Below are 57,671 nucleotides of genomic sequence, written 5' to 3'. Positions count from 1 at the left end.
GGGCAAAAACATTCTCGCCTTCGACGATACCGTGGAGATCGGCAACTTCACGGGTCACGTCGGTTATCAGCACGCGTCGGTCAAGCTCCCATTCCTCGCTGACCAACCCGTGAACGTCTACAGCATCGCCGCCGCCTACGATCCAGGCGCGTGGTTCGTGCAGGCCGAACTTGCACGCGTGACGGTCGAGCAGGTGACGCCTGGCTATATCAGCGGCTACGTGACGGGCGGCGTGCGCTACGCGAAGGCCACGTTTTTCGCGACCTACGCGCAGTCGCACGGGCTCAACCGGCCCACCGCCATTCCCAACTACAACAACGGCCAGCGCGATGTTTCCATCGGTGCGCGCTGGGATGTCGTCAAGAATATCGACCTCAAGGTGCAGTTCGATCATGTCTGGGTGCCGTCCAATTCGACGGGCACGTTCCTCAATCAGCAGCCCGGCTATCAGTTGGGAAGCGGAAGCAATGTCTTCAGCGCCGCGCTCGACTTCGTCTTCTGAGGAGCCCGACATGCCACTCCTCAAACTCATCGGAACAGCGTCGCTCTTCGCGGCCCTTTGTATGTGCACGTCATCGGCGATGGCGGATGTCGTGGTCGTCGTATCGGCAAAAAGTCCGCTCACGTCGCTCAACGAAAGTCAGATCGCGGATATCTTCCTCGGTCGCGTGGGCGCATTCCCCTCGGGCGACGAAGCCGTGCCGCTCGACTTGCCTGACGACTCGCCCTTGCGCGCCGATTTCTATCGCGATTGCACGGGCAAGTCGGCGTCGCAATTGCGCGCGTATTGGTCGAAGCTCATCTTCACTGGCCGCGCGCAACCGCCGCGCGAGATGGCCGACGCAGCCGCGGTCAAGCGTTATCTGCAAGCGCGTCCATCCGCCATCGCCTACATCGACCGCAAGGATGTGGACGCGAGCGTGAAGGTCGTCCTCAGCCTGCGTCCGTGAAGCGCGCCCGTTCATGATCTTCAACATCGACAAGATGCGCGCGATCAAGCGGCTGATCGAACCGGACGCGGCGCGCGGGCCTTCGCACGTGCAAGGCGACAGCCAGGAAGCGCGCTTGCCGCCTTCGCTGCGCCGGGCCATGCGCCGCGCGCTCGAAGCGCACGTGATGATTCCGGTATTCGCGGTCTTTCTGCTGGCGATCATCTGGGTGATCGTGCTGCAACTCGTCCACACGCAACGCATGGCCGCCGAAATCGCCGCGAGCGAGCTCGGCCGTGAACTCGCCGATACCTACGAAGCGCAACTGGTGCGCAATCTCGCGACCATCGACCAGACGCTCAAGACCGTGCAGTTCGCGTACGAGACGAACGGCGCCGCAAGCTTCAAGCGCCTCAACGATCAGGGGCTTCTGCCGTCCGCGATCGTGTTTCGCGTCGCTATCGCCGATGCAAACGGTCAGCTCGCCGCGTCGAACCGCTCGGGCATGCCGCCCAGCGTGGCCGACGAGCCGTGGTTCATCGCGCAACGTCAGCGCCAGGACGACGCGCGTGCGCCGTACATGAGTCTCGTCGCGCCTTTTGAACACGCGGACATGCCGGAGATCATCTTCAGTCGCCGTCTTCGCGATGCATCGGGACACTTCGGCGGCGCGGTCATGCTCTCGCTCGATCCCGGTTATCTGACGAGCAACTACGACACGGCGCGCATGGGCAAGCATGGTCTGCTCGCGGTGTTGGGCGCGGACGGCGTCGTGCGTGCGCAGCAGATTGGCGATACGGTCTCGTGGGGCCAACGCTATCCCGACGCGGCATTGCGCGCGGTGCGCGATACGCCGGTCAGCAACGCGGTCGTACATGAGTGGGACAACGACGCACACCGCTATACCAGCGTGCGCGAACTGAACGGCTACGCGCTGATTGCGCTCGTCGGTCTCGACCAGGACGAACAACTCGCCGATTTTCGCAGCCGCCGGCGCGCCGACTTCATCTGGACGAGCGTGCTGAGTCTCGGCGTCATCGTGATCGCGTTCATTCTCAGTCGTTCGAGCTGGCAACTCGCTGTCAGCCGCCGACGCGAACGGCGCGCGCAACAGACTTACTACGCGGCATCCGAATCGAGCATCGACGCGTTCCTCGTGTTTCGCGACGAGCGCGGTCCGGCAGGCGAGATCGAGAAGTTCATTCTGACCGGCACCAACCGGCGCGGCGTCGAGATTCTCGGCGTGGCGCGCGAACGGTTGATTGGCAGCACGCTCGACGAAGCGTTCGTCGACGCGCGCGACGGCGGCGTCTTCGACGAGTTCGTCGAGGTGGCCGAAACGCTGCAGGTGCGCGAGCACGAATGGCAGTATCGGCGCGCGGATGGCGAGACGCTGTGGCTGCATCGGCAAGTGGTGCCGGTGGAAGACGGCGTCGTTGCCATCGTGCGCGATCTGAGCGCGCGCAAGCGGTCGGAAGCGCGCAGGCAGGAGCAGAGCCGAATCCTCGAAATGATCGCGAAGAGCGTGCCGCTCGAAGAAGTGCTCGTGCGCGTGGTGAGCGTGCTCGAAACGCAGATTCCCGGGTCGCGCTGCGCGGTGCTGCTGCGCGACGGCACGAGCAACTGGCTGCGCGTCGGCGCGGCGCCGAGCATGTCGGAGCGATACCGCGAAGTGGTTGGCCAGTCGCGTATCGACGAAGATGCGTTGTTGAGCGGCAAGGCCATTCATACGCGTCAGACGGTATGCGTGATCGACGTGGCGCGCGACGAGGCCCTGAGCCGCGAACTCGCGCGCTGCGGCCTCGCCGACGTCATGTCGTGCTGGGCCTTTCCCGTGCTCTCGCACGACGGTTCCGCGCTCGGCGTCATCACGCTGTATATGCAGGAGAAGCACTATCCGAGCGAGCCGGAATCGCAGGCGGTTGCGCTGTCGACGCGCATTGCGGGTATCGCGATTCAGCGCAGCGAGGCCGAGGAGCGCATTCGCCATATGGCGAACCACGACGCGCTCACCGGTTTGCCCAACCGCACGCTTCTAAGCGACCGTCTCAAGCAGGTGCTGTTGCAGGCGGAGCGTTATGGGCGCGGCGTGACGGTGATATTTATCGACCTCGATAACTTCAAGCTCATCAACGATAGCCTTGGCCACCGCGCGGGTGACGATCTCCTGCGCACGGTCGCTTCGCGCATGGTGCAATCGGTGCGCAGCACGGACACGGTCGTTCGTCTGGGCGGCGACGAATTCGTGATCGTGTTGCTCGAAGACGATCAGAGCGGCGCGGGCGTCACGGCCATGGTCGAGCGCTTGCGTCAGACCATTTTGCAGCCTGCGGAATTGCAGGGACAGCATTATCAGGTGAGCTGCAGCATGGGGCTTGCGAGCTATCCGAACGATGGCCGCGACGCCGACACGCTCCTCATGAACGCCGACGCCGCGATGTATCACGCGAAGGAAATGGGCCGCAACAATTACCAGGCCTACACGGCGGACATGAATCAGAAGGTGCATGAACGCCTGCGCTATCAGGAGCAGTTGCGCCACGCGCTTGCCAACGACGAGTTCCGGCTCGTGTATCAGCCGCAGGTGGATCTGGAGACGCATCGCGTATTCGGTGTGGAGACGCTGCTGCGCTGGGAGCATCCGACCGAAGGCCTGATCTCGCCCGCGACCTTCATCCCGATTGCGGAAGAAACGGGTTTGATTCTGCCGATTGGCGACTGGGTGCTACACGCGGCCTGCCGACAAAATCAGGCGTGGCAGGACGAAGGTCTGCCGCCGGTGACGGTGGCGGTGAACGTATCGGCGCGGCAGTTTCTGCAAAAGGAACTCGTGGAACGCGTGCGGCATGCGCTCGATGAAAGCGGGCTCGATCCGCAGTATCTCGAACTCGAGATTACCGAGAGCGTCATCATGCAGGATCTCGATGGCGCCATCGCAACCATGTGCCGGTTGCAGGAAATGGGCGTGAAGCTTTCCATCGACGACTTCGGCACCGGGTATTCGAGTCTCTCGGCGCTGAAGCATTTTCCGATAGCGCGTCTGAAGATCGATCAGTCGTTCGTGCGCGAGTTGCCGGGCGGCGACGACGATCGCGCCATCGTCATGGCCGTGATTTCGCTCGGACGCCAGCTCGATCTGAACGTGATCGCCGAAGGCGTGGAGAGCGAGCAACAGCTGAAGTTCCTGCAGGAAAACGCGTGTTCGGAGATTCAAGGGTATCGATACAGCCGTCCGCTCACGCCCGATGCCTTGAAGACGCTCTTGTTGCAGCCATTCGAGTGGCCCGCCGAAGCGGCTTGAGTGCGGCGCGAACGACTTTAGTCTTGACAGTGTTCCCGGCCTACACAATCATCGTTCGTTGATGCGCGGCGTTTCATCGGCGCGCGACGACGGTCAACGCAAGGACGACGAATATGGCAAGAGAACTGGAAGGCAAAGTAGCCGTGGTGACGGGCGCGGCCTCGGGCATCGGGCTTGCCAGCACCGATGCAATGCTGGCGGCAGGGGCGCGCGTCGTGCTGGTGGACCGCGACGAAGCGGCACTGACGAAGCTCTGCGCCGAACGCGGCGATGCGGCGCTCGCGCTCGTCATCGACCTTCTCGACCCCAAGGCCTGCGCGACGCTCGCGCCGCGTGTCATCGAGATGGCGGGGCAAATCGACATCCTGCATGCGAACGCGGGCACTTACGTGGGCGGCGATCTCGTCGATGCCGACACGAGCGCCATCGACCGCATGCTCAATCTCAATGTCAACGTCGTGATGAAGAACGTGCACGACGTGCTGCCGCATATGATCGGCAGGAATACCGGCGACGTTGTCGTGACGAGTTCGCTCGCGGCTCATTTTCCGACACCGTGGGAGCCGGTTTATGCGTCGTCGAAATGGGCCATCAACTGCTTTGTGCAGACCGTGCGGCGTCAGGTGTTCAAGCATGGCATTCGCGTCGGCTCGGTTTCGCCAGGGCCGGTGATCAGCGCATTGCTGGCCGATTGGCCGGAGGAGAAGCTCAAGGAAGCGAAGGAGTCGGGCAGTTTGCTCGACGCGAGCGAAGTCGCAAACGCCATTCTCTTCATGCTGACACGACCGCGCGGCGTGACCATTCGCGACGTTATCCTGATGCCGACAAACTTCGACTTATGATGCGCGAGACGGACGCGTTCGCTACCAGTCGATGCGATGCTTCTCGTCCGTCTCGCGGTGCCGCCGGTCGTCGTCCATATGCAGATAAAGACTCGTCGTGGCAAGCGATGCGTGCCCGAGGTTGTCGCGCACGAGCCGCAGATCGACTTTTTGATCCGCCATATGCGAACCGGCGCTGTGACGCAGCCAGTGCGCCGACGCCTTCTCCAGCAAGTCCGCGTTCGCGGATGCGCCGTCGCGTTCGCGGAGCCGGGCCGCTGCGCTCGCAAAAATATCCTTCACGATGGAATGCAGCGCGGCGCGCGTGAGCGGCGCGCAAGTCTTCGTGCCGTCGTTCGCGGCCGTTGCGCCGACGGGCAGCACGAGCGGCGTGTCTTCGCTGGGCGAGGGCATTGCGCTCAAGCCCAGATGCTGACGATAGCGCGAGAGCTCCGTCATCATCTCGCGCGTGGCGGGCACGAGGCGCTCCTTGCCGCCTTTGCCGAGGATGGTGAGCCACCAGCGCATCGTGCCGTCCGCATCGCGTCGCACGAAAAACTGCCCCATGTGATTGCCGCCAACTTCCGCTATACGCAAGCCCCCAAGGTAGAGCAGCGTGAAGAGCCAACGCGCGCGCGACGCATGGGCGCGAGCGCGGTCAGTTTCGCGCGGCATGGCCGCGATGGTGTCCTTCACTTCCTGCCAAAGTGCCGGTTCCAGATAACGCGTGATGCGCGGCGCGGCATGCTTTGCGCGTTGACGAGACAGCGCGAGCGGATTGCCCGCGAGATAGCCGGCTTGTACCAGCCACGAAAACAGCGCGTTCAGGATGACGACCGCCTGACGCTGACTCGCGGGCGATAGCGGCCCGTAAAACGGCCGCCAGCGCGCGTCGCTGCGCGCATGCTTGCGCCCGCCGCCCGCGACCCATGTCGCCGCCGGTTGCGGGTCGGCGAGAAAGTGCTGATAGCGCAGACAATCCTCGTGCGAGAGCGACGACAGCGGCTTGCCGAGCGTCACGATAGACCAGAGCAGAAGGCGTTCGGCTTCCTTGCGATAGTTCTCGAAGGTGGTCTTCGTTGCGTGGAACCGCGACAGCCAAGCGCGGATGGCGTCGAGGTCGCTGTCCGCCTCGATTTGCGCGTGCTTGCGAAGCTCGCGGTTCGTGCCGTCGCGGCCATCTATTTCCGCTGGAATTACGAGCGCTTCAAGCGGCATCGGCTGAAGCGCGACGCGGGACGATGCTCGCAGAGTTTGGTTCAAGGTGGGGCGTCGTCGGTGGGTCGAACTGAACGACATTATAGGTGGATGTCCTTGCCCCGATCCATGTTCAGCTCCCGCGATAAGTCCCGAAGCTCCATGGCGAACAGAGCAGCGGCACATGGTAATGCTGTGTCGCGTCCGAGACGGTGAAGCGCACGGGAACGACATCGGCGAAGACATCCGGCGTGCGAAAGTAGTCGGCGACCCAGAAGCGCAACTCGAAGCTCCCGGCGCGCGCCTGAGCGGCGGGCAAAATCGGCGCGTCGGTGCGGCCATCGCGATTCGTCCGCGTCCGCGCGATGAGCGTCGGCGGCTGCGTGGTCGTATCGAATAGCTCGATCTGCATGCCGGCAGCGGGCTTGCCGGTGGATACATCGAGGACGTGTGTGGTGATGCCTGCGGCCATCGTGATGCTCCTGTTCGAAATTACGGAATTAGCTGCCGCGATAATAGTTGTAGCTCCACGGCCCGAAGAGCACGGGCAGATGGATGCGCTGCGAGGCATCGGTGATGCGAAAGCGCAGCGGTATCTTCGAGAGGAACAGCGGCGTCGGCAGCTCGGTCTTGCGCGCGGCGAAGTAGTCGTCGACGTGCAGCAGTAGTTCGTAAGTGCCGACGCGGTAGGTTTCGTCGATCAGAAGCGGCGGTTCGCTGCGGCCGCTTGGGGCGAGCGTGATCGTCTGCATGAGTTTCGGCTGGCCATTTTCAATGCTGAACAGGTCCACGCGCATGCCCGCGGCCGGCGTGCCGTGCCAGGTATCCAGTCCATGCATGGTCAGGCGCGGACTCAGGCCGTCCTGCTGCACGGGACCGGTGTTCTGATTCGGCGCGGACGCGGCCTCCATGCCAGCGGCGTGCGCGGTTCCGGCGAAGAGCACGCTGCTGCCTAGCGCCATAGACTGCAGCGCGAAGCGCCGGCGGCGGGCATCGAAGGCGGGAAGGGTGGTGTCGTCGCTCATGTCATGCCTCTTGTTGTGTGCCGCCAAGCTTGCGGATATTCGCGATGACCAGCACCGCGGCGAGAATTTCGATGAAGGCCACGAGATACAGCCCGGTCGTGACCTTGCCGGTGGCGTTTTTGATGAGCCCCATTACATACGGCGCGCCGAAGCCCGCGAGATTCGAGACCGAGTTGATCAGCGCCACGCCGACAGCGGCCGCGCTGCCCGCCAGATAGCGGTTCGGCAACTGCCAGAACACGGGAATGGCGCTCATGGTGCCGGCAAGCGCCAGAGTCATCGCAATGAGCGAGACGATGGCGGGCAGTCCCGGCACGCCCATGAACAGCGCGAGCGCGGCCATCGACACGCCGCCTGCTATCGCCGGGCCGCTGAAGTGCCAGCGCACCTCGTTGCGCCGGTCGGAGCGCGCGCCGTTGAAGATCATGCCCGCCGCGCCGCACAGATAGGCCACCGCCGCAATCCAGCCCACGGCAATCGGCGAGATAAAGCCCACGTCCTTGATGATGGTCGGAATCCAGAACGTCAGCGTGGAGTTCGCGCACAGCAGGCAGAAGAAGATCGCAATGAGCAGCCACACCTTGCGGTTGGTCACGAGCGAGCGCCAGTCGTGTCCGCGCTCGCCCATCGAGGCGTTGTCGCGCTGCAGGGCATCGAGCACGACGCGCTTTTCATCTGCCGTGAGCCAGCGCGCTTCATCGGGCTTGTCGGTCATGTAGAAGTACGCGAAGATGCCGGCCAGCACGGAAGGAATGCCTTCGATGATGAAGAGCCACTGCCAGCCGTGCATGCCGTGAAAGCCGCCCATCGACGTCATGATCCAGCCGGCGATGGGACCGCCGAGCACGCCCGCAATCGCGGATGCCGACATGAACGTGCCGAAGGCGCGCGCACGGCGCTGCGTGGGATACCAGTAGGTGAGATAGAGGATCACGCCCGGATAGAAGCCCGCCTCGAAGGCGCCGAGCAGAAAGCGCAGGAGATAGAACTGTGTCGGCGTGGAGACGGTCGTCTGTAGCATGCAGATGACGCCCCAGCAGATCGTGATGCGCATGATGGTCTTCTTCGCGCCGATCTTCTGCAAAAGCATGTTCGAGGGCACTTCGAAGAAGAAGTAGCCGAGAAAAAAGATACCGGCGCCGAGCCCGTACACCGCCTCGGAGAAATGCAGTGAGTCCAGCATTTGCAGTTTGGCGAAGCCGATATTCACGCGGTCGAGCCATGCCAGCACCCACAGCACGCCCAGAAACGGCAGCAGGCGCCACGAGACTTTGCGATAAGCGCTGGCCTCCGCGTTCGCGATGACGTCAGCCGTTGCGCTGACCGTTGCGCCGTTCGGCCCATCGGCGTACGCCGGCATGACTTCCTTGATGATCGACATGATGAGTCCTCCAAGCGCGATGAAGTAAGCCGCCGCGGCGGTGCGTTCGATGGAGCCAGTATTGAAAATCAAAAAAAGCTTGGGAACGGCGGGCGTTTGAATAAGCCCGATAGCAACTTCGATATGCGCCGCAAAGCCTTGCGGCGCAAGGGTTTGCGGGGTTCGACAGAGGTGCGTTCGCCGTTATGGATTACCCTTGGAGCGCGCGTTCAGGCGTTGTTGCACCGCCTTCGTGCAGGAATCGGCCGAACGCATCGAATTAATTCGGCACGTTGCTCCCGATGCTTCTACACGTTACAACGTCAAACAGGCAAGCGCTGCCCCGACGCTGCGCTGTTCACGGGCCACGGACCTCAAAACATGAATCGCGCAGACGATCCATTCGATACCTATCTGTTGCGCGTGCTTTGCACGTTGATCGCCGAGCGCAGCGTGTCTCGCACGGCCATTCGCATGAATCAGTCGCAGCCGGCCATCAGCAGCGCGCTCAAACGGCTGCGTACGATCTTCAACGACCCGCTTCTCACGCGCGAGAAGAACGTGATGGTCCCGACCGAGCGGGCGCTGCAACTCGCCGAGAACGCGCAAGCCGCGCTCGGCGCGCTGGATAACCTGCTGGTAGCGGACGACCGGTTCGATCCCGCCACCACCGAGCAGACCTTCACGGTCGGCATGCCCGACTATCTGGCGCCGCCGTTCTTCGCGCATGTGGTGCGCGAGTTCCGCCGCACGGCGCCAAGGGCGCGTCTCGTCGCGATGCCGCTGTCCGCGACCTTCAACTACGAGCAGGCGTTGTCGGAAGGCTCGCCGGATATCGTCATCGGCAATTGGCCGAATCCACCGGAGCATCTGCATTTGTCCGTGCTGCTTGAGGACGAGGTGGTGTGCGTCGTGGCCGAGGACAGCGTGCATGCGCGACCCGGCGAGTTCACCGCGCAGACTTATCTGGACGCGGCGCATATCGTGCCGACGCCATATTCGCGCGATCAACGTGGCGTCGTGGATACCGGACTCAGCACGATGCGCGTGCATCGGGACAATCGCGTGAGCTGTCCGTACTTCAATCTCGCGCCTAGCCTCATTCCAGGCACGGACCTGATCCTGACCACGGGCCGCCACTTCGCCAACTATCACGCGCAATCGCTGCCGGTTGCCGTGCTCGAACCGCCGATCGAGTTCCCGCTCATGCGGTTCTATCAGCTGTGGCATCCGTCGCGGCATCGCTCGGCATCGCATGTGTGGCTGCGCGGCACGTTGACGGCGGCGTCGCAAGCGCTGCGCGAACTGCGCGACATGAAGCGTTAGGGTAGCCGGCGCTCGTTATCGGGTTCTGCTATGCGGTCTATAAGGCCGCGGTTCTCGCCCGCCGCGCTTGCGCTTCCTATACTCGGCCCGTAATCGTCATCCACGCCTGGCCTCGATCAAGCGGGCTTTACGGGAGCACTACATGTCTCAGTCGATCGATCTCGCGCCGATCAATGCGCTCGATCATGCAACCTTCCTGCGCGCCTTCGGGAGCGTCTTCGAGCACTTTCCACAGGCAGCGAGCGGCGCGTGGGAACGGCGGCCATTCGGCTCCGCGCAGGAACTGCATCGAGCGATGATGGACGTCATCCGCGCGCTGAACGAGCGAGGCCAATGCGACTTTCTGAACTTGCATCCGCTATTGTCGGGTTCGAACATTCGTGCAGGCACGATGACGCGCGATTCGAATGCCGAACAAAAGGGCGCCGGACTGGACGCGCTGACGCCCGCGCAAGAGGCCGCGCTCGACCGGATGAACGCGGACTATCTCGCGCGGCATGGCTTTCCATTCATTATCTGCGTGCGGCATTACACGCGGGAGGGGATTTTCGCGGCGTTCGAACGCCGTACCGGGCGTGACACGCCACAGGAGATGGACGAGGCGCTCGCGCAGATCGAGGCAATCACTCGGGCGCGGCTTTATAAGCGCTTAAGCGCTCTCGTCTCCTGACGATCGGAACGACGAGCGGGGAAAGGAGCCGTTGAGTTTGCGGCTGAACTTGCGGCTCACCTTGAGCGCGAGCAGCGCAGGCTTGGTGATATGCGGACGCAAGATGGCATGCTTGCGCACGTATTTCGGAACGTACCATTCAGAATGGGTCCCGGCATAGAACAGCGCGGCATGGCCTTCGCGCAGCGTGCGCGGTTCCTGACCTTCGGCCGTGATGATGACTTCGCCTTCGATGACGTAGATGGTCTCATCGGCATTGAAGTACCAGTTGAAGCGCCCGGCGGTGCAATCCCAGACCCAGGAAGTCGTGGTCGTGTCGGGACTCTGCGACCACTGACCGCTGCGCGCGACGGGATTGCCCTCGAGTATCCACGCCGGGTCGATCGGGTCGGGCTTGAGCAGAACGTCATCCAGACGAACTGACTCGAAAACGGGAGTGGCCATGAGAGTTCCTTTGCCGGTACTGGCGATCGATTAAATAGGGCAGCAAAAAAAGCGCCTACCCGGCGAATTCATCGCCATGACTTGCGGGAACATGGGTTCGGTCGATGTCGGCGTGCTCGGTCAAGACCATCAACGGATATGCATTGGTCCGCGTGAGCGTTATCCGCAAAGGGTTTTAAGTCTTTGAGCATGTCGTGATAGGTTGGTCGGCATGTGCTTCGTATGAACAAACCAAAGTCATGTTGCGACGCCCGGCAAAGCGTAGACAACTGGTTGGCCATTCGACAAACCTACTGAAAATTCTTCCCGATGCCAAGGCTTTGCGCGGTGACGTGCATCGCCTCAGGAACGGTCTGACGCTTATATGCGCGCTGAGTTCCGTTTTTGATCACAGCTGACGCGCACCTTTGTCATGCCGAGAGCTATTTTGAATAACCCGGCGGCAAAATTAAACGACTGCTACACTTCATTTGTCATTCAAGTGCGGTGGCGGCCGACTCTCAATGCCCCGCTCCGGTTTCTCTGGTTATCGCTCAGCGTGGGTGCCGTATGGGGTTTTCCCAGCAACGCTTTACCGTGCAAGATCGCGTCAACCGGTCTGCATGGCGCACCCGTAGCGCGCTCCGATGGTACGACAAGCTGAGCGATTGGACCGATCCTGGCGAGGCCGCGGCTATCGCTTATGTGCGCGCGGAAGTACGCGATCAACCTTTGCTCGATGTCGGTGTAGGCGGCGGACGCACGGTGCCGCTGCTGTCGCGCGTGAGCCCGGATTACACGGGTGTCGATTACACGCCCGAGTTGGTCGCGATATGTCAGAGAAATTATCCGAGCGTCCAGGTGCGTGTCATGGATGCGCGCAACCTGGCCGAATTCGAGGACAACAGCTTCGCGCTCGTGATGTTCAGCTTCAATGGCATCGATTCCATCGACAGTGAAGGCAGACGCAAAGTGCTAAGCGAGTTTGCACGCGTGCTCAAGCCAGGCGGTCTCGCATTGTTTTCTACCCACAATCTCGCCGGGCCGGGCTATAGGGAAACGTTTGCGCAAGCTTCGCATGTTTCGCAGGCGGAGAATGTCGTCGAATTCGGCATCAACTGCGCGCGGGCCTTATATAACCTTCCAATGGCGGCGTTCAATTATCTGCGTTATTCGCCTCTCAACCGCGAATACGACGGCTATGCGCTACGCGTCTGCGCCGCTCACAGATTCGGCATTCTGATCCTTTACACGGATATCCAGACGCAGCGCCAACAATGTGCCGAGGCCGGCCTGCTTACCGAGGCCGTTTTCGGAAGTAATAGCGGCGCTCAAGTATCGGAACTGGCCGACGTTAGCGGCGAGAACTGGCTGCATTTCGTCGCGCGAAAGGTCTAGCGGTTCACTTCTGCGTTGCAATCGATTGATTTTTGGGTCCTCGAACGTCACGCCGTGCAGTCCCTAAGGAACGTGACTATCGTTCGCGTTAGCGGCGATTGCGCATCGGCACGATACCGAAATGACTTTCGATGAGATCGGTGAGTCGCCAGAGCGAACATGGGCGACGGACGTGACCGTCGAAGCCGGCTTCTTTCATCGATGGCAGCGAATCGAGCGGTTGAATGTTGCTCATTGCAATGATCAATAAACCCGCCGTGTGTTCCGTTCGACGCAACTGCCGGACAGTTTCAAAGTCGGGTGGCGTGTCCATTCTCGTGTCGAGCAGCAGCGCATGAGCTTTCCAGTGCTGCAGGAAACGCTGGGCGTCGCCCATTTCGCTTGCGTGTATTGCTTCGAATCCTCTCGTGGACAGAAGAAGCGCAAGTGACTTGCCTATTGGTCTGTCCTTATGCCCGATTACGATTCGCCTTTTGCTGGTCACGACAACCTTGCTGTCGGGCCGCCACAGCGCGAACTCCTGCTCGTCGTCCAACGGTAAGCGCCCTGTCACGATGTGCTCCTCTGACCTGCGTTGATCGACTAATCATTGATTGCGGGTCTTTGCCGATGCGGGCGCCGCGTGGCAACAGACCTTGTCACTTAGTGGCGCCATTCTGACCTGATCTAAACCGCGAACCGGTAATGACGTGCATGTCGCGCATTGCTGTTGTAAGCGCTTGCAGCACTCGGAACGAATGTCAGCGTGCTAGGTTACGCGCTCTAAGTGTGGGCCGTAGAGCCAAAAGCTTCTTCATTGGTATTCATAGATATCAGATGAGTTCGGAATTGCCTAGATCATTCCTGTTGTCGTTGTCCAACGTGTCGGAGCCCGCGAGCACTTCCACATTAGGTGACTCGCATTCTTCACAACGAAGTGCCTCTTCCGACAATTGCGACGAAAACAATTTCCCGCAAGACTGACAGTGGCACGTGAGCATTAGGCCTCCGAAGTGCGGCGCATACAACGTTCTGAGGAAAGGTTAGCACGTGGTTTCGCCAGTTTCAGATTCTTCTTCTCAATGAAGCAAAACGATTCATGCATTTCAAAGAAGTGGGATGTGTGGAAATTCTTAAATAAATAACGTCAGTTGATTGAAGAGGTTGCGCGTGATCGTGCGCGTCGAACGAGCGTTATTGAGCCAGGCAATGAGCAATCGATCTGCATATCGAAGTAATTAGTCTTCTGCCGCTTGTCCGTCGCGCGCGTATTGCGACGGCGAGCGGCCGACATGCCGGGTGAACGCGACGCTAAATGTGCTGGCGGAGCTATAGCCGACACGCTGCGCGATCTCCGCGATACGCCCTTGACTTCGCCGCAACAGATCCTTCGCGAGCGCCATGCGCCACCGGAGCAGATATTCCATCGGCGCCACGCCCACCGCGCGGCTGAAGCGCTCGAAAAAAGTCGAACGCGAAAGCGCGGCCTCTTTCGCCAACTCGGCCACCGTCCACGCGTGCGCGGAGCGTTCGTGCATTCCGCGTAAGGCAGCCGCTAAACGAAGGTCCGACAGCCCGCGCACGAGACCCGGTGACGCGTCCGTTCCGGCCGTCGAGCGCAGCGCCTCGATCAGCAGCACTTCGAGCAATCGAGAAAGCACGACTTCGCGCGCGGGCCGCTGTTCGCGCGATTCCTCGCGAACCAGTTGCACGAGCGTGGCGAGCCGCCGTTCCCCGCGAACATGCACGAAGCGCGGCAACAGCGAAACGAGCAGAGCCGCGTCGGGTGAACCGAAGCTGCAGTGACCCGCCATCATGCGCGCGTTGATCGGGCTATCCGGCGGGCCGATCCTGAACTCGCCATTGCCGAGCGCAACGGGCGATTGCGTTTCGGAACCGGGCGGCGGCGCTTCGAGACTGGACACCGCAACGCCGTAAGCGGCGGGAATCAGCATGAAGTCGCCGGACAACAGTTCGATCGGCTCGTAGCCGTCGATTGAGATACGGCATCCGCCTTCAAGAATCACGCAATAAAAAGGCTGGCCTGCGTCCGAGCGGCTGATGTGCCACGGACTTGCACCATGAACGAGCTTGGAGAAATTGGCAGCCGGTTGAAGCAGCGTCACGACTTCGGCCAACGGATCGATCATTGCCGGACTCCTGCGAATGAAATCTGGATCATCGATTGTAGCGAGTACGAGAGCGGCGATCTATCGTGGTGGCACACGCAAACCACTTCAAAGGAGTCGTCATGCAAACCGTGTTGATCACCGGTTGTTCGTCCGGATTTGGCCTCGAAATCGCTCGTCACTTTCTGAGTCGCGGCTGGCAAGTCATCGCGACGATGCGCACGCCGCGCACCGATGTGCTGCCGCCGTCCGAACGCCTGCGCATCTTGCCGCTCGATGTCACGAACGCCGAGAGCATTCGCGCGGCAATCGAAGCCGCGGGACCGATCGATGTCCTCGTCAACAACGCGGGCGTCGGCGCGGCGTCGCCCGCCGAACTCGTGCCCATTGCCACGGTGCGCGACATCTTCGAGACCAACACCATCGGCACCATTGCAATGACGCAAGCCGTGCTGCCGCAGTTTCGCGAGCGCGGGGCGGGCGTCATCGTCAACGTGACGTCGAGCGTGACCATCAAGCCCTTGCCGCTGATCGGCGCATATCACGCGAGCAAGGCGGCGGTGAACGCCTTCACCGAGTCGATGGCGCTTGAACTCGAACCGTTCGGCGTGCGCGCGCGCCTCGTTTTGCCGGGCCGCGCGCCGGACACGCGATTCGGCGACAACGCGCGCGCGCATATGCATGGCCTGGAGCACGCGGCCTATGCCGATCTCGTCAAGCGCGTCTTCGAGCAGTTCCAGGACACCGCGTCGCCGACCACGCGTGCGGAGGACGTTGCCAAAGCGGTATGGCGCGCGGCCACCGACCCCTCGGCGCCGATGCGTATTCCCGCTGGCGTCGATGCCGAGGCATGGGCCGCCGAAGCGCGACAAAGGTGAAGCGAAAAATAATCCCAACGAATCGACAGGCTCGAAATGCGCGGGGAGGGTAGTGTTGCCTCGTTCGACGCGGGCGGTCTACGCGTTGGGAAAATCAAACGATTTCACCAAGACGTGATCGTTCGCGATCGAAGCCGGACCTGACATCGTCCTTCAATACCGCACGATGTCGGGGCACGAATACATCCAGCGCGCGATCATGGTGCCGGCGTCCGCACTGAAGGACGTCATTAACACGTTGAAATTACCGATTATCCCCACTCCCCGTTGTTTGCATTTCACGCTTATCGCTAAAGAACTCGTAAGCATAATTACAGCCCGTTGAGCAAGCCCTGAAAACGATCATCTTTCGTCTTTCGATATGGACATTACGCTCTGTTACACTGCACTACCAACTAAAAAAAGCTGTCTACTTAGCGATTAAATCGGGGAAACACTCTGTTGGGGGCGGTATGCGTCTTTTTGTTTACCGTCTCGCGGGCGTCTCGACGCTCGGCGATGCGGCCTGCGTCTCTACGTTTCGCGCACCGGGCTTTACAGTTCGGGCTCTTCCACTTCTCATCGCACTTGCATCTGCTGGCAGTTTCCTTCACGCGCCGGGAGCCGAAGCTGCACCGCCTCTTCCTCAAGGCGGTAAATATGTCGCGGGCTCGGGAACCATCGCACAAAGCGGCGGAACCCTGAATATCAAGCAGTCGGGCACGAACGGCATTATCAATTGGACGAGTTTTTCCATCGGCGCGGGCAATACGGTTTCCATCAACAACGGAACCGGCGCAACTCTCAACCGCGTCACCGGCAACGACATGTCGGCAATCTACGGCACGCTCAAGAGCACCGGCAGCGTCTACCTCATCAATCCGCATGGCGTGCTCATCGGGCCGACGGGCGTGGTGACGACCGGCGGACGCTTCGTTGCATCGACACTCGATACCGATAACGACTCGTTCATGAACAGCCCGGATTACTTCACGCTCGGCGGCAGTTCGAATGCCAGCGTGATCAATCTCGGGAAAATCAGTTCGTCGGGCGGCGACGTCTTCCTCATTTCGGCGAAGAGCGTCATGAATGCCGGATCGATCAACGCGCCGAAGGGCACGGCCGAACTCGTCACGGCGCGCGAAGTCGTGCTTGCGGACAGCGCATATGGCCAGCAAGTTGGAGTGCAGACGACGGGCACGGGCGGCGACGTGACCAACTCGGGCACGATCCAGGCGGCGCTGATCAGCCTGCAAGCGGCCGACGGCAACATCTTCGCGCTTGCGGGCAAGTCGGGCGCACTGCGCGCCACCGGCACCGAAACGCGCGATGGCCACGTGTGGCTCGTGGCGCAAGGCGGTACGGTGGACGCACGCGGCGCCACCATTTCCGCGCGCAACGCGGATGGCAGCGGCGGCACCGTCGACATGACCGGCAACGCCATTAAGCTGAGCGAGGCGAAAGTTGGCGCGGGACAGTGGAACATCACGGCCCCGACCTTTACCGCCGACGCAGCGCCCGCCCGCACGCTGGCCGCGAACCTGAGCAGCGGAACATCGATCACGGTCCATGCGAATGGCGCGGATGCCACCAAGGGCGCGGGTGACATCAACGTGACATCGAATATTCGGTGGAACGGGTCCTCGTCGCTGACGCTCGACGCCGGGCATACGGTGACCATCGCGCCGGGCGCGACCATCGCCAACACGGGCGCGGGCAGTCTCACCTTGCGTGCGGACGCCAGCGCGGTCGACAACGGCGGCAGCGTGACCAATCGCGGCACGCTCGACTGGTCGCACAGCACGGGTATCGTCTCGGCGCTGTACGACATGACCGGCAGCTACACGCCCGGAACCGTGCATGGCAACGCGAGTTGGAGCGCGGCGCCGTTCAGCGGTCTGCTCACGCAGGTCACGGCTTATCAGCTCGTCAATTCGATTGCCGATCTGCACGCCGTGAAGAACAATCTCGGCGGCACTTACGCACTCGGCTCGTCGCTGGAGCTGGATGGCGCAACGGGCCTCTCGGGCATCGGCAGCGCGGCGCAACCGTTCACCGGTCAGTTCGACGGCATGGGGCATCTGCTGAGCGATCTGAACATTCCGAGCGGAGCGAATACGGGCTTGTTCGGCGTGGTCGGCCCGACCGGCATCGTGCGCAACGTACTGGTGGATAGCGCCACGGCGTCGTCGTCGGGCGGTCCGGTCGGTGTGCTTGCGGGCACGAACTACGGCTACCTGGTGAATGTCGCGAGCACGGGCATCGTCAACAAACCCACGGGTACGGCCACGGCAGCGGGGGGGCTGGTCGGCATCAACCGCGGACGTATCGAGCGTTCGTGGAGCGGCGCGCAAGTCAATGGCGATGGCGAAATCGGCGGTCTAGTCGGCGAAAACGATGGTTACATCGGCCAGTCGTACACCATCAACTTCATGACGGCTGCCGCAACAGCGACGATCGGCGGGCTCGCGGGCGTGAACAGCGGCACCATCGAGCAGTCGTATTCGCAGAGCTTCGTGAATGGCGGCGCATATATCGGCGGCTTGGTGGGCAACAACACCGGCACCATTCGCCAGTCGTACAGCACGGCATCGCTTTCGCCGGGCACGGGGTCGCATAAGCCGGGCGCCATTGCGGGCACGAATAGCGGCACGATTGCCAAAGACGTCTTCTGGGACAAGGAAACGTCTGTCGCGACAGCGGGTGTCGGCAGCGGCAAGGCCATGTCCGCTTCGAGCGGTCTGACGAGCGCGCAAATGGCCACGCCGGCGAGCTTCGGTCCTACGTGGGACTTCAGCTCCAAGGGAACGTGGTCGCTTCCGGATGGCACGGAGGAGCCGGTCCTGCGTTGGACGGCCGGGCTGTAAGGCAGAACGGACGCGGGCGGACATCGTTCCGCCCGCGTCGATATCGAGATCGACGTGGGCGCGCATAAGCGTCGTGCCGTCGCGCTAAGTCGTCCTGGCGCGCGCGCCGCTTTCGCACACCGTCATCGCTAAGGTTTCCCCAGGCGCTTGCCGTTATCCAGACAGGCTCAGGAAAACGGCATGTCAGCGATGGCTTCGACGCACACGCATTATGACAATCTCAAAGTGACGCACAACGCGCCGCCCGAAGTCATTCGCGCGGCGTACAAGGCGTTGAGTCAGCGCTATCACCCCGACAGGAACACGAGTCCGGACGCGACAAGAATCATGAAGATGCTCAACGACGCCTACGCCGTCCTGAGCGATGCCGAATCGCGGCGCGGTTACGACGTGACGATTGCGCAACAGCTCCCGGAATCGGCTGCTTGGGGCGAGGTCGGTTCGCGTTCGTCGATCGGTGAATCGAATGCGACTATCAAGCGCGGGAAGCTGCGCGGCTGGGCGTGGCTTCTGGCCGTTGGCGTCGTCGTGTCGATACAGTGGTTGGTCAGTGAACCGGCGACGCACAAGCCGAGCGTCGCTGCGGCTTCTTCTGGCGAGCAGGTTGCCCGCTTTGCGGCAAAGGCGGATGAACCCGTCGCAACGGTTGGCTACGCCGAGCGCGTCGGACGGCGCGTGCGGACGAATATCGCGTGGACCAATGGCGTGGCCGGACTCGAAACGGTGATCGGCGCGCGCTGTGCGCCCAATGGCGCGTTGCTGTCCGCGTCCATCGTACATTCGAGCGGCAACGCGCAATGGGACGAAACGGCATTGCGCGCCGTTCAACGCCTCGACCCGATGCCTGACGATACGAACGGCGAGACACCCGCCGCATTCGCCGTCACCGTGCGCTCGTCGGGCAATTGACGCGAATTTCTCAACCAGCAACCCTGGCGCGATGTTCCCGCATCGAGCGTCTCTGAGCGCTTGTGCGCTATTGCGGGACTATTGTCGAGCATGTCTGCTCCGCAGATTTCCAAGGCATCGAAGAAAAGCAGGTCTTGCGCAGATCGGGTTATCGTGCGACAGGCGTCGGCGGCTTCTTAGCCTCTACATTCTTTCGACGATAGGGGCATGCGCTTCTCATGCGGCCTGGCGCGCTAAGTCCGTGCTGTTGCCGCCACTAAAATAGCCACCGTGCGAAAGGCCTCTTGCCCAACATCGGTTCGCCTGTTCCGGAGAGTACATGTTCGAGAATATGCTGCGTGTCGAAAGCGGACCAGACTGGCAGTTCCACGTCTACACGGATAGCTGGCTGGTCGCGGTCATGCTCGTGGCCGCCTTGCTGCTCGCCATTTTGCTGGCAAGCGCGATCTGCTACTACCTCACGCGCTGGATCATGCTCATGATCGTCAGCCGGCTCACGCGCAACGAAGGGCGCAAGTGGTTGATCGCCGCCGAGCGTCATCGCGTGTTTCACCGGCTTGCGCCGCTCGTGCCCGCTGCGATCGTCTATGCATCGGCGCCGACGCTCTCGGGTCTCACAATACCGTTTATCGCGGTGCTCGGACGGCCATTGGGCATTCTCGCCGCTTGCTACATGGTCTACACGCTGCTGCGCGCCGCGCTGGCACTGCGCGACAGCATCGACGAACGCTATAGTCACTTTCCAACTGCGAGCGAGCGGCCAATCAAGAGCTTTCTGCAGATCGCCACCATCGTGGTGTATCTCGTCGCGCTCATCTCCGTGGTCTCGCTCTTGATCGAGCGTTCGCCGGTCTATCTGCTCACCGGCCTCAGCGCGGTGACGGCGTTGCTCATCATCATCTTTCGTGACTCGTTGCTCGGCTTCGTGGCCAGCATCCAGCTGGCAGCCTACGACATGCTGCGCGTGGGCGACTGGATCGAAGTGCCGGGATTCGTCGCGGATGGCACGGTCATCGATATCGCGTTGAATACCATCAAGATACGCAACTTCGACAACACCATCGTGATGCTGCCAAGTCAGCTCTTGCTCACGAACAGCGTGAAGAACTGGCGCGGCATGAGCGAGTCGGGCGGGAGGCGCTTGAAACACGCGATTCATTTCGATGTCGATACCGTGCGCTTCCCCGACGACGCAATGCTCGCGCAAATGCACGACGCCATCCGCTTGCCGGTGGGCGCTTTCGAAGGCGAGCGTCGCACGAACCTTGGGTTGTATCGTCGCTATCTGAGCGCTTATCTTCGCGATCATCCGGCGGTGCGGCGCGACATGCCGCTCGTGATTCGTCATGTCCAGACAGCGGCGCCGGTGGTCGCGCTGGAAATCTGTCTCTATCTCGACGAGATACGCTGGGAGCCGTACGAGGCGATGCTCTCGGATATGCTCGATCACGCGTATGGCGTCCTGCCGTTATTCGGTTTGCGGTGCTGGCAAGAGGAGCGGAAGGGTTCCGCGGTTTGAAGACGGCGTTGCAATCAGGCGGCGTGCGTCTACAGTCAGCGTCGCGCGCGCCGCATGCCTTTCACCCAACGCTCCGGCCAAAACCGCCACACGAGCAACAGCAAGCCAAGCGCTGCCGGAATCCAATTCAGCTTGGTCGGCACGCGTTCCGAATGCGCAAAGCGCGCATCCGTCATGGCCATCAGCAAGTCCTGTGGCAACCGCAAACGTCGATAATCGAAGCCGATTTCTTTCGCAATCGACGCCAGATATCGTCCGCGCAATTCCGACAACTCCTCGTGACTCTCGACTTGAACGCTCGCGCCAGGTTGTGTCGGCACTTGAATGACTTCATCGGCGCGCCAGTAGCCGATACGATTGCCGTCTTTATCCGTTCGCGGGATGGGCGCGGGCTGATCGCCGCCTATGCCGATAAGCCAACCCTTGAGTTGCGAGCGTGGAATGTCGCGCACGCGCTGATCGCCGGGAAGAATGGGCGGTGCTTCCTGGCCGTCCGTGATCATGAGAACACTGGCGTCTTGCCCGATACTGCGCGCCGTACGCACAGCCGCGAAGATACCGCCTTCGGCTACTCGACTCCAGTTGGTCCAGCGCATCGTGCCATCGATACCGGCAAGCGAGGCAAGCAACGCATCGAAGTTGCCGCACACCTCGACGGGCGGCACCAGAAGCAAGGTGCTCTGGCCTGTGAAGATGCTCCAGCCTATCTTCGAGCCGCACGGCAAATGCTCGATGCTTTCGCGCATCGCGGCCCGCGCGAAGTCCAGTCTGCTGATCGGCGCGCCGCCGACGACACCCACGTCCTCGACGCTCATGCTCTGCGTGATATCGAAAGTGACGATATAGCTGAACACGTCGCGTTGGAACATCACGCCGGGCATCCAGACGGCGGCAAGCAGCAACGGCACGGCGGCTACCGTGGTCCAGTGTCGCCGCCGAAGGAACGCAAGTGTTGCCGCGACTGCCTTCATGGCAGATCCTCGCTTTGCGCGCCACGCGCCTTCACCGTGGCCTGATGCTTGTAGTCGCGCTCTTCGTCGCTCGTCTGGCCCTCGGGCGCGAGCCACAACGCGCGTTCGAGGTTATAACGCGCGTCCCAGTCGTCGGGCGTGAGCCGCAGCGCCGACCGATAGCGTTCCTTGGCTTGTTCGAGCAACGGCAGCGAGCGAACAGGACCGCCCGCATCGGGACCGGCCGCCTGACGCAACGACATGTTGGCAAGATCGAATAGCGCGGCCGTCTGCAACGCGGCATCGTGGTCCTGCACGAGCACGGAGTCGTAAAGCTTCTGCGCGCCCGCATAGTCGCCCGCCTTCGACGATACGATCGCACGCGCCAGCCGAACTTGGGCGGCATCGTCCAGTGACTGCGGCTGCGCGCCTTTGGCGCTTACCGCCGACACCGCGCGCGCGACAGCATGCGCATGCTGCAATGTCGCCAAGTCGAAGAGCGCGACTGCTGCAAACACGAGCGTTGCGCCGCCGAAGGCAAGATGAACGGCCAATCGCTTCATGACCAGCTCCGTACCTGAACCGCGCGCAGCGCAAGCAACGCCGCGCAACCGAGCAATGCGGCGGCATAGCACAACGCGCTTTCGTCTTGCCGCGGCAAGCGCTCGTCGAAAGATACGACCGCGTTGTGCTGCTTGTTGATCTCCGACATGGCGGCGGCCATTGCGCCCGCGTCCTCCGCCTGATACAGCCGATACGGCGAGCCCAGCGTCTGAAAATAGCGATGCAGTTCAGCTTCGGCCGAGGCGTCGTCGGCGGGCGCCATCTTCGTCAGATCGGGGCTGTAGACGCCGCTGCGCAGATACACGAAGTAAAGCGCGATCTGATTGCGCGCAAGGCCCTCGCTGATCGCCGCGCGTGCAGCGGCATCGAGATGCGCGCCGCCATCGGACACCAGCACGATGGCGCGACGGCCCGCGTATTGCCTGCCATCGAACTGTTTGATCGCCGCGATGAGCCCGCGATCGAGCTTCGTATCCGGCATACCGCGGCCTATTCCCGTGCCTGAGATCGCTTGTGTGATGATCTCGTGATTCGACGTGAACGGTACGGCAAGAACCGGGCTGATGCCGAACATGAGAAACGCAAAACGGTCGTCGGGTCGCTCGGCGACGAAGCGTTCGAGCGAGTGGCGAGCCACCGCGTTCTTGGACTGGCCGCTCGGTTCGGAGACAGGCGTCTTCGACATCACCGAGTCCATGCTCGCGCTACGGTCCATCAAAATGAGAATGTCCGCCGCCGTGCTCGTGCGCAAGACGTGCAGATGTGAGCGTCCCGGTCCCGCGAGACCGATGATGATGGCCAGCATCGCGAGCACCGCGCACGCACGCCGCAGGTGTTCGACGGTCGCGCCGACAGTATCCGCTGGCAGCCAGTTCACCGACGAGAAAGCGAATGCCTCGCTCGGTCTCGGCAATAGCGGCAAGAGCGCGAGTGGCAGCATGAGCAGCAGCCAGGGCCGGAGAAAGTCGATGGGCATGCGGTCATTGCCCTCGCTCGGCCCGATACAGCGCACGCGCGAAGTCACGCAAGTCGAACGGCGCGGGAGCGGCATCGCGGACAAAGAAGCGTTCCTGCGAGCGCGTGTAGAACTCTTCGAGTCGCGGCTTCATCGATTGCAGATACGGCGCGCGCATGAACAACGTCGGTAGCGATGCCACATGCACGACTTGCCCGGCCGTTTCGTCGAGCGCGCGATGCACGTGAACCCAGGCATCGTCGTTCGCATCGGCGTCGGTGCGTATATGCCGCCATGCGCGAGCGAACGGACGTTGCCTTGCATCGCGGCGGCTCGACCACCACCACCACGCGGCCCAGCTTGCGAGCGTGACGAGCAGCAACGCAAGCATGACGATCATGCGCCGATGAACCGCCGGATCATCCACGGGAATGACGAGCCGATCGGGCCTGAGCGCTTGCAGATCGCCCGCGCGAAACGAGGCGCGCGGCGTCAACGGCCCGACGCTGATCGGCCATGCAGGCACGCGCAGCACTGCGCCCGCAGCCGGCCTCAATTCGAGCGCGGGCAGTTCGATGTTCGTGAGAGCCTGAGCCGCGTTGGTTATCTGATATTCGAGCACCAGCCACGAGCGGCCCTGCGTGTCCTTGACGATGCGAGACGCACGGCGCTCGAACCACACGCCCACGCGCCCGGCCGATGGCAAGGTGACATCGTGGCCGTCGGTGCTCAAGAGGACGCGCTGCGTCAAGACATCGCCGAGAACGTGGCCGAAGGCGCGCGGCTGCTCGACCGTCGCGTTGACCGTCTGTTCGGCTCGCGCCGGTTTTATGCCGATCAGACCGAAGACGATCAGCATGAACGCGAGGATCATCGCCCGGTTGCCGCGCATCATGCGGACGTTTCCAGGAAGTGGCGCGAGAGGGCTTCGGCATTGAAGGCGCCTTCGACAAAGAAGGGATACGCGCCGCGTCTGCCGAAGGCCGTCTTCAAATCGTGGCGCCGCTTGGCGACGTTATCGCGCCATTGCCGAACCACGCGAGCACGCAGCCAAAGCGTGCGGTTTCTGCCGGTCTCCAGATCGCGGACCGAGAGAAATCGGCCTTGCGCGGGCGGCTCGATTTCGGCCGCATCCCAGATGACCATCGGCACGACTTGCGCGCTGACGAGACGATCCAGCGCCGTGTCGATACGGTCGAGCGGCCAATGAAAATCCGAGACCAGAAAGACGAGACCGCGACGCCCGGCAAGACGTTCGAGTGCGCGCTCCAGCCCGGCATTTTTTGGCGTGGCGTGCGATGCCCCTTCGAAACCGCGCAGCAGCGCCGCCATGTCGTCGCCGATGCCGCGTCCGTGTCGCGCAGGCATGAAGAGGTCTTCGCGTTCCTGCTCGTCGAACGCGAGCATGCCGACCTGATCGCCCGCGCGAAACGCGCTATAGCCGAGTGCTTCGACGAAATCGGCGGCTAGTTCGAGCTTCGAACGCTTTGCGCCGAAGAGCATCGATGCCGATACGTCCACCACGACTTGCACCGGCACCGCGACCCGCTGCAGATGCAGACGCACGAGCCACTGCGGCGGCACGGAGCGCTGGCTTGCGCGCAAGTCGAGGCGTCGCGGGTCGGGATGATCGAAGAGACGCGCGTGCATCGCGAATTCCTGCCCCGCGCCGAAACTCGTGCCGGGATGCGAGCCAGGCCGGAATCCGCTGGCGCGCCCCGGCAGCCGATAGTGGAATTCGACTGGGTTCTTCATGGCATCACGGCACCGCGATTTTCCGCATGATCGTCGCGGTCAATGCCTCGGCGAGTTCCTGCCGACGCATCTCATAGACGGGCGTAAAGAACACGCGATGACCGAGCGCGGGCAGCAGCACCGTATGAACGTCTTCGGGAATGGCGTGCAGACGGCCGTCGAGCCAGGCGTTCACGCGCACGGCGCGCACCAGCGCGCTCATGCCACGCGGACTTGCGCCCGCAAGGATCAGCCGCTCCATGTCGACGCCGTCCAGTTGAATGTCGAAGCGCTGAGGCGTTTCCGTCGCCTCCCAGATCTTCAGGATGTAGCTTTCCATGCTCGGACTGAGCGTCACGCTACGCTGGATCGCCGCGCCGATATCGTTAAGACGCGTCGAATCGATCACGGCGGACGGGACGCTTTCGATGAGCGCATCGGCGTCATGGAACGCAGGATCGAAAACGAGCGCGCGACGCACATCGGTGTCCGAAGGCGTCGGCATGTTCAGTTCGAACAGGAAGCGGTCGCGCGCGGCGGAAGCCAGTTCGAAGGTCTCGTCCTTCTCCACCTTGTTGCGGTCCGCGAACACCGTCATATGCGGAAAGCGATATTCGCGGCCGAAGGCGGAGACGGAACGCTCGGCCATCGCCCGAAGCAGGAGCGATTGAACCTGCGGGCGCGACCGGTTGATCTCGTTGAAAAAGAACGTGGTCAGACCTTCGCCGTGCCGCAAGAGCGGACCGGGATCGATGCGCGGTTTGCCGTCGGCATCGACGAAGGTGTGATAGATGAGATCGCCCGGCATCAGGTCGATGGTGCCTTCGATCCGTTCGAAGTCGCCGCCGGTCGCGCGAGCGAAGGCGCGTAGCAAGGTCGTCTTGCCAACGCCGACGCCGCCTTCGAGCAACACGTGCCCGCGAGCGAAGAGCGCAATCTTGATTAGATGGATGGTTTCATGCTGTCCCACCACGGCGCTCGCCACGGCCAGTTCCAGCTTTTGTGCGGCGCGGCGCCAGTCTTCCAGTTCGGTTTCCGATGCCATGGTCGTTGTTATGAGGCAGTGCGGTCTGTTCAGGATTACCGAAGCGAATGCATAAGATATGCCGATGTAGTCCGGGCTTGGCTTTCAAGCGGAAAAGGGGAGAGTAGAGCGGAGCATAGTGTCATCCATCGACAACACTGTGTGGCAGCGTTTCGGTGTGAAGCGTGTGAGGCGTGTGAGCGTTCAACTCGCCTTCGCAAGCGGCGTTTCAGTCTCGACAGCCGAATCGATCTGCGCGAGCAGGGCTGACGCGACGGCCAGTTGCGCGGGCACCAGATGCCTCGTTTCCAAAATCTGCATGACACGCCGCCGCCAGTATGCAAGCGGCAGCACGCGGTTTCGATCGCGCACTTCGTCCGGAATGACGATGCGCAAGTGCGCCAGGTCGGCGTCCGTCAAGCGCAGTTCGTATGATCCGGTGGGAAATGGGTCGTTGGGTTTCATGCCTGTATATCGGCAAGGAACACGAATTTCCTGAGTGCTTTGGTAGCCTGTCGCCAGCCACATGACCAGCCCTAAAATTTTTACACGGTTGCTGAAATGTTTTGCCGATTACTGGAAATCGCTTTTCGCTTGATCAAACGAAAAAGGCCGCATTCCCTGAGGAAAGCGGCCTTTTCACGCGGCGCACGATGCTGTCTCGCCGCTATCTTCACGCCAGGTTATTGACCCGCTGCCGGCGAAACCACGCTCGGGGTAGCCAGCGTGTTATTGGTCTTCGGTGCGCTCGTGGCCGACGTCGAAGTGCCGTTCGTGCCGCTAGGAAGCCCCGAGTTCGGCGCACGAGCGCCCATGCCGCTGTCCGAATTCGTCACGCCCGGCGTGCCGTAGCCGCCCGTTGCGCGGTTCACCTGATTCGCCGGGCTGGCCGTGCTCCCGGAAGAACCTGCGCCACCGTTCGAGCCGCCTGCTGACTGCGCGAAAGCGCCGGCCGACAAGGTGAGTGCGGCGACGGCCGCGACTAAAGTGCTGATTGCTTTGCTCATGATCCGTCTCCTTTAAGGGATTGGAATATGGAAACAGACGAATGCCGCCTGCTTGCCTGTTAGGCAGCAAACAGCGTGCCGCAGGCTTTCAATTCGCATAGAGCAGGCAGGCATCAAGTGAGGGGCTTTTTCGGCATGAGAAGCCGCAAAGCCAGCCCCCATGCGACGCCTATCTCATGCATCGATGTTCGATCGTTAGCCAGCTTCAGGCATGCCGTGGCCCATTTCGCCGATGACGTCACAGATCGACGATAGTCAATGTCGTCATCTCGATTCGCTCACATCCTCCAGCAACATCCGCGCGCCTTTCTCCGCCACCATGATCGTCGGCGCATTCGAATTGCCGGACGTGCAACCGGGCAGAACGGATGCATCGATCACGCGCAAGCCTTGCACGCCGCGCACGCGAAGCCGGGGATCGACCACGGAATCTTCGCCGCCGCCCATTCGACACGTGCCGACCAAGTGATACCCCGACACACCGCGAGCCGACGCATAGTCGAGGAGCGCATCGTCGGTGATGACGTTATCGCCCGGCAGCGTCTCGTGCTCGATGTATCGCGCAAGCGCGGTCATCGAAAAAATCTTGCGGCCAAGTTTGAGGCCCGCGACGACGGTCGCTTGATCGCGCGCATCCGTGAGGTAGCGTGGAGAGATGACGGGCGCCGCGTGAGCATCGGGCGAAGCGGCGTGCACGCTGCCCTTGCTATGCGGGTACGACTGATAGATGGCGAGTGTCATGCCCGGCTCGCGTTCGAGCGCATACGTGCCCGCCTCGAAGCTCGCGGGCGCGAAGCTCAGTTGCAGATCGGGCGCGTTGGCTTCAGCGCTGCTGCGCGCAAACGCGGCGCACGTGCTTGCGCCGCACGTGAGCAGGCCCTTTCCCGCCACATAGCGCGACAGTTCCTTGAAGAGCGCGACGCCATGCGTGCGTTCGTTGAAGGTTGACTGGCCGCGCACGCGTTGAGTGACGCGCACGGAATAGTGATCGCGCAGATTCTCGCCGACGTTGTCGTTCTCGTGCACGACGTTCACGCCGAGCTTCTGCATCAGCGAGCCCGGCCCGATGCCCGACAACTGCAATAGATGCGGCGAGCGGATCGCTCCGCACGCCACGATCACCTCGGCACGCGCGCGAACCTTGATCGTGCGTCCCGCTTGCGACACCTGCACGCCAACCGCACGCGTGCCATCGAAGAGAATGCGTTCGGCAAGCGTGTCGGTCATCGACCCGAAATTCGCTCGTTTGCCGATACCCCGAAGATACGTCTGCGCCGGCCCCGCGCGAAACCGTCCCGCGCGATTCTGCTGAAACGGCGCCGCGCCTTCGCGCTCGACGCCGTTATGACTTGCGCGGACCGTCATTCCGGTTTGGCCGCACGCATCGAGAAACGCCTGGCTGAGCGGATGCGTCTCCATGAAATCATTCACCGGCAAGACGTTCGCCGGGCTCGCACCGCCCGCATTCTCCATCTGTTCGTAGATGGGCAGGATGTCGTCGAAGGACCAACCCGCGCAACCTTCATCGATCCAACGCGCATGTTCCGCTCTGGCCGAACGCACATAGAGCATGCCGTTCATCGACCCGGTGCCGCCGAGCATGCGCCCCTGCGGATAAGCGATCACGCGCGAACCCATGTGCGGCTGCGGCGCCGACCGATAACGCCAGCTCAGAACCGGATGCTCGATCAGCGAAAGAAAGCCAGCAGGAATATGGATCATCGGATGACGGTCGCGCGGGCCGGCTTCGATGAGAAGCACGCGATGCGCGCCGCTCGCCGATAACCGGTTCGCCAAAACGCAACCCGCGCTGCCGCCACCGACGATCACGAAGTCCGCTTCTCGATCCCATTGCGTCGACATGTGGCCTCAGTAACTCGTTACATTTGCGCGCCTGCCGGCAAGCGGACCCGCAGCGGCGGCTTCGGCGATGAGCGCTTCGCTTGCACGGCGCAACGCACGCGCACGCTCCACGGGCGGCGCGAGATTCGGCAAGCCGTGCATCGGAATCTCGACGGATATCACGGTGTCGGGCGGCAGCGCGCGGACCATCGAGCGCAGATCGATACCGCCATCGCCCGGTGGCAAGCGCGCCTGCCGCGCCTGGAAGATGAGTTCAGCGTCGGTCGTCGGGCGTTCGCGCGGCGCATCGCATAACTGAAAATACGCGAGCTGGTTCGCGGGCAATGCGGCGATTTCCTCCGCGCTGCCACCCGAACGATCGACATGCATGGAATCGACGATGATCGAGCCGGTGCCCGCAAGCGTCAGCACGCGACGCGCGGACGCCATGTTCTTGATGCCTGTCCACGGCATGAATTCGAGCCCCATTCCAATGCCGTGAAGTGCGCCGAGTTCGAAGAGTCGCGCATAGCGATCCGCGATGGCCGCTTCGTCCGGACTGTCGCCCGCAACCAGCATGTGACGCGCGCCGAGTTCGGCGGCCGCCGCAAGCAAGGGCTCGTGCGCGTCGATGTCGGTATCGGGCAGCAGGCGCACGATTTCGACATCGTGCACGGCTACGTTCAGATCGCACATGCGGGCGAGGGTCTCGCGCATCATCGGCGTGAGCGTGGCGCCGATCATCGGATGCTGATGCTCGCCGGGCGCCACGGGCGCAAGCCGCAGATTCACCGAACGAAAGCCCGCCGCGCTGGCGGCCTCGATCATTTCCGGCGGCGTGAGTTCGATCAGGGTCAGGTGCGCAAGGGAGAGCAAATGCGTCATGGCGTCAGGCGTTCAGGCTGATGGGTTGAATGTCCTGGGCGCTTTCAGCGCCGTCTTCGAGCGTGTCATGCTTGGCGAAAAACGCGAGCGAGCGCGCGACGCCATCCGCGAGCAAGGTCACGGGCAAGCCGGGAAGCACGCGGTTCAAGTCGTCGGGCGGAAGGTCCGCGACAATCGGCAACGGCGGGCCGCTGGCGGAAAGACGCGCGCCGGGCACTTGCCTGCCGATCTCTTCGATGAGCGCATCGGTGCTCTGCACATCGCCGCATAGATTGAAGACATGCGCGCCTTCGACCACGCGCGTGAGGGCCGCCCAAAAGGCTTCGACGACATCATCGACATGGATCATGCCGGTGCGGCCGGTGAAGGGAATCGTGTAGAGCTCGGCGCGCGCCGCCGCCTGGCACGCGAGACTCACGCCCGCGCTTGCGCCGTCTTCGCGCCCCGGACCGTAGACCACGAATGGACGAAAGCCCACGCTGGCCACCGCGCGTCCGTCCGGACCGGCGTTGTACCAATAGCTACGCGCGCAGCCTTCCGTGGCGAGCTTGAATGCGCCGTAGTGCGTGGTCGGTTCGGGATACGCCGCGTGCTTCGGTCCGTAGACGCCCGCCGAACTCGTGTAGACCACGCGCGCGATGCCGTGCTTCTTCGCGGCCTCGAAGACGTTCAGCGTGCCGATCACGTTGATGGTCGCGCCGCGCACCGGATCGTTCTGGCAGAAGGGCGTGAGCACGCCGGCGAAATGCGCGACGGCATCGCAAGCCGCGAGCGCCTGATCGACCGCGCGGGTATCGCCGATATCGCCTTGCAACCATTCCACGCGTTCAAGCGATGCACCCAGCAGCACACGAATCAGCTTGCCCGGCGGATTCAGGTCGAACACACGCACCGTTTGTCCTTCGGCGAGCAGGCGTCTGACCAGCCACGCACCGATAAAGCCATTGCCGCCCGTCACGCAGACTTTCATTGCCGCCTCCGATGTTTCGTCCGTTCTTCGATTTCACTGACTAACTAGTAGGTTCGTTAAATCGGTGGTGGTAGATTAATCGATGGAGAAACATGGACACTTGGGGATAACCCCAGTCGCCAGTCATCTACTTGAACGATCCGATGCCATCCGATACCTACGAACCCGTTCCCGCGCCCGAGCCGAAGCGGACGAATCAGCGCGGTATGGCCGCTGTACGCACGCGCGCCGAGATTCTGCAAATCGCCACGGAAGAATTCGCGCTGCACGGCTACACGGGCGCGCGTGTGGACGCGATCGCCGAGCGCATGCGCGTATCGAAAGCGATGATCTACTACTACTTCACGAACAAGGATGGGCTCTATCTCGCGGTGCTGGAGCACGTTTATTCGTTGATCCGCGATGCCGAGGAAGCCACGCGCCTCGATCATGAAAGTCCGGCCGAGCAGTTGCTCTCGCGCTATATCGAGAACACGTTCGAGTTTCACGAGAATAATCAGGTGTTCAGCCGCATCATCAGCATCGAGAACATACACAACGCCACGTTCCTGAAGAAGTCGCCGACCATCAAGGCGACGAATCGTCCGGTGCTCGAAACGCTGACGAACATTCTCCATCGCGGCATTGCGGCGGGCACGTTCCGACGCGACATCGGCGCGGTGGATTTGCACTATCTGATCAGCGCGCTGTGCATCTATCGCGTGTCGAACCGGCATACGTTCGGCACACTGTTCGATGTCGACTTCGCCAAAAAGTCGACACGCAAGAAGCAGCGGATGCTCGCGGTCGAGTCGGTGTTGACGTTGCTCATGAAGCCGGCCGCGGATTGACTGGCCGTTCGTAACCGTCGCACGAAATTAACCCCTTGGAACAAAAGTTGCGCCTTCCCTGAGTCTCACGGCCGGCGTTCGGGCGCATGCCTGTCCGTCACCGTCACTCTCCAAAAGAGGCGCAACGATGAGTATATTGTCCGCAGTAGGTTTGGGTTCGAGCAAGAAAGTCCGCTATGCGATCGTAGGTTTGGGCGACATCTCGCAGGAAGCGATGATGCCCGGCGTGAGTCACACGGATAACTCGGAGATCACCGCGCTCGTTACGAGTGATCCCGAGAAGGCGCGCAAATTGAGCGAGCAATACGATGTAGCGCACACCTATGGCTATGAGCAATTCGATGAGATGCTCGCCTCCGGCAACGTCGACGCCATCTACCTTGCCACGCCGAACTGGCGCCATGCGGAGTTCGTCATTCCGGCGCTGAAAGCGGGCGTGCATGTGCTCGTCGAAAAGCCGCTGGAAGTGTCCACGCAGCAATGTCAGGCGATCATCGAAGCCGCGAAGGCATCGACGGCGAAACTGATGGTCGCTTACCGTTTGCATTTCGAACCCGGCACGTTGTCGACCATCGAACGCATTCGTTCGGGAGAACTCGGCGACATCATTCTTTTCACGTCCACGTTCGTGCAGAAGGTGGACCCGGCAAACCATCGCGCGACGAGCGGCATCACGGCGGGCCCGATCTTCGACATGGGACCGTATCCGCTCAACGCCGCGCGCTACGTGTTCGAGGACGAGCCGACCGAGGTTGTTTCGGCTGTCGGCGTGCGGCATCCGGAAGCCGGTCTCGGCGATTTCGACGACACCGTCGCCGTCACGCTGAAATTTCCCGGCGACCGGCTCGCGCAGTTCGTCGTGTCGTATGCGGCCAACGCAATGGAGTCGTTCTTTGCTGTCGGCACGAAGGGAAGCATCGCAATGCAGCCGTGCTATACGTACGGCAAGCCGCTCGAACAGGCCGTGACCATTGGCCAGGACGAAGAGAATCATTCGTTCAAGAACACGGACCACTTCGGCGGCGAGATGAAGTACTTCTCGGAGTGCATCTTGAACGACACGCATCCGGAGCCCGACGCGGAAGAAGGTTTCGCCGATGTGCGCGTGATCGAAGGCATCGTCAAGGCGCTCGAAACCGGTGGACCGGTCAAGCTCGATCCGTTCGTGCGCACACGGCGTATCGACACGTCCACGCAATTGCAGACGCTGCGCGCCGTGAAGTCGCCGGAACTCGTGAACACGAGCAATCCGGCCGAAGGCATCGACAAGGTGCCTAAAAATTGAATTCGCGCAAAGAGAAGACTCGACGTGACGCCGATGGCTTTCTGCCGCTCGATGCCTACGGCGCGTTGGGCGATGGCCGCTCCGTTGCGTTGAGTGGAGCGGATGGATCGATCGACTGGTGGTGCGTACCGAGCATCGACTCGCCGCCGCTTTTCGACCGGTTGCTGAACCCGCAAACAGGCGGTTTTTTCGCCATTACGCCCGCCGAACCCTTCGAAGTCGAGCGGCGTTATCGCGACGACAGCAACGTGCTCGAGACCGTCTTCACCACCGCGTCGGGCCGCGCGAAGCTGGTCGAGTCGCACAACAGCGGCGGCGCGGGCAGACTCCCCTGGGCCGAGCTAGCACGGCGCATTGAAGGCATCGAGGGCGAGATGCGATTCGACTTGCGCATCGTCTTCGGGCGTCAGGACGATACGATCAATCCGTATTGTTCGATGATCGGCAAACGCGCGGTGTTTCATGCGGGCCGCGTGTTGGGGCTCTTTCTGCATAGCGAAGGTGTGGTCGTCGACGAACGCGCGGATGCCGGTGTCGTCGCGCATGTGGTCGTGCGTGAGGGACAGCGCGAGACCGTGGCGATCGTCGCGGGCGAAGACGAGCCGCTCGTCGTGCCGCCAATCGAGGATATCGACAGGCGCATCGACAAGTCCGACAACGAATGGCGCGAGTGGACCACGAAGCTGCGCTATGACGGGCCGTATCGGCCGCTTCTGATTCGCAGCGCGCTTGCGCTCAAGCTCTTGCTTTTTTCGCCGAGCGGCGCGATTGCAGCGGCCGCGACTACATCGTTGCCCGAGCGGATTGGCGGCAAGAAGAACTTCGACTATCGCTACGCCTGGATACGCGACGCGGGCTACACCATCAAGGCGTTTTTGCGCATGAATGCGCAGGAAGAAGCGAAGGCGGCCTTTACGTGGCTGCTGAAGCGGATCGAGACGCAAGGCGCGCGCGTGTTGTTTTCATTGTCGGGCGACGTCGTCGCGGATGTGCACGAGACCGGCCTTCCTGGTTACATGAATTCTGCGCCGGTCATCACAGGCAATGCCGCGACCAATCAGCATCAGCACGGCATTTACGGCGATATATTTGGAACGGCCGCGGTTTTCGTGCGCGCGGGGAATATCCTCGATTCACAGAGCGCTCAGACGCTCTCGCGTCTCGCGGATCAATGCGCCGACCGCTGGCGTCTCAAGGACGCGGGTATTTGGGAACTCGAGGAAGCGCAGCATTACACGATGTCCAAACTCAGCGCGTGGGAAGCGCTCGCGCGTGCGGTCGAACTGGCCGATAGCGGGCAGTTGCCGACCACATGCCGCGATAGATGGGCGCGTGAGCGCGATCGCATCGAGCAATGGATCGACGAACATGGCTGGTCCGAAGAGAAGGGCGCATATGTGATGTATCCGGGCAGCGACAAGCTCGACGCGTCCATGGCGCTCGCCACACGCTTTCGCTACGACGGCAAGGAACGCGCCGAACGTACGCTCGACGCCATTCAACGCGAACTGGGCGAAGGCGCATATCACTACCGATACAGCCGTGCTTCCGAAGAAGAAGGGTGCTTTCTCGCGTGCACGTTCTGGCAGATCGAAGCTCGCGCGTTGCTGGGACAGAAAGACCGTGCGACCAAGGCCTTCGATGCGGTCATCGAAGCGCTCGCGCATGGCGTCGGAATCTACCCTGAGATGGCGGACCCGCAAACCGGCGAGTACCTCGGGAACTTGCCGCAAGGGTTGACGCATCTCGCGATCATTCAGGCTCTTACGGCGTTGCAATCATCGGGGCGAATGGAGGACGACATCTAATTCGTGGTGAACGATGCCGTCTCGACCGTCAGCGCGGGCATTCACCTATGTCATTGCGTTTATTAGACCCATACTGTGGGACATCACCGAGGGTCGTGTCAGAGACACCCCGTTCCTGACGCGCGGTGTTTCTCCGGTAGGCAGAGAGTCGTCAATGACCCGCCATGGAACACGCCCGCGACAGGTCCGTCGCGGGCGTTTTTTTATCGCTGCTCATGCGGCGGGCTTCATCGTGATGCGCCGCTGAGTTTGTGCCCGGCATCCCGCGAGAGCTTTACGTAGCCGTAGATCGACACGAGCGTCACCACGCCCGCAGCGAGAAACGCAAGGCGGAAGTCGTCGAGTGTGAAGGTGTGCGCGTGCGCGCCGTCCTTGCCGTGATAAGCCGATGCCGTGCGCAACGCCAACGCGCCGAATGCAATGCCGAGCCCGATGCTCATTTGCATCGCCGCGTTCCACATCGTGTTGGCGGCGCTCATTTGCTGCGTCGGTACATCGGCGTAAGCGAGCGTGGCGAGCGACGTGAACTGCATCGAGCGCGTCACGCCATAAACGAAGATCACGAGCAGCGTGAGTACGAGCGGCGACGCCGGCGTGAGCAGGCCGCATGCAATGGTGAACGCGCCGCATACCGCACAGTTGATGATCGCCACGTTCCTGAAGCCGTGGCGCTTGAGGATGCCGGTCGTGAGCGCCTTCATGCCGAGATTGCCCAGAGCGCTTGCAAGCAGTAACAAGCCCGACTTGAACGCGGACAGCCCGAAGCCGATCTGAAACAGAAGCGGCATGAGATAAGGCACGGCGCCGATGCCGATACGCGTAAACGTGCCTGTCACCACGGTCACCGAGAACGTGGGGATACGCAGCGTCGTCACGTCGATGAGCGGATGCCGCGCGACGAGTGCATGCCGATAAGCGATCACACCGATGACGAGACCAACCGCGATCACGGCCAGTCCGACCCACGGATTGGTATCCGGCTGACTTGCCATATCGGCGCCATACAGGATGGCGGTGAGCGACAGACCGCTCAGGATGAGCCCGGTGACATCGAACGGCCGGCGTTCGCCGCTGCGCAGATTCGGCACCCACTTCAGCACGGCCAGCAATACGACGAGGCACACCGGAAGATTCAGCAGAAAGATCCAGCGCCATGATGCATACGTGGTGATGAAGCCGCCGATGGGCGGCCCGACCACCGGCGCGACGATGCCCGGCCACGTGATGGTGGAGATGGCCTGCATCAACTGCTTCTTGTCGACGCTGCGCACCACGGTCAAGCGGCCGACCGGCACCATCAACGCGCCGCCGATGCCTTGCAGAACCCGGGCCGCCGTGAACTGCTCCACGTTCTGCGAGATGCCGCAGAGCAAGGACGCCAGCGTGAAGGTCACGATCGCGCTGAAAAACACGCTGCGCGAGCCGAAGCGGTCCGCCACCCAGCCGCTTGCGGGAATGAAGATGGCGAGCGCGATCATGTAGGCGCTCATGCCGAGACTCAGCGCATTGGGGCTCGTACTGAACGAATGCGCCATCTGCGGCAGCGCGGTCGCGATGATCGTGGTGTCGAGATACTCCATGAAGAACGTCGCGGCCACGACATAGGGAAGCGGGCCGAGCGAGACGGTGCGGTCGGTTGAGTCTGTCATTGTCTTGCCGGAAGGCGGGGTGCGGGCTGAGGGTGGATGCTACCAGTATTACTGCGTTCCCGAACCCGGCCGTGATTCAACGCGCCGTTGCGAACGCTCGCGCGGCTGGCACTTTTCGAATTCGGGCGGCGCCGCTCTGTATGACCAATACGCTCATCGTTGTTCCTAGTTGCTACTACCCATTGCCATTTCCCTTCGATTCTGTAAGCGTTATGCGTTGTATCAGCGTAGATATAGCGAGCCGATATATCGACGATAACGATCCCGGAATAAAGGACCTCACCGATGAGCTTCGCACACGACTTCAAGCGTCTTGCCTCGCTGCTGCTTTTGCTCGCGTTGCTCCCGTTCGCGGTCACGGCCTGCGGCGGCAACGACGACTCGCCACCCGCACCGAAGGCGACCTTGTCCGTGTCCGGTGAAGTCGCCACGCCGGGCAATCTCACGCTCGCGCAGATCCAGGCACTTCCAGCCACCACGCAAACCGTTTCCTTCGGCAGCGGCACGGGCCAGCAAAGCCACGTCTACACCGGCGCGACGGTGTGGTCCGTGTTGAACCAGGCTGGCATCGTCGTCAATTCGGCGGTTCACAACGACGTGCTGGGCAAGTATGTCGTGGCGACCGGCAGCGACAACTATCGCGCGCTGTTTGCAATGGGCGAACTGAGTCCGGACTTCGGCAATCGCGGCGATCTGGTGGCCTATGCCGAGACGCTCAACGGCGCGAGCGCGGCTCTCAACAGCACGGACGGTCCACTGCGCGTCACTGCTCCCGGCGACGTCAAAGGCGGCCGATACGTCTCGAACCTCGTCAAGCTCGAAGTCCATTCCGCGATGTCCACGGTCACGGCGGGCGGCGGCGGTCTCACGACGCAGTTCCAGCTTCTCGGTGCGCTGAATCACCCGGCGACTTTCGACACGGCAGCATTGCAGGCGCTGCCTCCCGTCACGCGCACGGCTGGCGGAAATAGCTACACGGGCGCGAGCCTGTGGGACCTGATCAACGCAGCGGGCATCCAGACCAACACTGCGACTAAAAACGACTTGCTCGGCTTCTACGTGATCGCAACCGGCAGCGATGGCTATCGCGTCGTGATTTCTCTTGCCGAACTGTCGCCGGACTTTGGCAATCAGCCCGACATCGTCGCTTATGCGATGAATGGCGCCCCGCTGACATCCACCGGTTTTGCGCGCCTCGTGATCCCCAACGACGGCAAGGCCGGGCGCTATGTTTCGAACCTCGCGGCGCTCGAAGTCGTATCCGCGCCGCGCTGATTAGCCTGCCTATGCAACGCTAAATCCGCCGCCTGACCTCTTGCGGCGGCAAGCCAAACCCGCGCATGAACGCCTCGCGCATATGCCGGCGATCCCGAAACCCCGTTTCCTTCGCGATGGTTTCCAGCGGATGCCGGCTTTTTTCGATCATCAGGCGCGCTGCTTCCAGCCGCAACGCTTCGATGGCCTTCGCAGGCGATTGCCCCGTCTCCTCCGTGAACACGCGGCTGAATTGACGCGGACTGAGATTCGCCTCGCCCGCGAGTTCCTCGACCGTCAGCGGCCGGCCCAGATTCTTGCGTGCATAGTTGAGCGCATTTTGAATGCGGTCTGATTTCGGCGCGAGATCGAGCATCTCCGAATGCTGCGACTGGCCGCCCGAACGCCTTTGCGGCATCACGAGCTTGTGCGCGACCGAGCGCGCAACGTCCGGGCCGAGATCCTTTTCGACCATCGCGAGTGCGAGATCCAGACCGGCAGTCATGCCCGCAGACGTCCAGATAGGACCATCGACGATATAAATGCGATCGTCCTCGATGCGCACATCGGGAAAGCGGCTTTGCATCTCGCGTGCGTAGAACCAGTGCGTGGTCGCGCGCCGGTTCGACAGCAGCCCGGCTTCCGCGAGCACGAAGCTGCCCGTGCAAATGCCCGCGATGCGCCGTGCCCGCGTACCCGTGCGACGCAGGAACGCCAGTATTTCTTGAGGTGGCGGCGTGTCGAGCGGCGTGTTCACGCCCGCCGCGATCCATGTGTCCACGGAGGCACGCGCACTGACCCGGCGCGTGCCGACGCTCATGCCTAACGACGAACACACCTCGCCGCCGTGCGCCGAATAGTTGGCCATCCGATAAAAGGGCTCGCCCGCTACGTGGTTGGCGTATTCGAACACCGACTGCGACGCGATTGCCATCACCTGAAAGCCGTCGCTCAACAAATAGCCGATGCTGTGAATGTTTCCTCGTCCTCGATGTCCGAAAAAAGTCGTTTGTCCGAAAACACGACCATATACGTCATTTCGGTCGCGGTCAATTCCGCGCAGAATCTACTCACGGATTCACCACCACCATTCGAACCGGAGTGACATCATGTCCCAGAACCATCGCGGCACGGCCCTCGTCACAGGCGCATCGTCGGGCATCGGCGCGGTCTATGCCGAGCGTCTTGCGCGTTCGGGCTACGACCTTATCCTCGTGGCGCGCAACCGCGAGAAGCTTGCCGCGCTAGCCGAACGTATCAGTAATGAAACGCAGAAGGGCGTCGAGATCATCGATGCCGATCTCAACGACCGCACGGCGCTCGCGCGTGTCGAAGCGAAGCTGAAGGACGACGCGAGCATCACGCTGCTGGTGAATAACGCGGGCGTCGGTACGCATACGCCTTTGCTCGACAGCGACGTCGATGCAATGACCCGCATGATCGAACTCAACGTGACCGCGCTTACCCGCCTGACTTATGCGGCGGTGCCGGGCTTCGTCGCGCGCGGCAAGGGCGCGGTGATCAATATCGCGTCTATCGTGAGTATTGCGCCGGAGTTGCTCAACGGCGTCTATGGCGGCACCAAGGCGTTCGTGCTGGCCTTCAGCCAGTCGCTGCATCACGAACTCGCGGCGAAAGGCGTGCGCGTGCAGGCCGTGTTGCCAGGCGCGACGGCGACGGACTTCTGGGAAAGCGGCGGGCTCCCTATCGACAATCTGGACCCCGCAATCGTGATGTCGGCGGCCGACATGGTCGATGCCTCGCTAATCGGCTTCGAGCGCCGCGAACTGGTGACGATTCCCTCGCTGCACGACGGCGCCAAGTACCAGGCGTACGAAGCCGCGCGTCAGGCGATGGCGCCGGAACTGTCGACCAACGCACCCGCCGCGCGCTACGCGGCCTGAACCATCGTTCTCTTTTCCACATTTGGACTGACCATGAAAACCACGGGCAATACCATCTTCATCACGGGCGGCACTTCGGGCATTGGCCGCGCGTTGGCGGAAGCGTTTCATCAGCGCGGCAATCAGGTGATCGTCGCGGGACGGCGCCGTGCGCTGCTCGATGAAGTCGCAAGCGCGAATCCGGGCATCGACACGGTTGAACTCGATATCGCCGACGCCGCGCAGATTCGCAGCGTCGCCGCGCAATTGATCGCAAAGTATCCGGCGTTGAATGTCGTCATCAACAACGCGGGCATCATGCCGTTCGACGATGCAGGCGGCGCGCTCGACGATGAAGCCGCGGTGCGCCTCATCGACACGAATCTGCTCGGCACGGTGCGCGTGAGCGCGGCGTTCGTCGAACATCTGAAGACGCAGCAACAGGCGTATATCGTCAACAACAGTTCGGTGCTCGCGTTCGTGCCGCTCGCCGCGACCGCGCTGTATTCGGCAACCAAGGCGGCAATCCATTCGTATTCGATGTCGCAACGCTTCGTGCTGCGCGATTCGAGCGTGCGCGTGCTGGAGATCGCGCCGCCGTGGGTGGACACGGACTTGGTCCACAAGAGCGGCGATCCGCGCGCGATGCAGCTGGAAGCGTTCATCGCCGAAATCATGCAGAAGCTGCCGGAAGCGACGACGGAAGTCGTGGTCGATGCCGCGAAGCCGCTGCGCGATAACGCCGGACCGAATGAACATGCGTTCGTCGAGCAGTTCAATCAGTTCGTGACGGACAATCCCATTCCGGTCGCTTGAGCGTGAAGGCGAGAAGGGGCGCCCAGGTTGCAACGCCCCCGATCCTCCTTAAAACTCCAGACGCGCATTGACTGAAACCGTGCGCGGCTCGCCAGGCTGAATGTAGTCGGCATATTGGAATTCCCAATAACGCCGATTCGTCAGATTGTCGATAGCCGCGCGCACGCCGACGTTATGTCCCGCGATGCGTGTCGTGTAAGTCGCGCCAAGGCTGTAGATCATGAAGCCCGGCACGTTCAGATCGCCGGACGGACGCAGGTTCGTGTTGCCCGTGAACTTCGCATTGGCGCTGAGCGTCAGGCCCGGAACCACGGGCACCGCATAATTCACGTGCGCCGCCGCGACGAAGCCTGGCGCACCCGCGACGCGATTGCCGTCGAATGTCGAGCCTTTCTTGTAGTGCGTCGCGATCCACATCAGATCGCCGCCGACCGTCCAGTCCCGGCCGATGCGAACATCCGCGCCCGCTTCCATGCCTTCGAAGATGGACTCGCCATCTTCCACGAAGACGTTATCGCCATTGGCGTATTGCGCGCCGCGCTCGATGCGGAACAGCGCAGCCGTCGCGCTCCAGCGCTCGTTCTGACTCTTCACGCCGACTTCGTATTGCTTGCTGCGCAGCGGGTTGAGGATCGCTCCGGCATTGGCGTAGAAGTCGCCGACGACATTGCCCGCTTCCAGCGATTCGACGTAGCTCGCATAGAGCGTCGTGCCCGGCGTGAGCTTGAACATCAGCGCGACGCTCGGCGTGACCACGCCGTTTTGCGAGTAAGTCGAAGTCGTCGTGCCGTCGATACCGTAGCCGTGCTGCTCGTAATTCGTATAGCGCACGCCGCCGAGCACCGACCAGCGTTCGGTGAGCGCGATGGTATCGCTTGCAAACAGCGCTTTCTGCGTGATGTCCGCGTTGCGATAGGTGTAGAAGCCCGAACTGTCGTAGCGATTGACGTTCGGCTGATAGATGTTGCCCGTGCCGATCTGGTCGTAGAAACTGTTCGCGGTGTTGTCGTTGGTTTGCTTCTGATACGCGGCGCCGAACACGAGCTGATGTTGCAGCGGCCCGGTCTTTACGAGACCTTCGGCCATGACCTGCCACGCATTCAGCTGATGCCCTTCCTTGCCTTCGAAGCGAAAGTCGTCGTAGTTGCCCGCTGGATCGAGCAGATTGTACGTGCTCTCGTTCCGATACCGCGTGCTCTTGCTAAAGCTGTATGAGGCCGAAAGCGTCCAGTCCTGATTCAGGTTGTAGCGCAAGCCGGCAGTATAGAGTTGCAAGTTCGTGTTCAGATGCTGGTCCGGCGTGACGAGCGTGCTACTGCCGCCACTGAGCGTCGCGGGCAACGAGGCGCCCGTGTATTGCGCGGTCGAGATGGCCGTCGTGATGCCCGACGCATGGCGTTCCTGATACAGCGCGCCGAAGGTGGCGGTGAGGTCTTTCGTGAGGCGTGCATCGGCGGAAAGGGAAAACGAATCGCGGCGCACGTTGCCGTCGTTATAGGTCTTGCCTTCCTCGTGCGTCGCGTTGAAGCGGTAGCCGAACATGCTGTTCGGTCCGATACGCCCACCCAGGTCGACATGCTCGGACCATACGGCCGTCGACGCATAGCCGACATCGACGCTGGCGATCTGCTTATCCGTGACGGGTGGCTTCTTCGTCACATAGTTGACCACGCCGCCGGGCGCGCCGAAGCCGTACATGAAGCCCGACAAGCCCTTGAGCAGTTCGACGCTTTCGAGTTGTTCGTAGGGCATGGTGATGCCGTAGGCGTTGAACGGCTGGCCGTCGATCCTGTAACCGTTCTGCCAGTCGAGTTGCATGCCGCGCACGGTGATGTAGCTCGCCCACGCGTTGTACGGATTGCTGTTGTCCGACACGGATGCGTCCTGCGCGAAGACATCGCCGAGCTTTTTCGCCTGACGATCCGCGAGTTCTTCGCCGGTGACGATAGTGGTCGAGTAGGGCGTGTCGAGTTGCGTGCGGGTGCCGAGCGCGCCGGTGCTGACGTCGCGGCGCAGATGCTGGCCTTGATCGGTGTCGGATGAAGCGGTGACGGAGACTGCGGGGAGTGTGGCTTCGGTGGCGTTGCCGGATGTCGATGAGCCGGTGTCGCTTTGCTGCGCAAGGGCCGATTGACTGGTGGCGAAGAGCAGGAGCGTCGCCAGTGTGGACGGGCGCATCGCCCATTTGCCGATGGTTGTACTGCCCCGTGGTGCTGATTTCATCCCTAATTTTCCGTCGTCGAGTTATTGGCCGTAAATGCGAACTATTCGCATTAGAACGGGCGCAATTCTGACGGGTGTTTGGGAATTTGTAAACTTCGATGTTTGATCTAGGGGCGCCGAGAAGGGCTGCTGGCGGCCTTTTGCGGGTAGGCGTCGCTGATTAATTCGTTCGAGGCGGCGCGAAATGTTCGATCAAACGAGCTTCACGCGCCGCCTGCTACATGCCGCAATGTGCGGCCAGCAATACCGTCAACGTCGCTCGGAATCCGCAGCCGCATCACCCAACAACCCCGGCAACTCCAGCAACGTCCTGTGCGCTCCCCCAAGCTCGACCGCCGCTGCGTAAGTCGACTGCACGGCGGTGGCAATGGCATCGACGGCATGGGTGTCGCCGGCCATCGTCACGTAGTAGCCGAGGTCTTTCAGCGCGTTCGACATATGAAAAGGCATGCTCGAAGGATCGCCGTCGATAAGCGATGGCCGCAGCCGCTCCAGCGCCGCGCCGCCTCCGCCGCCCTTCGCGAGCACATCGACGAACGTTTGCGGGTCCACGCCCGCACGCTTCGCGCAGGCAGCCGCCTCGGAGATCAACGCAATCGTGCCGAGCGACACGAAGTTGTGCAGCAGCTTCATGCTGTGTCCCGCGCCAGTGCCGCCGACCAGCGTGATGTTCTCCGCGAACGTGCGCAGCAGCGGCTCCACTCGCGCGAACAATTCCGGGTCCGCGCCCACCAGCAAGTTCAAACGTCCTTCGTGCGCTTCCTTGGCGGTGCGTGTCATGGGCGCATCGATGAAGAGGCCGCCCGCCTGCGTCACGCGCTCGGCCACGCGCGTCGTGGATGCGGGCACGGCCGTCGAGCAATCGATCACGATGGTGCCTGGCTGCAAACCCGCGAGCACGCCATCGGGCGCACTCAGAACCGCTTCCACTTCGGGCGATCCGGTCACGCACAGAATGACGATCTCGGACTCGCGCGCGAGCGCCTCGCCCGTGGTGAAGGTCTTGACTCCCCCCGCCAGCAGTTCGTCGAGCGGCTGGTTGCCGGGATGCTCGACCACGCTCAACGGGTAGCCGTGCTTCATCACGTTGCGCGCAATACCGTGTCCCATGAGACCGATACCGATCATGCCGATGCGTTGCTTCATGCTCTATCTCTTCGAGTTGTCGTTTGGAAAGCCGGTTGCATCCGCATCAACGGTTGACGAGCCTCTTGGGCAACATCACCGCCAGTACGAAGCCGAGCAGAAGGCAACCGACCATCGAGAAAATCGGCAGCGTGAGGCCGCCGGAAAGCTGTTTCAGATACCCCACCACATAAGGACCGAAGAAGCCGCCGAGATTGCCGAAGGCGCTGATCCATGCAATGCCGATAGCCGCGCTCGTGCCCAGCACCGCCGTCGGCATGCTCCAGAAAAGCGGCGGCAACGACAGCAATCCCGCATTGGCCATGCACAGCGCAAGCATGCCGAGCCACAGGTTGTCATGCCAGAGCACCGAGAGCGACAATCCTGCCGCGCCCATCAACAGCAAGGCCGCGACATGCAAGCGCCGTTCGCCGCGCTTGTCGGCGCTGCGCCCGAACAGCACCATGACGACGACCGCAACCGCGTTTGGCAGCGCCGCGAGCAGGCCGATCACGAAGTCGCTCTTGATGCCCATCGACTTGATCATGGTCGGCGCCCAGAAGGTGTAGCCGTAGATGCCGAACACGTCGAGAAAGTAGATGAGGCAAAACGCCCACACGAGCCAGCTCGACAAAAGGCCCTTGTGATTGGCTTCGGCGGTGATCGCACGGTCAGCGGCGAGCACGCGCGACAACAAAGCGCGTTCGGGTTCGCTGCAGTGTTTGCTTTGCGTGACATCGTCTTCCAGACCTCGCCACGTGTAGACCGCCGCGAGAAACGCGGGCAGCGCCTCGATGATGAATATCCACTTCCAGCCCGGCAAGCCCATCAGGCCGTTGAAGTATTCCATGATGAAGCCGGTAAGCGGCGAGCCGATCAGTCCCGCCAGCGCGAGCGCCGCGTAGAACATGCTGAGAATGCGAGCGCGCCAGTGCCTCGGAAACGACTGGCTGATATAGAAGATGATCGCCGGAATGAAGCCCGCTTCGGCGACGCCCAGCAAACAGCGCATGGCATAGAACTGCATCGGCGTGGCGACGAACGCCGTAAGCCCGGATACGATGCCCCACGACAGAATGATCCGCGTGATCCAGCGGCGTGCGCCGACGCGCTGCAAAATCATGTTGCTCGGCACTTCGAAGACCACATAGCCGAGAAAGAAGATGCCCGCGCCGAAACCGAAGACGGCATCTGAGAAGCCGAGTTGCTGGGCCATCTGCAGCTTGGCGAAGCTCACGTTCACCCGGTCGATATACGAGGTGATGTACGCGAACATCAGAATGGGCAGGATCTGTAGCGCGAGGCGCCGGAAAATCCGGTCCTCGGCGGCCGCGTCACGCGCGGGTGCGGACGGCAAAGCGCCGCCCGGCATGCTGGTCGCATCGATTTCCACGTCTGTCTCCGTCATATATGTACTGATTTTTTTAAAGCCCTGTCAGTGTCGCCGGATTCGTGGCAAACGGCGGACGCAGCAGGACATGGGAAATTTAGCCTGTGCCGCGCGCCATCGATATGCGAATTCCGTGAAGCGGGCTTTCGAATTGTTCGAACGCCCGATGCGAGCGGCCACGCGCGTGCATCGCTCAGGGTAATCCTGTAGGGCGCGAAGACTGAGGGCCGCCGCGAGGGTGCCATACTGCGCGGCATGATCCATTCACGGAGCGTCTGGTTTGTTCGATCTCACCTCACTGGCTCTCTTTCTGCGCGCAGTCGAGACGGGGAGTCTGTCGAAGGCGGCGCAGCATTCGCATATGTCCTTGTCGACGGCCAGCCGGCGCATTGTGCTGCTCGAGCATCATTTCCGGGTGGCGCTGCTCAATCGAACTTCGGCGGGCGTCGAGCCCACGCCCGCCGGAGAAGCGCTCGCGCGCCACGGCACCGAGCTGCTGCTCAAGACCGACGCCATCTATAGCGAGCTGTCCGACTACACGAAAGGCTCGGTGGGCCGGGTGCGCGTCTTCGCCAACATCTCCGCGATCAGCCAGGAGTTGCCCGAGCATCTGCGAGCGTTCTCGCAGAAGTATCGCGACATCAAGCTGCATATCAGCGAATTGCGCAGCGCCGACATCTTGCAGGCGTTGCGCGATGGCCGGGCGGATATCGGCGTCGTGACGTCGCAAACGGGCATGGAGGGCATTCGCCTCGCGCCTTATTGCAGCGACCGGATCAGCGTGGTCGTGCCGGAGGATCATGTATTGCAGGGCGACGAGATCGAGTTCGCCGCGCTGCTCGAACACGATATCGTCGCGCTCGACGACAAAGCCGAGGTCACGCGCATGCTGGTCAAGGAAGCGGCGCTGGCGGGCAAGACCATCCGCTTTCGCGTGCAGGTGCAGAGCTTCGAGGCCATGTGCCGGTTGATCGCCGTGGGGCAGGGTATCGGCGTGTTGCCCGAGGGCGCCGTGAAGCTGTTTCTTCAGCCGATGCGCTTGCGCTTCATTCGCCTGACCAATTCCTGGGCCGAACGGATGATGTCGGTTGGCATGCGCGAAGGCGCGGCGGCCTTGCCTACGCGCAGGCTGTTCGACTTTCTGAGTGAGATCGGACCCGCGAGCACGGCGCAACTCGATACCGAGCGCCCCGCGCGCTGAGCCCTTCCGGATTTTCGAAGCCACCGTTCCTCGATTCGCACTTCCGTCGTTCGAATGCGTCCGCTAGATTGGCATTCGACATAGTCCGATGCCCGGGCGCGGCCGCGCTCGCGAGCAAAAGAGACGCAGGAGACAACGCAATTTCCATAGAGGCGCGCCTTGAGTGCGCCCGCCTCCTGTGCCGTCTCGCCGGGCATTCCCGCGTCGCACTTTCGGAGGCTTTGCAGATCATGGCAACAACTCATAACATCGCCGTCATTCCCGGCGACGGCATCGGCAAGGAAGTGATGGTCGAAGGCCTGCGCGTGCTGAAGGCCGTGGCCGCGCGTTACGACATTGCGCTCAATTTCGACGAATTCGGCTCGTGGTGCACGGAGCATTACCTGCAACACGGCACGATGATGCCCGCGAATTGGGACCAGCAGATCGGCAAGCACGACGCCATTTTCTTCGGCGCGGTCGGCACGCCCGACGTCGTGCCGGATCACACCGCCGTGTGGGAATCGATCATCAAGATTCGCCGTGAATTCGACCAGTATGTGAACCTGCGCCCCGTGCGATTGATGCCCGGCGTGCCGTCGCCGCTCGCGAACCGCAAGCCCGGCGAGATCGACTTTCTGGTGGTGCGCGAGAATACCGAAGGCGAGTATTCGTCGGTGGGCGGGCGCATGTTCGAAGGCACCGAGCGCGAATTCGCCACGCAGCAGGCCGTGTTCACGCGCACGGGCGTGGACCGCATTCTCAAGTTCGCGTTCGAACTGGCGCAAAGCCGGCCACGCAAGCAACTCACGGCCGCGACCAAGTCCAACGGCATCTCCATCACCATGCCTTACTGGGACGAGCGTCTGGCAGAAGCCGCGAAGCGCTATCCGGACATCGAAACGCGCAAGTACCATATCGACATTCTGTGCGCGCACTTCGTGCAGAGCCCGGACCGTTTCGATGTGGTCGTCGCATCCAATCTGTTCGGCGACATCCTGTCCGACCTCGGGCCGGCTTGCACGGGCACCATCGGCATCGCGCCTTCCGCGAACCTGAATCCGGAGCGGCGCTTTCCGTCGCTGTTCGAGCCGGTGCATGGTTCCGCGCCTGACATCGCCGGGCGCGGCATCGCCAATCCGATCGGGCAGATCTGGTCGGCGGCGCTGATGCTTCAGCATCTCGGACGCGGCGAGGCGCGCTACGAAGCGGCCGCCAAAACCATCGTCGCGGCGATCGAAACCGTCCTCGACAAAGGTCCGCGCACGCCGGACATGGGTGGCGGCGCCAACACCGTCGAAGTTGGCACGGCGATCGCCGATGCCGTCACGGAACACGCACTGATCACGGAGTAAGACATGGAATATCGACACTTCATCGGCAACGCATGGAAGGCGCCGGATAGCGGCGCGACGCTCGATGTCATCGATCCGAGCACGGGCGAGCCGTTCGCTCACATCTCGCGCGGCAACGCCGCCGATATCGATGCTGCGGTCGCCGCCGCGCGCGGCGCGATGGGCGAAGCGCTCGATGGAGCGTGGGCCAAACTCTCGCCGGCCGAGCGCTCGAATCTGTTGTTCGCGTATGCCGCCGCCGTGCTCGAACACGGCGACGAACTCGCGCAACTCGAAGCGCGCGACACCGGCAAGGCGCTCAAGACCGCGCGCACCGACGCGGCCGTGCTCGCGCGTTATCTTCAGTACTACGCGGGCTGCGTCGACAAGCTGCACGGCGAGACCTTGCCCTATACCACGGGCTTCACCGTGTTGACCGTGCGCGAGCCGATTGGCGTGACCGGGCACATCATCCCGTGGAATTATCCGATGCAGATTTACGGGCGCAGCGTCGGCGCATCGCTCGCGGCGGGCAATGCGTGCGTGGTCAAGCCTGCCGAGGACGCGAGTCTGTCGATTCTGCGACTCGCCGAAATCGCCGCGGACATCGGCTTTCCGGCGGGCGCGATCAACGTCGTCACGGGTCTTGGCAGCGAAGCGGGCGCGGCGTTGTCGGCGAACGCGGGCATCGGCCACATCTCGTTCACGGGCTCGACGGTCACGGGCGCGCTGGTCGGACGCACGGCGGCGGAACGTCATTGCCCGAGCGTGCTCGAACTCGGCGGCAAGTCGCCGCAACTCGTTTTCGACGATGCCGATCTCGACGAAGCGCTGCCCGTCATTCTCAACGCGATCATCCAGAACGCGGGGCAGACCTGCTCGGCAGGCAGCCGTTTGCTGGTCCAGCGCGGCATTTACGAAAGCGTCGTCGAGCGGCTCGCCGCGCGCTTCGAGACGCTGCGTTCCGGTCCGCCGTCGATGGACCTCGACATGGGGCCGCTCGTCAACGCGAAGCAGCAGGCGCGTGTGCGCGGCATCGTCGAGCGAGCGGAAGGCGAAGGTATCCGTGTCGCGGCGCGCGGCAAGATCGCGGCGGAGGCATCGCGTAATGGCTTCTTCCAGGAAGCCGTGCTGTTTCGCGACGTGCCGCCGGACAGCCGGCTCGCGCAGGAAGAAGTCTTCGGGCCGGTGCTTGCCGTCATGCCTTTCGACGACGAAGCCGAAGCGGTGCGACTCGCCAACGGCACGCAATACGGCCTCGTCGCGGGCGTCTGGACGCGCGATGGCTCGCGTGGTCTGCGCCTCGCGCGCAAGCTCCAGGCGGGGCAGGTTTTCATCAACAACTATGGCGCGGGCGGCGGCGTCGAACTGCCGTTCGGCGGCGTGAAGGCGAGCGGCCACGGGCGCGAGAAAGGCTTCGAAGCGCTCTATGGCTTCACGAGCCTCAAGACCATCGCCATTCGGCACGGTTGAGGCGCACGCGCTTTCGCATCATGGCGACACTCAACATCATCGGCGCGGGGCGCGTGGGCGCGACGCTTGGCAATCTGATCGTCGCGAACCGCGTGCTCGATATCGGCGATGTCTTCGATACCGACGCCAAACGCGCCGCCGAAGCGGTCGATTTCATCGGCGCGGGCCGCGTAGCCGAAGACTTGGCCACGATGCGCCCCGCCGATATCTGGCTCTTGTCGGTGCCCGACATGCGCATCGCCGAAGTGGCCGAGCAGCTCGCTCGCGCGCACGAAGGCCGGGGCGCATCGGTGGCGGTGCATTGCAGCGGCGCGCTCGATGCCGACACGCTCGCGCCTTTGCGCGGCATCGGCTGGAGCGTTGCGAGCGCGCATCCCATGTTGAGCTTCGCCAATCCCGGCACCTCCGTGTTCCAGTTCGAAGGCACGCCATGCGGTCTGGAAGGCGACGCCGCCGCGCGTGGCGCATGGAGCGAGGTGCTGGGCGCGATCGGTGCGCGGTGTTTCGACATCGAGCCGGGCAGCAAGGCGCTGTATCACTCGGCGGCCGTCATGGCGTCGAACTTCTTGCCGGTGCTCGCGGCGATGTCCGTCGAGATGTGGCAAGCGGCGGGCATTCCGGACACGCTGATTCAGGACATGATGCATACGCTTGCGCGCAATTCCGTCGATAACGTACTTGCCCTCGGCCCGCGCGATGCGCTGACAGGCCCCGCCGCGCGAGGCGACCGCGCGGTGGTGGAAGCGCAGTCGCAAGCTATCGCGGCGTGGGACGAGGTATCGCGCGAAGCCTACGATGCGTTGTCCGTGCTGGCCGCGCGGCTTGGGCGGACGGGAACGGTGCGGGGAAGTTAAGGGCACACGTCAGCACGCTATATCGCCGCGATGCAGTCGATCTCGATATCGAAATGTCCCGGCCACGCAGGCACATTGACGAAGATTCTCGCGGGCGGATTGGGGCCGAAGAATCGTCCGTAGATGTCGTTCACGACCGGGAAAGCGGCGACTGAGGTGCAATAGACGTTGCACTTGAGAACCTGATCCAGCGATGAACCTGCCGTCTCGACGCACAGCTTCAGTTGCTCCAGCACGCGTTGGGTCTGCACTTCGATCGATGCTTGCATGATCTCGCCGGTCTGCGGATCGAACGGAGGAAAGCCTGACACGTACACCGTGTCGCGATGACGCGTGACGGCGGAGGTCGGCGCATTCCAGCGCTCGAGCCAGCTTGAAAGCGGTTCGACACGAATGATTTCCCGGCTCATGATGTGTACGCTCAAAGAGTTGTTCATCGAGTCCGCGAAGTTGCTAGCGGCGTGTGATTGCAGTATCGCCGATGCCTGAGTGGAAACGTTTTGAGTTGGAGTGAAGTGTGGAATGTCGACGATTGCATTCAAGCGCATGCTGCATGACATGCGCTGGAGGCAAGCGCATCACTCGAATTTACGGATTAGGGTAAACTACCAGCCTTCCCGGGCGATCTCCCGCCCACACCGAATTTCTCACGCACCCATGTAGCTTTCCGAGAACCTCCTACCGTTCAGACGGCTTTGCACCTTGGGGGTTCGCGTGTACGGGTGCGTTCGCCTGGCTTGCTTCAGGCGACGTACTGCCATCTCGTCGATTCGACACCGGCGACTCCGTTCGACACCATCGGCGTTTCGCGCCGGCTTTAAAACGCAGTGCGCCATGTGCGGACTGCGGAACTCATTCGATGCAGATTCAATCTCTCAAGCAGCAATGGCTCACGCATGTTCCCGCGAATGTGCTCGCGGGCCTCACGTCATCGTTTGCGCTCGTTCCCGAGTGCATTGCGTTCGCGCTCGTCGCGCAGGTGAATCCCTTGATGGGCCTTTACGGCGCTTTCATCATCTGCGCGCTGACCGCCATTTTCGGCGGCAGACCGGGCATGATTTCCGGCGCGGCGGGATCGATGGCGGTCGTCATCGTCGCTCTCGTGGTCGAGCACGGCGCTCAGTATCTTCTCGCTACCGTTATTCTCGGCGGCGTGCTGATGACCGTCTTCGGACTTTTGCGTCTCGGCAAGCTGATCCGCATGGTGCCGCATCCCGTGATGATCGGCTTCGTGAATGGCCTCGCGATCATCATTGCCATGGCGCAGCTCGAGCATTTCAAACGCGCCACACCGCAAGGCGAAGTCTGGTTGCAGGGAACGCCGTTGATGGTCATGTCGGGTCTCGTCGCGTTGACGATGCTGATCGTGTATCTGCTGCCGCGCATCACCAAGGCGGTGCCGCCGGCGCTCGTCGCCATTCTGAGTATCGGCCTGATAAGCCAGTTGCTCGATTTGCCGACGCGGACACTGGGCGACATGGCGCACATCGCGGGCGCGTTCCCGAGCTTTCATCTGCCGACGATACCGCTCGATCTCGATACGCTCAGAATCGTCTTCCCTTACGCGCTTCTCATGGCGATTGTCGGCTTGCTGGAAACGCTCCTGACCTTCAATCTGACCGATGAGATCACCGAAACGCGCGGACAGCCCAATCGCGAATGCGTGGCGCTTGGTGTGTCGAATATCGTATCTGGCTTGTTCGGCGGCATGGGCGGTTGCGCCATGATCGGTCAGACCATGATCAACCTGAGTTCGGGCGGACGCAGCCGCTTATCGGGTGCGACGAGCGGCATCATGATCTTGCTGTTCATCCTTTTCCTGTCGCCGTTTATCGAACGAATTCCTCTCGCCGCGTTGGTCGGCGTGATGTTCGTCGTGGCGCAGCAGACCTTCGCGTGGGGATCGCTCCGTGTGCTCGGTAAAGTGCCGCGTAATGACGCAATCGTGATCGTTGCGGTCACGGTTATCACCGTGTTCACCGATCTGGCGATTGCGGTGCTATGCGGCATCGTGATCGCCGCGTTGAACTTCGCCTGGCAACATGCCCGCGAGATTCGCGCGGAGTCGAAATCCGATGAAAAGGGCACACGTACTTACGTACTGCATGGCACCCTGTTTTTCGCATCGACGGCGAATTTTCAGGACCTTTTCGATCCGCAGAACGATGCGGACGATGTCATCGTCGATTGTCAGCATCTGCATGTCGCGGATCACTCTGCAATCGTGGCGTTCGAAACGTTGCAAGACCGCTATCGAAAGGCAGGGAAGCGTTTGCAGTTCGCGAACTTGTCACCGCGTAATCAGCACATTCTTCAGCGCGCGGGCGTTTCGATCGCGAATGCGTGAGACCTTGAAATGCGAAACACCCGGCGGAAGGCATGTTGAACCTTGCGCCGGGTGTTTTGGTACTACAGCAAAACTCGATTACTTCGAAGCCGCCACTGCTGCCTTCATCGTCGAATAGATCGCCTTCTTCGCGCCGCTATTCGTGAGAATGCCGTAGTCGCCGGTAGGATCGTCGTAGAGCTCGTACCACTGGAAGCCGATCACGTTATACGTGCTGCGTGCCGCGTAAAGTTCCGGGACCGTCTTCGTGATATAGGCCTGCGCCTGAGCCGTCGAAAAGTCCATATTCACGCCAATTTCCGTGAACATGATTGGCAGGTTGTACGTGTCGTGCATGATCTTGAGCACGTTGTAGTTGGTGCCGTCCTTGCCCCACGTGTTCTCAGGATCGAGACCGTCCGAGTACCAGTGCAACTGGATGATGTCGGTCTTCACCTTCGGATGTCCCGTCGAGCCATCCGGCTGCACGCCTGTCAACATGCCCTTGTACCAGCCGAGGTACAGGAAGCCCGCCGAAGCCGTGGCAATGACCTTCGTCTGGCCGGCCGTATCCACCGAGCGCCAGCCGTCGTAATAGCCGCGCAGCGCGCCGCGCCAGATTGGCCACGTCGTGTTGTCGTAGTCGGAAACGTTCACGCCATCGTTTGCAATCTTGCGGTTATGCGTGTCGAGGTCGTACTCGTTACCGAACTCGACGACCGGCACGCCCTTGAGCTTGGTCGCGGCGTAAGCGGCCATGGAATACGCATATGCGTAGGCGCTGTCTTCGGTCGGCGTCTTGCCGTTCAACGACGGGTCGTCCCACGGATAGGCATCGATCAGCGGCATCACCGTGACACTGGAACCTAATCCGGGAATGACCTTGTTCGCGAGCGTGTCGATCTGATCGTAACCGTGCACGTCCTGCCGAATGCCTGTCAGGCCGAGGTCGACCATGGTCGATGCCTGCGTGCTGAGCGGCGTCGACGAATAGACGCCGCCGTAGGCATAGTGCTCGTTGACGCCGAAGAACGGCATGGCTGTCGTGGTCGAACCGGAAGCAGAGCCCGAAGTCGAACCCGCGTTCGTCGATGCCGGCGTGCTGGCGGGCGTCGAAGCAGCAGGGCGCGGATCGGCCGAAACTGCCCACGTGTTGTTCTGCCAGACCCACCAGAGCTTGTTCACGTTCTGCTGATAGATCTTGCCTGCGTACCAAAGCAGCGCGATCACGTCCTGCGAGAAGCCGGCTTTCTGATTAGCGCGATACACCACGCCGCTCTTGACCGTCCACACCGCGCCCGACGAGTCGCTGATCGACGTGGCCGGGGGAATGACGGTGCCGCTCACCGAAGCAGGATGCTTGGCGATATCCACCACCGCAACGGGATCGGTTGCGCTGTTGACGACGCTCGACGGCGTTCCGTCACTGCCACCGCCACCGCATGCGGACAAGATTAGGGTGCCTAAATAGCACGAAATTACGACCAGACGATTATTCTTCATTTTGGATAATGGCTCAGTGTGCATTGATTCTGACCGCGCAAAGGGTCTCCCCCGAGTGCCTTAAAGGACCTCGGTAAGCAGTGCTTTGGGAGAGAGAGGCGAATCAGCCTATGCGCCTGGACAATTAAGGCGCGACCGTCATCCGTTTATTGCCGGAGGGGTCATGAGGAATGTTACACAGTTGAAACGTCGTTAAGTACGATAAAAGACGTAACAGCATGTAACCAGTTGGACCAAACGGAAAAACGTACTTTTATAGTACAAAACCGTGAATAAATAATCTGTTTTCCACCCTAAAGTTTGACGCGAAATGATGTTGGCTTTTGAATCGTTTTCAAACCTTTCAATAACGACGAATTCTGTAATCTTCATACGCGATAGCGTCGGCGCGCCATTGTGGCCAAGGCTGTGGCGGAATGCGACAGCGTGCCTTTTCGGTCCGGATATGCGCCGAATTTATTGCGTATTAATCGCCTGCGATCAACCGCGGTTGCAGTCGCGAAACGCACGAAGATAATCGCCCGCATAGACCGCGCACGAGTCCTGTGATTCCCCCCTTCAAACCGCTCGCCTAAAAGCTTTAGCCGGGCTTCAACTGGCACCTTGCGATAAGTGGCTTACCGCACGCTCGATGTGCGTGAGAGGCGGTTTGGACCGTGGCGCAAACGTTTAGCTGTCGCCCGCAAGTTCATGCGTGCGTGCGCGCACAGAGTCACTTGTCGTACAAAGGTAATTTTCGGTCCTGAGACGAGTCCGGCCAGACTTGAATCGACTCTGCGCCAAGCGTGCAAAGAACACGAAGCGGCTGCCGATTTGATCGTGCAACCGACTTTTCCTTCCGACGGACATGCGACGGTCACTCGATGAACAAAGCATCACTAAAAGACAAGCTATGGGTTGCGACGTTCATCGTCGCAGTGGCGAGCGACGTGCTCTCCGGCGTGATCCGCTACTACACGTCGACGATGGGCATGGCGCCCGCCGCGTATCTTCCCAAGGTGCTGATGTTGGGCTGGGTGCTATACGTCCTTCTCACGCGGCCCAAGGCGACGCACGCGCTCATCGCGCTATATCTGCTTACGCAGACCTTCCTTTCGCTGTCGCACGGCGTCGAGCCTGCCGCAGTCGGATTCTGGCTGTGGAGCGTGACGCCTCTGCTTTTCGCACTCACCGCGTCCCGCGAGACGCTCGCGCTCATGAACCGACGCTCGGCGTTCCTCGGACTGCTCACACTCGCCGCGCTTTGCGGCATCGGTATTCTCGCCAATAGCATGCTGAAGCTGCCCTGGGTGGGCGCAAGCGTATCGGTCGGTGGACACAACGTGACGATGGCCACGTCCTCGTACGTCGGCGTTGCATCGCGGCTGTCGGGATTCGGTCGCGACAGCGCATCGGTGGCGCTCATGGCCGGCCTTCTGACCACGTGGCTTTTGATGCACATCCGCTCGAAGGCGCTGCAGTTCGTGCTGCTCGCGCTCGCCGGCGCCACCATCTACGCCACGACCAACAAGACCGCGCCGGTGTCGCTCGCAATCGTCGTCATCGTGCACATGCTGTTTTCTACGCGCGGCATCAAGCGAGCGTGTCTGTGGGCGAGCGGCTTCCCGATCGTCTTGCCGATCGTCGCATTCTTCGCCGCCTCCGCATTCAATCTGGCGAGCCGCGGATACGTCACGCTGTCGTCGTTCCAGGATCGAATGATCAACACATGGCCGCTTCTGATCGAAGGTCTCATGAAGCACGAACGCATCTGGTTCGGTCTCGGGCCGGGCGCGTTCGGCTCGGCCGCGAGCTATTACGAAAGCCCGTTCGGCTTCAACGTTGCGTATGCCGATAACACCGTGCTCTATGCAATTGCGTGCTTCGGTTTCGTCGGCGCGCTGGTGCTCGTCGTGTATCTCGTGCGGCTCATGCTGAATTCGGCGTCGAACGATCGCGCTGCGTGGTCGGTGCTGCTGTATCTCGTCTTCAGCGCGGCGAGCACGGACATCTGCGAATCGATCGGCTGCCTGCTGTTCCTGGGTCTTGCCATCAGCTACCTGCGACAGCCGGCGCTCATGGCTCGACCGGTTGCCCCGTGGTATCCGCAAGCGCCTTCGCGTGGCTATGGCTTTAACGGGTTCGCGCCACAGTCGAACGAACATTGGCTGCAAGCGAGCCGCGCGAACCAGCAGGTCGCGGCACTCGAAGCAAGCCGTCATACGTTCGGAAGGCATTCGTCGTGATCCGGACCAACGTAAGCTTGGCGCGGCGCATCGTGCTTGCCGCGCTCATCTCCCTTTGCGGTTCGCTGCACGCGGCGTCCGCCGCACCGACGCTCGTGCTCGACGGCGCGTCGCAATCGACGGAGCATCCGTACATCGAGTTGCCGGGCTTTGCCGCGTCGCGCGCGAATACGGGCGTCGCCATTCATCAAATCGCCGATCTGCATCTGCTCGATGCCGTGAAGGACGTCGGCTTCTCCTTCGTTCGCACGGACCTCTTCTGGGAAGCGGTGCAGGCGCCGGATGGCTGGCATTTCGGCGGCTTCGACGGTCTCGTCTCCAATCTTTCGGCACGCGGCCTGGGCGCGTTGTTCATCCTCGGCTACAAGCATTACGCCTTCAGCCCGGACCAGCCACCGACCTCCGCCGTGCAATTGAGCGCGTTCAGTACCTACGTGCACATGGCGGCGTATCGCTACCGTAACGCGCCGGTGCGTTTCGAAGTATGGAACGAAGAGGACGACGAGAAGTACTGGCTCGCGCCGCCTTCGCCGCGTGCCTATCGCACGTTGCTTGAAACAGCGGTGACGACGGCGAAGTCGGCCAATCCGCGTGCGATCGTCGCGACGGGCGGCGTGCAACAGATCGATCGCGCATTCATCCGTGCCGTGGGCGACATGAGCGCGACCGCGCGACAAGCCGGCAAGCCGCTCGGTCCCGATGCGGTGAGCGTGCATCCGTATCGACAGCAGAACCCGGAAACCGTGCTCGACGACTATCGAGTGTTGCGCGAAGACCTCAACGGTTATACAAAACGCCCCCAAGTGTGGGCAACCGAATGGTCGTACCCAAGCGTTGGATACGAATATGTGTCTGAGATCAACGACGGCCACGCACCCGAAGCAAGAGCGCGGCAAGCTCGCTACGCGGTGCGGCTGCTGTTGATGAACTGGATCGCGCAAGTCGGACTGACGTCCTACTACGACATGCGCGACGATGGGACGGACCCGAAGGAAATGGAGCACAACTTCGGCTTGCTCGATTCCAACAATGCGAAGCTGCCCGCGTACGACGCAGTCAAGCATTTGTTCGGTTTCACCGCGGGCGAAGTGCACGCTCGCTATTTCATCGATGAGAAAGCGCGCTACGTCGTGCTGAAACTCGATGGCGCGCACGCAACGAAGTACGTCGTGTGGTGTTACGGGAATGGGAACGTGATGGACCTCGATGTATCGCATCTGCCGGCTGATGCGATCGTCACCGATGTATACGGCGTGCCGCACGGGGAACGTGGCACGCTGTCGTTGACCGAAGCGCGGGGACCGGTGTTCATCACCATCGCTTCGAAGTAAGGCAGCAAGGCGCGAATGGACCAGCGCGCCACTTGAAGTTCGATTTCGATCGAATCACATAACGTTAGGTTTGACGGCGGACCTTGCCACTGACGTCACGACTTTTGTTTTCTTGGTTGGGATATAAAATGCTTACATATAATATGCAGCCCGAAATGACGGCGGCTTCGCAACGGGGCGATGGCGTCGTGGACCTCTGGCGCAGTGTCGTGCGTCACAAGACTCTGCTGGGTACGGTAACTGGCGTATGTTGCGCCGCTGGCGTGCTCTACGTCCTGCTCGCCACGCCGCAATATCGCGCCGAAGCGCTCTTGCGCGTGCAGAGCACCAAGGCGGGCACGTCGATCAGCTCGCTGAACGACGTCTCCGGCTCGATGGCGGCAGACGCCTCCGCGAGCGATGAAAGCGATGTCCTGACCTCGCGCTCGGTCGTCACCAGCGCCATCACGCAGACCGGCGCGGATGTCGTCGTCGAAACCGAAAGTCACTTTCCGCTGATCGGCCGCTGGTACGCCTCGCGTCATGCAGGCGACCGCGAACT

50 protein-coding genes (2 of these 50 only partly in view) are annotated in these 57,671 nt (G+C 61.9%); 25 read left to right on the top strand and 25 right to left on the bottom strand.

Translation table 11 applies throughout. From position 1 onward, the window contains the following. From P9250_RS01770 to P9250_RS01755, 4 genes are all read left to right on the top strand, one after another. A protein-coding gene (locus P9250_RS01770; protein ID WP_244831576.1) for a hypothetical protein crosses the window boundary here: on the top strand, window positions 1-502 show its 3' portion. Its footprint begins 509 nt before the window's first position; only the last 502 of its 1,011 coding nucleotides appear in the window; its start codon lies beyond the left edge, outside the window; it ends in the stop codon at window positions 500-502. A gap of 10 nt (window positions 503-512) precedes the next feature. Then, window positions 513-950 carry a phosphate ABC transporter substrate-binding protein gene (locus P9250_RS01765; protein ID WP_244831575.1) on the top strand — a complete coding sequence of 146 codons (438 nt, stop codon included), beginning with the start codon at window positions 513-515 and terminating at the stop codon, window positions 948-950. Between the two features lie 13 nt (window positions 951-963). Next, window positions 964-4,230: an EAL domain-containing protein gene (locus tag P9250_RS01760; protein ID WP_310390809.1), complete on the top strand. Its 3,267-nt coding sequence runs from the start codon at window positions 964-966 to the stop codon at window positions 4,228-4,230. A gap of 113 nt (window positions 4,231-4,343) precedes the next feature. Continuing rightward, window positions 4,344-5,072 carry an SDR family oxidoreductase gene (locus P9250_RS01755; protein ID WP_310390808.1) on the top strand — a complete coding sequence of 243 codons (729 nt, stop codon included), beginning with the start codon at window positions 4,344-4,346 and terminating at the stop codon, window positions 5,070-5,072. A 21-nt stretch (window positions 5,073-5,093) separates the two neighbouring features. Here P9250_RS01755 and P9250_RS01750 read toward each other — a convergent pair whose 3' ends face one another. From P9250_RS01750 to P9250_RS01735, 4 genes are all read right to left on the bottom strand, one after another. Then, window positions 5,094-6,269, bottom strand: a complete 1,176-nt coding sequence (locus P9250_RS01750) for a tyrosine-type recombinase/integrase (RefSeq protein WP_244831954.1) — start codon at window positions 6,267-6,269, stop codon at window positions 5,094-5,096. 112 nt (window positions 6,270-6,381) lie between these two features. Then, on the bottom strand, window positions 6,382-6,720 hold the full coding sequence (gene uraH / locus P9250_RS01745; protein WP_244831569.1) for a hydroxyisourate hydrolase: 339 nt from the start codon (window positions 6,718-6,720) through the stop codon (window positions 6,382-6,384). Between the two features lie 28 nt (window positions 6,721-6,748). After that, complete coding sequence (locus tag P9250_RS01740) at window positions 6,749-7,273, bottom strand: hydroxyisourate hydrolase (protein WP_309965125.1); 525 nt, start codon at window positions 7,271-7,273, stop codon at window positions 6,749-6,751. A gap of 1 nt (window position 7,274) precedes the next feature. Next, window positions 7,275-8,654, bottom strand: coding sequence for an MFS transporter (locus tag P9250_RS01735; protein ID WP_310391416.1), 1,380 nt, complete (start codon window positions 8,652-8,654; stop codon window positions 7,275-7,277). A 360-nt stretch (window positions 8,655-9,014) separates the two neighbouring features. Here P9250_RS01735 and P9250_RS01730 point away from each other — a divergent pair, with 360 nt between their 5' ends. Beyond that, window positions 9,015-9,959 carry a LysR family transcriptional regulator gene (locus P9250_RS01730; protein ID WP_244831564.1) on the top strand — a complete coding sequence of 315 codons (945 nt, stop codon included), beginning with the start codon at window positions 9,015-9,017 and terminating at the stop codon, window positions 9,957-9,959. A gap of 142 nt (window positions 9,960-10,101) precedes the next feature. After that, window positions 10,102-10,629, top strand: a complete 528-nt coding sequence (gene uraD, locus P9250_RS01725) for a 2-oxo-4-hydroxy-4-carboxy-5-ureidoimidazoline decarboxylase (RefSeq protein ID WP_310390807.1) — start codon at window positions 10,102-10,104, stop codon at window positions 10,627-10,629. Here the strand turns inward: uraD and P9250_RS01720 are convergent. Then, window positions 10,609-11,073, bottom strand: a complete 465-nt coding sequence (locus P9250_RS01720; protein ID WP_244831561.1) for a cupin domain-containing protein — start codon at window positions 11,071-11,073, stop codon at window positions 10,609-10,611. The two genes, uraD and P9250_RS01720, sit on opposite strands and share 21 nt — an antisense overlap. A gap of 549 nt (window positions 11,074-11,622) precedes the next feature. Between P9250_RS01720 and P9250_RS01715 the strand changes: the two genes are divergently transcribed. Beyond that, window positions 11,623-12,450 carry a class I SAM-dependent methyltransferase gene (locus P9250_RS01715; protein WP_244831559.1) on the top strand — a complete coding sequence of 276 codons (828 nt, stop codon included), beginning with the start codon at window positions 11,623-11,625 and terminating at the stop codon, window positions 12,448-12,450. An 88-nt stretch (window positions 12,451-12,538) separates the two neighbouring features. Here the strand turns inward: P9250_RS01715 and P9250_RS01710 are convergent, their stop codons facing one another. Both P9250_RS01710 and P9250_RS01705 read right to left on the bottom strand, forming a co-directional pair. Continuing rightward, window positions 12,539-12,826, bottom strand: a complete 288-nt coding sequence (locus P9250_RS01710; RefSeq protein WP_250469588.1) for a hypothetical protein — start codon at window positions 12,824-12,826, stop codon at window positions 12,539-12,541. A gap of 841 nt (window positions 12,827-13,667) precedes the next feature. After that, complete coding sequence (locus tag P9250_RS01705) at window positions 13,668-14,579, bottom strand: AraC family transcriptional regulator (protein WP_310390806.1); 912 nt, start codon at window positions 14,577-14,579, stop codon at window positions 13,668-13,670. 101 nt (window positions 14,580-14,680) lie between these two features. On the opposite strand from P9250_RS01705, the gene P9250_RS01700 reads away from it, so the two are divergent. The 4 genes from P9250_RS01700 to P9250_RS01685 all read left to right on the top strand — a co-directional run bounded on the left by P9250_RS01700 (window position 14,681) and on the right by P9250_RS01685 (window position 20,710). Beyond that, window positions 14,681-15,436: an SDR family oxidoreductase gene (locus P9250_RS01700; RefSeq protein WP_310390805.1), complete on the top strand. Its 756-nt coding sequence runs from the start codon at window positions 14,681-14,683 to the stop codon at window positions 15,434-15,436. A 452-nt stretch (window positions 15,437-15,888) separates the two neighbouring features. Continuing rightward, window positions 15,889-18,282, top strand: coding sequence for a filamentous hemagglutinin N-terminal domain-containing protein (locus tag P9250_RS01695; protein ID WP_310390804.1), 2,394 nt, complete (start codon window positions 15,889-15,891; stop codon window positions 18,280-18,282). Between the two features lie 180 nt (window positions 18,283-18,462). Beyond that, a complete protein-coding gene (locus tag P9250_RS01690; RefSeq protein WP_310390803.1) occupies window positions 18,463-19,191 on the top strand; it encodes a TonB family protein in 729 nt (242 codons plus the stop codon). A 319-nt stretch (window positions 19,192-19,510) separates the two neighbouring features. Then, on the top strand, window positions 19,511-20,710 hold the full coding sequence (locus tag P9250_RS01685; RefSeq protein WP_310390802.1) for a mechanosensitive ion channel domain-containing protein: 1,200 nt from the start codon (window positions 19,511-19,513) through the stop codon (window positions 20,708-20,710). 35 nt (window positions 20,711-20,745) lie between these two features. Here the strand turns inward: P9250_RS01685 and P9250_RS01680 are convergent, their stop codons facing one another. The 11 genes from P9250_RS01680 to P9250_RS01630 all read right to left on the bottom strand — a co-directional run bounded on the left by P9250_RS01680 (window position 20,746) and on the right by P9250_RS01630 (window position 30,641). After that, window positions 20,746-21,681: a vWA domain-containing protein gene (locus P9250_RS01680; RefSeq protein WP_309965107.1), complete on the bottom strand. Its 936-nt coding sequence runs from the start codon at window positions 21,679-21,681 to the stop codon at window positions 20,746-20,748. Beyond that, a complete protein-coding gene (locus P9250_RS01675) occupies window positions 21,678-22,223 on the bottom strand; it encodes an MxaL protein (protein ID WP_310390801.1) in 546 nt (181 codons plus the stop codon). The genes P9250_RS01680 and P9250_RS01675 overlap by 4 nt, the downstream gene beginning before the upstream one ends. Then, on the bottom strand, window positions 22,220-23,200 hold the full coding sequence (locus P9250_RS01670; protein WP_250469580.1) for a VWA domain-containing protein: 981 nt from the start codon (window positions 23,198-23,200) through the stop codon (window positions 22,220-22,222). Before P9250_RS01670 ends, P9250_RS01675 begins: the two co-directional genes overlap by 4 nt. A 4-nt stretch (window positions 23,201-23,204) precedes the next feature. Then, complete coding sequence (locus tag P9250_RS01665) at window positions 23,205-24,074, bottom strand: hypothetical protein (protein WP_310390800.1); 870 nt, start codon at window positions 24,072-24,074, stop codon at window positions 23,205-23,207. Beyond that, window positions 24,071-24,934: a VWA domain-containing protein gene (locus tag P9250_RS01660; protein ID WP_310390799.1), complete on the bottom strand. Its 864-nt coding sequence runs from the start codon at window positions 24,932-24,934 to the stop codon at window positions 24,071-24,073. Before P9250_RS01660 ends, P9250_RS01665 begins: the two co-directional genes overlap by 4 nt. Before the next feature lie 4 nt (window positions 24,935-24,938). Next, window positions 24,939-25,958: a MoxR family ATPase gene (locus P9250_RS01655; protein WP_250494820.1), complete on the bottom strand. Its 1,020-nt coding sequence runs from the start codon at window positions 25,956-25,958 to the stop codon at window positions 24,939-24,941. 183 nt (window positions 25,959-26,141) lie between these two features. After that, entirely contained in the window at window positions 26,142-26,402 is a 261-nt protein-coding gene (locus tag P9250_RS01650) for a hypothetical protein (protein WP_244831535.1), read from the bottom strand. A gap of 218 nt (window positions 26,403-26,620) precedes the next feature. Beyond that, on the bottom strand, window positions 26,621-26,944 hold the full coding sequence (locus P9250_RS01645; protein ID WP_244831533.1) for a hypothetical protein: 324 nt from the start codon (window positions 26,942-26,944) through the stop codon (window positions 26,621-26,623). A 264-nt stretch (window positions 26,945-27,208) separates the two neighbouring features. Next, complete coding sequence (locus P9250_RS01640; RefSeq protein WP_310390798.1) at window positions 27,209-28,807, bottom strand: GMC family oxidoreductase N-terminal domain-containing protein; 1,599 nt, start codon at window positions 28,805-28,807, stop codon at window positions 27,209-27,211. Window positions 28,808-28,813: 6 nt separating this feature from the next. Next, window positions 28,814-29,671, bottom strand: coding sequence for a TIM barrel protein (locus tag P9250_RS01635; RefSeq protein WP_310390797.1), 858 nt, complete (start codon window positions 29,669-29,671; stop codon window positions 28,814-28,816). A gap of 4 nt (window positions 29,672-29,675) precedes the next feature. Next, entirely contained in the window at window positions 29,676-30,641 is a 966-nt protein-coding gene (locus tag P9250_RS01630) for an NAD-dependent epimerase/dehydratase family protein (RefSeq protein ID WP_310390796.1), read from the bottom strand. A 143-nt stretch (window positions 30,642-30,784) separates the two neighbouring features. Here P9250_RS01630 and P9250_RS01625 point away from each other — a divergent pair, with 143 nt between their 5' ends. From P9250_RS01625 to P9250_RS01615, 3 genes are all read left to right on the top strand, one after another. Beyond that, entirely contained in the window at window positions 30,785-31,471 is a 687-nt protein-coding gene (locus P9250_RS01625) for a TetR/AcrR family transcriptional regulator (protein ID WP_310390795.1), read from the top strand. Window positions 31,472-31,598: 127 nt separating this feature from the next. Beyond that, window positions 31,599-32,756: a Gfo/Idh/MocA family oxidoreductase gene (locus P9250_RS01620; protein WP_310390794.1), complete on the top strand. Its 1,158-nt coding sequence runs from the start codon at window positions 31,599-31,601 to the stop codon at window positions 32,754-32,756. Beyond that, entirely contained in the window at window positions 32,753-34,564 is a 1,812-nt protein-coding gene (locus P9250_RS01615) for a glycoside hydrolase family 15 protein (protein WP_310390793.1), read from the top strand. Before P9250_RS01620 ends, P9250_RS01615 begins: the two co-directional genes overlap by 4 nt. A 227-nt stretch (window positions 34,565-34,791) precedes the next feature. On the opposite strand, the gene P9250_RS01610 is transcribed toward P9250_RS01615, so the two are convergent. Next, the gene (locus tag P9250_RS01610) at window positions 34,792-36,213 is read right to left on the bottom strand and encodes a DHA2 family efflux MFS transporter permease subunit (protein ID WP_244831515.1); all 1,422 of its coding nucleotides are present in this window, start codon (window positions 36,211-36,213) and stop codon (window positions 34,792-34,794) included. A gap of 285 nt (window positions 36,214-36,498) precedes the next feature. Here P9250_RS01610 and P9250_RS01605 point away from each other — a divergent pair, with 285 nt between their 5' ends. Further along, window positions 36,499-37,488, top strand: coding sequence for a molybdopterin-dependent oxidoreductase (locus tag P9250_RS01605; protein WP_310390792.1), 990 nt, complete (start codon window positions 36,499-36,501; stop codon window positions 37,486-37,488). Between the two features lie 19 nt (window positions 37,489-37,507). Here the strand turns inward: P9250_RS01605 and P9250_RS01600 are convergent, their stop codons facing one another. Further along, window positions 37,508-38,443 (bottom strand): GlxA family transcriptional regulator, encoded by a 936-nt coding sequence (locus tag P9250_RS01600; RefSeq protein WP_310391414.1) that lies wholly within the window; start codon window positions 38,441-38,443, stop codon window positions 37,508-37,510. A gap of 133 nt (window positions 38,444-38,576) precedes the next feature. Between P9250_RS01600 and P9250_RS01595 the strand changes: the two genes are divergently transcribed. After that, the gene (locus P9250_RS01595) at window positions 38,577-39,371 is read left to right on the top strand and encodes an SDR family oxidoreductase (protein WP_310390791.1); all 795 of its coding nucleotides are present in this window, start codon (window positions 38,577-38,579) and stop codon (window positions 39,369-39,371) included. Window positions 39,372-39,404: 33 nt separating this feature from the next. After that, entirely contained in the window at window positions 39,405-40,166 is a 762-nt protein-coding gene (locus P9250_RS01590) for an SDR family oxidoreductase (RefSeq protein ID WP_244831502.1), read from the top strand. 48 nt (window positions 40,167-40,214) lie between these two features. On the opposite strand, the gene P9250_RS01585 is transcribed toward P9250_RS01590, so the two are convergent. The 3 genes from P9250_RS01585 to P9250_RS01575 all read right to left on the bottom strand — a co-directional run bounded on the left by P9250_RS01585 (window position 40,215) and on the right by P9250_RS01575 (window position 44,907). Then, on the bottom strand, window positions 40,215-42,344 hold the full coding sequence (locus P9250_RS01585; RefSeq protein WP_409014798.1) for a TonB-dependent siderophore receptor: 2,130 nt from the start codon (window positions 42,342-42,344) through the stop codon (window positions 40,215-40,217). Window positions 42,345-42,638: 294 nt separating this feature from the next. Next, a complete protein-coding gene (locus P9250_RS01580; protein WP_250469566.1) occupies window positions 42,639-43,535 on the bottom strand; it encodes an NAD(P)-dependent oxidoreductase in 897 nt (298 codons plus the stop codon). A gap of 46 nt (window positions 43,536-43,581) precedes the next feature. Then, window positions 43,582-44,907, bottom strand: a complete 1,326-nt coding sequence (locus P9250_RS01575; protein WP_370652283.1) for an MFS transporter — start codon at window positions 44,905-44,907, stop codon at window positions 43,582-43,584. Between the two features lie 277 nt (window positions 44,908-45,184). On the opposite strand from P9250_RS01575, the gene P9250_RS01570 reads away from it, so the two are divergent. The 4 genes from P9250_RS01570 (at window position 45,185) to P9250_RS01555 (ending at window position 49,745) form a co-directional block, all read left to right on the top strand. Next, the gene (locus P9250_RS01570) at window positions 45,185-46,105 is read left to right on the top strand and encodes a LysR family transcriptional regulator (protein WP_310390789.1); all 921 of its coding nucleotides are present in this window, start codon (window positions 45,185-45,187) and stop codon (window positions 46,103-46,105) included. A gap of 230 nt (window positions 46,106-46,335) precedes the next feature. Next, window positions 46,336-47,439, top strand: a complete 1,104-nt coding sequence (locus P9250_RS01565) for a tartrate dehydrogenase (protein ID WP_310390788.1) — start codon at window positions 46,336-46,338, stop codon at window positions 47,437-47,439. A gap of 3 nt (window positions 47,440-47,442) precedes the next feature. Beyond that, window positions 47,443-48,891, top strand: coding sequence for an aldehyde dehydrogenase family protein (locus P9250_RS01560; RefSeq protein WP_250469564.1), 1,449 nt, complete (start codon window positions 47,443-47,445; stop codon window positions 48,889-48,891). Window positions 48,892-48,911: 20 nt separating this feature from the next. Then, window positions 48,912-49,745: a DUF2520 domain-containing protein gene (locus P9250_RS01555; protein WP_310390787.1), complete on the top strand. Its 834-nt coding sequence runs from the start codon at window positions 48,912-48,914 to the stop codon at window positions 49,743-49,745. Window positions 49,746-49,762: 17 nt separating this feature from the next. Here P9250_RS01555 and P9250_RS01550 read toward each other — a convergent pair whose 3' ends face one another. Continuing rightward, on the bottom strand, window positions 49,763-50,182 hold the full coding sequence (locus P9250_RS01550) for a RidA family protein (protein ID WP_309845876.1): 420 nt from the start codon (window positions 50,180-50,182) through the stop codon (window positions 49,763-49,765). A 422-nt stretch (window positions 50,183-50,604) separates the two neighbouring features. On the opposite strand from P9250_RS01550, the gene P9250_RS01545 reads away from it, so the two are divergent. Beyond that, window positions 50,605-52,092 carry a SulP family inorganic anion transporter gene (locus tag P9250_RS01545; RefSeq protein WP_250528224.1) on the top strand — a complete coding sequence of 496 codons (1,488 nt, stop codon included), beginning with the start codon at window positions 50,605-50,607 and terminating at the stop codon, window positions 52,090-52,092. 78 nt (window positions 52,093-52,170) lie between these two features. On the opposite strand, the gene P9250_RS01540 is transcribed toward P9250_RS01545, so the two are convergent. Beyond that, the gene (locus tag P9250_RS01540) at window positions 52,171-53,523 is read right to left on the bottom strand and encodes a glycosyl hydrolase (protein WP_250494804.1); all 1,353 of its coding nucleotides are present in this window, start codon (window positions 53,521-53,523) and stop codon (window positions 52,171-52,173) included. 914 nt (window positions 53,524-54,437) lie between these two features. On the opposite strand from P9250_RS01540, the gene P9250_RS01535 reads away from it, so the two are divergent. The 3 genes from P9250_RS01535 to P9250_RS01525 all read left to right on the top strand — a co-directional run. After that, window positions 54,438-55,799 (top strand): hypothetical protein, encoded by a 1,362-nt coding sequence (locus P9250_RS01535; protein WP_310390786.1) that lies wholly within the window; start codon window positions 54,438-54,440, stop codon window positions 55,797-55,799. Next, entirely contained in the window at window positions 55,796-57,130 is a 1,335-nt protein-coding gene (locus tag P9250_RS01530) for a glycosyl hydrolase family 5 (protein WP_310390785.1), read from the top strand. The genes P9250_RS01535 and P9250_RS01530 overlap by 4 nt, the downstream gene beginning before the upstream one ends. 128 nt (window positions 57,131-57,258) lie before the next feature. Next, window positions 57,259-57,671: the 5' portion of a polysaccharide biosynthesis tyrosine autokinase gene (locus P9250_RS01525; protein WP_244831469.1), read on the top strand. It continues 1,981 nt past the right edge of the window; the window shows 413 of its 2,394 coding nt (coding positions 1-413); its start codon is at window positions 57,259-57,261; the stop codon falls past the right edge of the window.

The organism is Caballeronia sp. LP006 (genome assembly GCF_031450995.1).
In the GTDB taxonomy this organism is placed as follows: domain Bacteria; phylum Pseudomonadota; class Gammaproteobacteria; order Burkholderiales; family Burkholderiaceae; genus Caballeronia.
The sequence above is the reverse complement of the archived record's forward strand: the minus strand, read 5'-3'. Positions and strand labels throughout refer to the sequence as shown.

What these genes read in the sequence shown, in the direction of transcription:
- P9250_RS01535 (WP_310390786.1), top strand. Translation starts at nt 54,438, where the DNA reads ATGAACAAAGCATCACTAAAAGACAAGCTATGGGTTGCGACGTTCATC.
- P9250_RS01675 (WP_310390801.1), bottom strand. Translation starts at nt 22,223, where the DNA reads ATGAAGCGATTGGCCGTTCATCTTGCCTTCGGCGGCGCAACGCTCGTG.
- P9250_RS01560 (WP_250469564.1), top strand. Translation starts at nt 47,443, where the DNA reads ATGGAATATCGACACTTCATCGGCAACGCATGGAAGGCGCCGGATAGC.
- uraH (WP_244831569.1), bottom strand. Translation starts at nt 6,720, where the DNA reads ATGGCCGCAGGCATCACCACACACGTCCTCGATGTATCCACCGGCAAG.
- P9250_RS01660 (WP_310390799.1), bottom strand. Translation starts at nt 24,934, where the DNA reads ATGAAGAACCCAGTCGAATTCCACTATCGGCTGCCGGGGCGCGCCAGC.
- P9250_RS01680 (WP_309965107.1), bottom strand. Translation starts at nt 21,681, where the DNA reads ATGAAGGCAGTCGCGGCAACACTTGCGTTCCTTCGGCGGCGACACTGG.
- P9250_RS01640 (WP_310390798.1), bottom strand. Translation starts at nt 28,807, where the DNA reads ATGTCGACGCAATGGGATCGAGAAGCGGACTTCGTGATCGTCGGTGGC.
- P9250_RS01635 (WP_310390797.1), bottom strand. Translation starts at nt 29,671, where the DNA reads ATGACGCATTTGCTCTCCCTTGCGCACCTGACCCTGATCGAACTCACG.
- P9250_RS01735 (WP_310391416.1), bottom strand. Translation starts at nt 8,654, where the DNA reads ATGTCGATCATCAAGGAAGTCATGCCGGCGTACGCCGATGGGCCGAAC.
- P9250_RS01590 (WP_244831502.1), top strand. Translation starts at nt 39,405, where the DNA reads ATGAAAACCACGGGCAATACCATCTTCATCACGGGCGGCACTTCGGGC.
- P9250_RS01730 (WP_244831564.1), top strand. Translation starts at nt 9,015, where the DNA reads ATGAATCGCGCAGACGATCCATTCGATACCTATCTGTTGCGCGTGCTT.
- P9250_RS01545 (WP_250528224.1), top strand. Translation starts at nt 50,605, where the DNA reads ATGCAGATTCAATCTCTCAAGCAGCAATGGCTCACGCATGTTCCCGCG.
- P9250_RS01700 (WP_310390805.1), top strand. Translation starts at nt 14,681, where the DNA reads ATGCAAACCGTGTTGATCACCGGTTGTTCGTCCGGATTTGGCCTCGAA.
- P9250_RS01705 (WP_310390806.1), bottom strand. Translation starts at nt 14,579, where the DNA reads ATGATCGATCCGTTGGCCGAAGTCGTGACGCTGCTTCAACCGGCTGCC.
- P9250_RS01625 (WP_310390795.1), top strand. Translation starts at nt 30,785, where the DNA reads ATGCCATCCGATACCTACGAACCCGTTCCCGCGCCCGAGCCGAAGCGG.
- P9250_RS01630 (WP_310390796.1), bottom strand. Translation starts at nt 30,641, where the DNA reads ATGAAAGTCTGCGTGACGGGCGGCAATGGCTTTATCGGTGCGTGGCTG.
- P9250_RS01585 (WP_409014798.1), bottom strand. Translation starts at nt 42,344, where the DNA reads ATGCGCCCGTCCACACTGGCGACGCTCCTGCTCTTCGCCACCAGTCAA.
- P9250_RS01605 (WP_310390792.1), top strand. Translation starts at nt 36,499, where the DNA reads ATGAGCTTCGCACACGACTTCAAGCGTCTTGCCTCGCTGCTGCTTTTG.
- P9250_RS01760 (WP_310390809.1), top strand. Translation starts at nt 964, where the DNA reads ATGATCTTCAACATCGACAAGATGCGCGCGATCAAGCGGCTGATCGAA.
- P9250_RS01715 (WP_244831559.1), top strand. Translation starts at nt 11,623, where the DNA reads ATGGGGTTTTCCCAGCAACGCTTTACCGTGCAAGATCGCGTCAACCGG.
- P9250_RS01765 (WP_244831575.1), top strand. Translation starts at nt 513, where the DNA reads ATGCCACTCCTCAAACTCATCGGAACAGCGTCGCTCTTCGCGGCCCTT.
- P9250_RS01620 (WP_310390794.1), top strand. Translation starts at nt 31,599, where the DNA reads ATGAGTATATTGTCCGCAGTAGGTTTGGGTTCGAGCAAGAAAGTCCGC.
- P9250_RS01580 (WP_250469566.1), bottom strand. Translation starts at nt 43,535, where the DNA reads ATGAAGCAACGCATCGGCATGATCGGTATCGGTCTCATGGGACACGGT.
- P9250_RS01690 (WP_310390803.1), top strand. Translation starts at nt 18,463, where the DNA reads ATGTCAGCGATGGCTTCGACGCACACGCATTATGACAATCTCAAAGTG.
- P9250_RS01750 (WP_244831954.1), bottom strand. Translation starts at nt 6,269, where the DNA reads ATGCCGCTTGAAGCGCTCGTAATTCCAGCGGAAATAGATGGCCGCGAC.
- P9250_RS01655 (WP_250494820.1), bottom strand. Translation starts at nt 25,958, where the DNA reads ATGGCATCGGAAACCGAACTGGAAGACTGGCGCCGCGCCGCACAAAAG.
- uraD (WP_310390807.1), top strand. Translation starts at nt 10,102, where the DNA reads ATGTCTCAGTCGATCGATCTCGCGCCGATCAATGCGCTCGATCATGCA.
- P9250_RS01645 (WP_244831533.1), bottom strand. Translation starts at nt 26,944, where the DNA reads ATGAGCAAAGCAATCAGCACTTTAGTCGCGGCCGTCGCCGCACTCACC.
- P9250_RS01550 (WP_309845876.1), bottom strand. Translation starts at nt 50,182, where the DNA reads ATGAACAACTCTTTGAGCGTACACATCATGAGCCGGGAAATCATTCGT.
- P9250_RS01685 (WP_310390802.1), top strand. Translation starts at nt 19,511, where the DNA reads ATGTTCGAGAATATGCTGCGTGTCGAAAGCGGACCAGACTGGCAGTTC.
- P9250_RS01650 (WP_244831535.1), bottom strand. Translation starts at nt 26,402, where the DNA reads ATGAAACCCAACGACCCATTTCCCACCGGATCATACGAACTGCGCTTG.
- P9250_RS01595 (WP_310390791.1), top strand. Translation starts at nt 38,577, where the DNA reads ATGTCCCAGAACCATCGCGGCACGGCCCTCGTCACAGGCGCATCGTCG.
- P9250_RS01720 (WP_244831561.1), bottom strand. Translation starts at nt 11,073, where the DNA reads ATGGCCACTCCCGTTTTCGAGTCAGTTCGTCTGGATGACGTTCTGCTC.
- P9250_RS01695 (WP_310390804.1), top strand. Translation starts at nt 15,889, where the DNA reads ATGCGTCTTTTTGTTTACCGTCTCGCGGGCGTCTCGACGCTCGGCGAT.
- P9250_RS01670 (WP_250469580.1), bottom strand. Translation starts at nt 23,200, where the DNA reads ATGCCCATCGACTTTCTCCGGCCCTGGCTGCTGCTCATGCTGCCACTC.
- P9250_RS01565 (WP_310390788.1), top strand. Translation starts at nt 46,336, where the DNA reads ATGGCAACAACTCATAACATCGCCGTCATTCCCGGCGACGGCATCGGC.
- P9250_RS01755 (WP_310390808.1), top strand. Translation starts at nt 4,344, where the DNA reads ATGGCAAGAGAACTGGAAGGCAAAGTAGCCGTGGTGACGGGCGCGGCC.
- P9250_RS01710 (WP_250469588.1), bottom strand. Translation starts at nt 12,826, where the DNA reads ATGGGCGACGCCCAGCGTTTCCTGCAGCACTGGAAAGCTCATGCGCTG.
- P9250_RS01740 (WP_309965125.1), bottom strand. Translation starts at nt 7,273, where the DNA reads ATGAGCGACGACACCACCCTTCCCGCCTTCGATGCCCGCCGCCGGCGC.
- P9250_RS01555 (WP_310390787.1), top strand. Translation starts at nt 48,912, where the DNA reads ATGGCGACACTCAACATCATCGGCGCGGGGCGCGTGGGCGCGACGCTT.
- P9250_RS01610 (WP_244831515.1), bottom strand. Translation starts at nt 36,213, where the DNA reads ATGACAGACTCAACCGACCGCACCGTCTCGCTCGGCCCGCTTCCCTAT.
- P9250_RS01665 (WP_310390800.1), bottom strand. Translation starts at nt 24,074, where the DNA reads ATGATGCGCGGCAACCGGGCGATGATCCTCGCGTTCATGCTGATCGTC.